The sequence below is a fragment of the Pseudomonas sp. AM4(2022) genome (assembly GCF_036346515.1).
Lineage (GTDB): Bacteria > Pseudomonadota > Gammaproteobacteria > Pseudomonadales > Pseudomonadaceae > Aquipseudomonas > Aquipseudomonas paracarnis.
This window is the reverse complement of record NZ_JAOTNW010000020.1, coordinates 1-56,190: the sequence shown is the minus strand read 5'-3', so window position 1 is coordinate 56,190 and position 56,190 is coordinate 1. Positions and strand designations below refer to the sequence as shown.

Genomic DNA, 56,190 nt, shown 5'->3' with positions numbered 1-56,190 from the left:
TTGAACAGGGTCAAGGCGCCCGCTGCGCCGCCCGCCAGGGTGTAGCCATCCGTGACGAACTGCAAACCGGTGACGGCTTGCGCGCCGTCAACCGTGACAGTGCCCGCCGTGCCTTGGAACACGGCAAAGCTGTTCGGGGTCCAGGCGGTGTTGAATGCGCCGTTGACGCCGGTCCATTGGCTGCCGCCTGCACTCCAGGTGCCGTTGCCGCCGTCGATGGTGCCATTGCCCGTGGTTTGGCTGCCGTCCCAGAACTGCACGTTGGTGCTGCCGTTGACCAGCAGGTTAACCTGGTTGCCAATGGCGGTTTGCAGGTCCAGGTCGCTGGCCGGGATGTTCACCGGCAGGCTGCCCAGCAGCAGGCCGTTGTTAGTCAGGCCGCCGGTGTAGTCGATCAGGCGGTAGATGCCCGCACCGAAGCCGCCGATATCCGTGACGTTGAGGGTGCCGTCCAGGGTCAGGTTGCCGTTGACCTGAACCAGCGCCATGCCGCCAGTGGCGGGCGCGCCGAGGCCCGCATCCAGGTTGGAGTTGGCATTGAGCAGCAGCGAACCGGTGGTGAGGGTCGCGCCGGAATTGACGGCCAGGTGGCCGCCGTCGGCGATGGTCACGTTGCCCAACAAAGTACCGGTACCACCGAGGGTGGCACCACTGCCCACCGCCACGTTGGCGCTGGCCAGGGAACCATTGACGAGCAAGCTGCCGGCGTTGACTTGGGCGTCCCCGGTCACCACGCTGAGGCCGCCGAGGGTCAAGGCGCCTGTGCCGTCTTTGGCCAGGTTGCCGAGGCCTGCCACGACCCCGTCGAAAGTGCTGTCCAGATTATTGTTGCCGACGCTCAAGGTGCTGCCAGCCCCTACGGTGGCAAGCCCGGTACCCGTGAGTGCGCCCAGGCTGGCGCTGCCGCCCAGGTTCAAGGAGGTACCGCTCGCCAGGTTGACCCCGGCGCCGACACCCAGTGCACCATTGCCCAGCGTGGTGAGGCTGCCCGATTGCACATCGAACAGGCCGTTGAAGGTGTTAGTACCGGTGAGGCTCACATCCGCCGTGCCGGTTTTGACCAGGCTACCGCTGCCGGCCAGCACGCCGGCCAGGGTCAGGTTATTGTTGAGACCGCCCACGGTCAGCCCAGCGTTGAGGTTGACCGCATTGGCCAATACCAGCGGTGTGCTGTTGGCCAGAGTGGCCGCGCCGTTTACGTTCAAGGCGCCGGTACCCAGGGCCGCTGCCGTGCCCAGGGTCAGCGTACCGGCGTTGAGCGTGGTGCCGCCTTGGAAGGTGTTGACGCCATTGAGGGTCAGGTTGGCCGCGCCGTCTTTGCTCAGGCCAGCCGTGCCGGTGACCAGGCCATTGAGGGTCAGGTCGTTACTGCCGGTGACGGCGAGGTTGGCGTTAAGCACGACGCCATTGCCCACACTCAGCGGTGCCGCGTTATCCAGGGTCGCCGCGCCGCCAACGGTGAGGTTGCCCAGACCAAGGGCGGTCGCGCTGCCCAAGGTCAGCGTACCGGCGTTCAGGGTGGTGCCACCCAGGTAGGCGTTGGCGCCGCTGAGGATCAGATTGGCCGTGCCCTCCTTGGTCAGGCTGCCCGCACCGTTGATTGCGCCACCGAGGGTCAGGTCAGCGCTGCCGCCGATGCCCAGGTTGCCCGCCAGATTGATCGCGTTGGTGGTGGTGACCGCCGTGCTGGCGTCCAAGGTGGTACCGCCTGCCGCGTTCAATACGCCCGCGCCCAGCGCCGTATTGCTGGCCAGGATCAGCCCGCCTGCGTTCAAGGCCACAGGGCCCAGGAAGGTGTTGGTGCCGCCGAGTGTCAGGTCTGCCGTGCCGTTCTTGACCAGGCCACCGATGCCGCTGATGGCGCCATTGAGCGCCAATGCGTTGCTGCCACCGACCGTCAGGGTGCCGCTGAGTACCGCATCATTGCCCAGGGTCACCGGGGCATTGCTATCCAGTGTGGTGCCCGCCGCAGCGGTCAGCGTGCCAGTGCCCAGCGCGGTGTTGCTGCCGACCACCAACGTACCGCCATTGAGCAAGGTGCCGCCGGTGTAGCTGTTGGCGCCATTGAGCACCAGCGTGCCGGTATCGAGTTTGTTCAGAACGCCCGCGCCGGTGATATCGACGCCGAGGGTGGCAGTCGCCAGTGGGTCGACGCGCACGGCGAAGTTGCCGCTGCCAGTGCTCAACTGCCCACCGGTGCCATTGACCAGGCTGTAGCCATCGGTGGCGAATTGCAGACCGGTGATGGTTTGTACGCCATCCACGCTCACAGTACCCGCCGCGCCTTGGAACACCGCAAAGCCGCCGCCCCAGGTCTGGTTGGACAGGCCGTCGGCCGAGGTCCAGTTGGTGCCCCCCGCTGTCCAGGTGCCGTTGCCACCGTCCACAGTGCCGTTGGCAATGGCGTTGCTGCCGTCCCAGAACCGAATGTTCGGGGCCGATACCACCAGGTTGACCTGGCTGCCCACTGAGGTTTGTACCAGCAGATCACCTAGGCCGAAGCCCAGCGGCACCGTGTTGACGTTCAACGCACCGGTCAAGCCGCCGGTGTAGTTGATCAAGCGATACACACCAGCGCCGAAGCCACCGGCATCGCTCACATTGAGGTCGCCGGCCAGGTTCACGTTGCCACCGACATTCATCAGCGAGGTCAGCGACGGTGCGCCAAGCGCCACATCCAGACTGGCGCCGGCACTCATGTTCAGGCCGCCAGCCGACAAGGTCGTGCCACTGCCCAGCGCCAGGTGCCCGCCGCTATTGATATTCGCCGTACCCAATAGCGAGCCACTGCCGGTGAGGGTGCCGCCGCTATTCACGTTGACCAACGCGCTGCCCAGAGAACCATCGACATCCAGGGTACCCGCGTTGATCGCCGTGTTACCGGTGATGCCATTGATTCCGTTGAGCGTGAGGGTGCCGGTGCCGACCTTGATCAAGCCGCCAGCGCCGCTGAGATCACCGTCAAAGGTACTGCTGGTGCTGACGCCACCCACAGTGAGGTTCAAACCGCCGCCGACTGCCACGCCACCCGCACCGCTGAGGCCGGCCAGGCTGGAATCGACGCCCAGGTTCAGCGCAGCGCCAGCGCTGACATCAACGCCGGAGGTGCTGCCCAATGCACCGGTGCTGCCGGTGGTGACGCTGCCGGAGACAATATTCAATGGCCCGGTAAAAGTGTTGCTGCCGCTCAAGGTCAGGTCAGCCAAGCCATTTTTGATCAGCGCACTGGCGCCGCTGATCACGCCGCTGAGGTTCAGGTCATTGTTACCCGCGAGCGTCAGGTCACCATTCAGGGCAATCCCGTTGCCCAGGGTGAGGGCCGCACTGTTATCCAGGGTTGCCGCACCGCCGACCGTCAAGGGGCCTGCGCCCAATGCGCCTCCCGTGCCCAAGGTCAGCGTACCGGCGTTGAGGTTGGTGCCACCGGTGAAAGTGTTGGTGCCGTTAAGGGTCAGGTTGGCCAGGCCATCCTTGATCAGCGCACCCGCGCCGCTGACCACACCGCCCAGGGTCAGCCCATTGGTGCCGCCGACGGTCAGCCCGGCGTTGAGGGCAATGCCATTGCCCAGCGCCACCGCCGAGGTGCTGTCCAGGGTGGCGGCGCCGCCGACGGTCAAGTTGCCCAGGCCAAGCGCCGTGTTGCTGCCGACGGTCAGGCTGCCCGCATTCAGCGTGGTGCCGCCCAGGAAGTTATTGCTGCCGCTGAGTGTCAGGCCGGCCGTGCCGTTTTTGGTCAGGCTGCCTGCACCGTTGACCGTGCCGCCCAGGGTCAGGTTGGCGCTGCCACCGATTCCAAGGTTACCGGCCAGGTTGATCGCGTTGGCCAGCGTAGCACTGGTGCTGGCGTCCAGGGTCGTGCCTGCGGCTGCATTCAACGTACCCGCACCCAAGGCACCGGTAGCGCCAATCACCAGCTTGCCGCTGTTGAGTGCCGTGTTGCCCAGGTAAGTGTTCGCTTGATTGAGGATCAGGTCAGCCGGGCCGTTCTTGATCAACCCGCCAAGGCCCGCCACCACGCCGCCAAGGGTCAGCGCGTTGCTGCCGCCAAGGGTCAGGTTACCGCCCAGGTTAAGGTTATTGCCCAGGCTCACTGCTGCACTGGCATCCAACGTGGTACCCGCCGAGGCGTTCAACACACTGGCGCCGAGCGCAGTATTGGAGCCAACCACCAGCGAACCGGCGTTGAGGGCCGTGGCGCCGGTGTAAGTATTGTTGCCCGTAAGCGCCAGGCTCGATACGCCCTCCTTGATCAACCCGGAACCACCGCTGACAACCCCGCCAAGGGTCAGCGGGTTCACGCCATCTACGGTCAGATTGGCGTTCAAGGTAATCGCATTGCTGGTGGTCAGCGCAGCATTGCTCTGCAAAGTACCTGCACCCGCCACGGTCAAGGCACCGGTACCTAGCCCGGTGGCATTGCCCAGCGTGAGCGTGCCGGCGGTCAAGGTAGTACCACCCTGGAAGGTGTTGGCGCCGCTGAGGATCAACTCGCCGGTACCGGCTTTGTTCAGGCCAGCAGTGCCCGAGATCAGGCCACTCAAAGTCAGCCCGGTAGCAGCCCCCTGCACCGTCAGGCCACCGGTTCCGAGGGTCATCAGGTTAGCCAGCGTCAAGCCGTTGCCGGTGGCCTCGATAGCGCCGCCGTTAGACGTGAGCACACCGCTGCCAAATGTCGCGTTGTTATTGAATTGCGCCACACCGCCATTGAGCGTAGTGCTGCCGCTGACCAACGGCCCCTGCAACGTCCAGGTGCCACTGTTGATGGCCAGGTTGTTGAAGTTGACATAGTTGGCGCTGGAAGCCGTGCCGGTGCCTGTACTGCCACCACCGACACCCGTCGTGTTTTCAAGGATCAGCGAGTTGCTGCCGCCTGCGCCGCCGTCCACCTGGCCGGTGGGCGCAAACGTCAGGTTCACGCCGATCAGTCCGCCCAGGCTTACGCCGAGGCCGCCGCCATTGGTCACTTGCGAGCCCGTGACTGCCGTAAAGGTGTTGGTACTGGCGGTCCCCATCGACACGCCGCCAGAAATAGTGCCGGTGTTGCGGAACGTGTTCCCTGTAGTGGAACTCTCGAACGCCACGCGCCCGGTCAGGGTGCCATTATTCGTCATATTGACCTGCCCGCCACCCTGCACTGCCACCACCGGGGTATCGGAAGTGAACAGCGACAGGCCGAGCAACGAGGAAGAACCAATGACCCCGTTGTTGACGATCGTGGTGGTGCCGCCTGCGCCGTTGGTGGCGTTCAGGGCCATGCCGTCCAGCGAGGCCAGGTTCAGCCCCAGCAACGCGCCAGTACCGCGCATGATGCCGGTGGCGCTGTTGGTGATGTTCAACACGCTGGCTGTCGTGTTGCCGATCACCACCCCACCGCTCAACACTGAAACCAATCCCAAGAGTGCAGGGTCAATGGTGCCGGAGTTGTTCAACGTGGCGTTGTTGCCGGTCAGGGTCAGTGCTTTGCCGCCCAGCGTTGCGTTGAGCTGCGCCCCGGCGTTGACGTTGACCGTCAGGTTGTTGACCGCGCTGCTGAAGGTGTTGAGGAACAATGGCAATGACGGCACGCCCGTACAGGTCACCGTCGCGCCGGCCGTAGGGCTTGCCGGGCTACAGGCGGCAAACACATCCGGGCTCGCCAGCCCCATCACCAGCCCGGCCACTCCCAGGCGGATTGCGAGAGAAAGTGCAGAAATACGAGGTAAAGCGGCAGTCGCAAGTCTTCTATCCACGTCCTACTCCTTGTGGTCCAAGCCTTTCGTCCGTGACTGCGTGCACGCCTTGCTTCAACGATCCACACGCATCGACTTTGAAACACCTGACCGTGGTGACTACTGATCCAGTTTTTCGAAACGTTAGTAGACCTGCGCGAAAGCCATTGAATTAAATGGTATTAATACTTTCGTAAAACCGGCGTAAAAATGGGATGAGCGCCAACATCCATTGACTGTCGCGACAAAAATACAAGTTTCAAAATGTGAAAAAGCGCTCTAATAGCGCTCTATTTCCCCTGCTGTGGAATATTTTTGTGGCCAGAGATTGCTCCCGCTCGGGTGCGCAGCGCCCGCATTTTTTGGGGCCGCTTCGCAGCCCAGCGGGAGCAATCTCTGGCCACAATGGCCCCCTGAGTTGATCCACGTAAACGATGGAGTTCGTGATGCCCCATGAAGGCAACCTGTTACAAGCAGCCGTGGTGTTCCTGTTCGCCGCCGTGCTGACCGTGCCCCTGGCCAAGCGCCTGCAATTGGGCGCGGTGCTGGGCTATCTGTTCGCCGGTGTGATCATCGGCCCGTCGGTACTTGGCCTGATCGGCAACCCGCAAAGCGTGGCGCAGTTTTCTGAACTGGGCGTGGTGCTGTTGCTGTTCATCATCGGCCTGGAATTGTCACCCAAACGTTTATGGGTAATGCGCAAGGCGGTGTTCGGCGTCGGTCTGGCCCAGGTACTGCTCACCGGCGTGGTGATGGGTGCGGTCGCGCTGTGGCTGTTTGGCCAGTCGTGGAACAGCGCCATCGTGCTGGGCCTGGGTCTGGCGCTGTCCTCCACGGCGTTTGGCCTGCAAAGCCTGGCCGAACGCAAGGAGCTCAACCAACCCCACGGGCGTCTGGCCTTTGCCATCCTGTTGTTCCAGGACATCGCCGCCATCCCGCTGATCGCCATGGTGCCGTTGCTGGCCGGCAGCGATCATCCGACCACCGAGGCCCAAGGCCTGCAACATGTGCTGCAGATCCTGGGCAGCATCGCCGTGGTGATCATCGGCGGGCGCTACCTGTTGCGCCCGGTGTTTCGCATTGTCGCCAAGACCGGCCTGCGCGAAGTGTCCACCGCCACCGCGCTGCTGGTGGTGATCGGCACCGCCTGGCTGATGGAATTGGTGGGCGTGTCCATGGCCCTGGGGGCCTTCCTTGCCGGCCTGCTGCTGGCGGATTCGGAATACCGTCACGAACTGGAATCCCAGATCGAGCCGTTCAAGGGCCTGCTGCTGGGGCTGTTTTTTATCAGCGTGGGCATGGGCGCCAACCTCAGTCTGCTGCTCAGCACACCGCTGGTGGTGATCGGCCTGACCCTGCTGCTGATCGGCTTGAAGCTGCCGCTGCTGTATGCCGTCGGGCGAATGGTGGGCGACCTCAACCGCGAAAGCGCTTTACGCCTGGGCGTGGTGCTGGCGGCGGGGGGTGAGTTCGCCTTTGTGGTGTTCAAGATCGGCCGCGACCAGGGCCTGTTCGAACCGCAGCTGTACGACGTGCTGGTGCTCACCATCACGCTGTCCATGGCCGTGACCCCGCTGTTGTTGCTGGTGTGCCCGAAGCTGTTCAAGCCCAAGGCCAAGCCGGTGGAAGTGCCCGAGGAATACCGCGCCATCGAAAGCGATGCGCCCCGCGTAGTCATCGCCGGCATGGGCCGCATGGGCCAGATCGTGGCGCGTATCCTGCGCGCGCAGAACATCTCGTTCATCGCCCTCGACACCTCGGTGGAAACCATCGAGCTGACCCGCAGTTTCGGTGGTATGCCGGTGTTCTACGGCGACCCCCAGCGCCCGGAAATCCTCCACGCGGCCAAAGTCGATCAGGCGGAATTCTTCGTCATCGCCATGGACGACCCGGAGATCAACATCAAGACCGCCGAGCTGGTGCGCAACCTCTACCCGCACATGAAGATCATCGCTCGTGCACGTAACCGCCAGCACGTACACCGCCTGGTGGACCTGGACGCTTCACCGGTGCGCGAAACCTTCTACTCCAGCCTGGAAATGAGCCGCCGTACCCTGGTCGGCCTCGGTTTGAGCCAGGCCCAGGCCGATGCGCGCATCAACCGCTTCAAGACCCATGACCAGCAGGTACTCGCCGCCCAACACGCGGTGTACGACGACGCGGCCAAGGTCATGCAAACCGCCCAGGAAGCCCGTGCGGAACTGGCGCGCTTGTTTGAAATGGATAGGCTTGAGGAAGAATCTTCCGACAAAGTGTGACGGGGCCGATGAACGAGATTGCGAATTTTCTGACAGAATACGCCGCAATTTCGTTCATCCCCGGAGTGCTTCATGGCCACGTTCACCAAGACCGCAATGCTGCTGGCCCTCGCGCTCACCGCCGGCAGCGTGTTCGCTGCCGCCAAGCCCGCCACACAGACCATCTCCACCTTGGGTGGCAAGTTCACCTTCAAACTGCCCAAGGCCTACAGCGCCGACACCCTGCCCTCCGGCACGGCGCAAGACGGCACCGCCGACACCCAAGGGACCCTGTACGCCAACTCGACGACGAAAAGTGTAGTGATCGTCGCCGAAACCGTGCGCAACGATGGGGCAACTATCCAGGATAACGACCCGCAGTTCCTAGACGGCGCCGTGGCCGATTTCGTCAAGGACCAGAGCGCTGCGCTGCCTGACTTCAAGAAACTGGGCGAGAAGAAACTCACCTACAAGGGCCTGGGCCTGCGCCAAGTGGACAGCAGCGCCACCCAAGGTGGTGGCAAGACCTTGAACTCCACATTCCTGGGTGGTTCGGGCAACCACTTGCTGGTGATCCAGGCCATTTCCCGGGCGGATGATGTGAAGGGGCATGCGCAGTTGGTGAAGCAGATTACGGGCGGCAAGTAACCCCCCTCTCCCAGCCAACACAAAACCCATGTGGGAGCGGGCTTGCCCTAATGCCAGTCAGTTAAGGCTTTTTTGTAGGAGCGAGCGTGCTCGCGAAAAACTTACAGGCGCCGCGTTCATTCAGCGAGCACGCGTTATCGTTGACGTTTTTCGCGAGCAAGCTCGCTCCTACACAAGGCGATGACGCTTAACTGACTGGCATTGGGGCTTGCCCGCGATGGCGGTGTGTCAGTCACTCACTCTTTTACTGAGCCACCGCTATCGCAGGCAAGCCAGCTCCCACATTTTTAACCGCATTTTCACTTCAGGCTTTTCTCAAGCCAGGCTTTTAAGTCCTGGATTTCCGCTTCGCTGATGGTGTGATTCATCCCCAGGTATTGATGAAACTCCGGCTTGAGCCCCAACCCCACCAGCACCTTATTTGCCTGCGTGGCCGAGCTGAAGGGCAGCGCCTGGTCCAAGGTGCCATGGCCGATAAAGATCGCCAGCTTGCCCATGGACGCATCCGGCTTCAGCGCAGACCTGAGCACCGGTAGCACGCTGCCACTAAGCGCAGCGATACCGCGTACCAACTCGGGTTCACGCAAGGCCACCTCGTAAGACATGATCGCGCCCTGGCTGAACCCCACCAGAAACACCCGATCACTTTGGGTGTGGTACTTGGCGGTGGCCTTGACCACAAAGTCCTTGATCAGTCGGGCGCTGCTGAACAGTTCGTCGGTCTCGCCGTTGTACTCAGGCTCATCGGTCTTGGTAAACCAACGATAACCCTGCGGCTCCACCGGCAGCGGCGCACGCACCGACAGGTAGGTCCAGGTGGACGGCAACGCGTCCTTGATGCCAAACAAATCTTCCTCGTTGCTGCCAAAACCATGCAGGAAGATCACCAACGGCTGGTTGCGTGCGTCGCCCTGGGTCTGCTCCAGGTAGGACAACGGCAAGTCGGTGTGCAAGCCGGTGTCGGCATGAGCGGCGCCGGCCACCAGGGCCAAGGCGAGGGCAAGCTGTTTGAGCATCGGGTTTACCTCAGGGTTTGCGCAGCAAATAGGTGTCCATGATCCAGCCGTTTTCCAGGCGCGCCGCCTTGCGTACCCGTTCGATCTCTTCTGCCACGTGCGCCACTTTACCGCTGATCAGGATCTCGTCCGGCGTGCCCAGGTAGGCACCCCAGTAAATATCCAGGTCCTGATCCGCCACGCTACGGTAGGAGTCTTCGGCGTCGAGCATCACCACCAGGGTATCGGCATCACTCGCCTGCCCGGCCGCCAGCCGGCGCCCAGTGGTGATTTCGATCGACTTGCCGATACGGTTGAGCGGCACCTTATGCTGCGCCGCCAGGGCCTGCACACTGGTGATACCGGGGATCACTTCAAACTCGAAGACACAGCGGCCACTGGCAAGAATCGCCTGCAAGATACGAATGGTGCTGTCGTACAGCGCCGGGTCGCCCCAGGCCAGGAACGCCCCCACTTCGCCGTCGGCCATTTCTTCGTTGATCATGCGCTCGAAGGTCTGCTGCTTATCGCGGTTGAGGTCTTGCACGGCGGTGGTGTAGTCGATTTCACCGCGCACACGCTCCGGGCAGTCGGCCTCGACAAAACGGTAGCCGGGCTTGGTGATGTAGGTCTCGCAGATTTCCCGACGCAGGTCGATCAGCTTGTCCTTGCTCTGGCCCTTGTCCATCAGGAAGAACACGTCGGTACGGTTCAGCGCCTTCACGGCCTGCATCGTGATGTAGTCAGGGTTGCCGGCGCCAATGCCGATGATCAGGATGCGTTTCATGGGGTGCTCTCAGTGCGGGGCGTGGATTTTGCCATGTTCCGGGAATCAGGCGGAAGTTTCCAGGCGCAGGCGCCACACGCCGTTGAAGCGCAGCTCGGTGGCGGACAATGGCTCGACGTCGATCCGGTAGAACATCGCGCTCGGCAACTGCATGACGGACAGCATCGCCGCCCGGATGACGAACGGGTGAGTCACGGCGACGACATGGCCGGGCTGGGTTTCGAGGGATCTGAGCCATTGGCCGACCCGCATGCACAACTGATCCACCGACTCGCCGCCGTGGGCTGCGCTGGTGCTGTCGGTGGCCCAGGTGTTCAAGGTTTCGCTGTCGAGTTGGCCGATGCGCTGGCCTTTCCATGCGCCGACATCAAGGTCGCGTAAAGCGGGGTCGACCTGGGCGTTATCGCCGAACAAGCCAGCGCTCTGGCGGGCTCTGGCTTCGGGGCCGCACAGCAGGCGTGCCTGTTGTTTGTAGCGTCCGGCCAGGGACAGGGCCGCGTCCTGCCAGTCCATCGTGACGGACTCGTCATCAGAGAAACGCCCCTGCTTTTGCAGGGGCGTGATGGCGTGGCAGATCAGGGTCAAGCGGGTGGCCGGCATGGCAATTCTCTGTAGGAGCGAGCTTGCTCGCGAAAAACGTCAACGATAACGCGTGCTGCCTGAATAAACGCGGCGCCTATAAGTTTTTCGCGAGCAAGCTCGCTCCTACAGGGAGTTAGGGCAAGTTCCGTTCCACAGGGTGTTCGTGAATCAGGCCAACGCAGTATTGGCAGGCACGGCTGTCGAGTGAGCGCTGGCGACAAAATCCTCCTTGCGCAACACCACCAACGCCAGCAACGACACCACCCCGGTCGCCACGTAGAAATACCACGGCGAGGTAATGTCTCCTGTCACCTTGATCAGCCAGGTGGAAATCAACGGTGCGCTGCCGCCAAATACCGCCACCGGCACGTTATAGGCCACCGCAATCCCGGTGGAACGAATCCGCGTCGGCAGCAGTTCACTCATCAGCGCATAGGTCGACGACGCGTACAGCCCGAACAAAATCGCCACCGCCATCAACGGCGCGAAGAAGGTCGCCGGGGTGGCGGTGGGGGCGGATTTGAACAGCCAGAACATCGCCAGGGTCGCCAACGTGCCGATCACCATCAGGAACGGCTTGCGCCCGTACTTATCGGTAAAGGCCCCGCCAAATGGCATCACAAAAGCCGCCGAGAAGCTGGCGACGAACACGTACAGCAAGGTGGTGCCGCTGTCGAACTTGAGGATCTTGGCCATGTAGGTCGAGGCGAAGGTCAGCACCAGGTAGAAGATCGAGCTGTGCAAGGTGATGATAAAGAACACCAGCGCAATCGCACGCTTCCACTGCCAGACCTCGCGCAGCGGTGCGCGGGAGGTTTGCCCGGCGCGTTGCAGGGCGAGGAACTCGGGGCTGTCTTCGAGCTTGAGGCGGATGTACATGGAGATAAAGCCCAGGGGCGCGGCGATCAGGAACGGTACGCGCCAGGCCCATTCCTGCATGACCTCGGCGCCCAGCACCCAGGTCATGCCATTGGCCACGGCGCCACCGAGCAGCAGGCCAAGCACGGCGGTGACCATCAGCCAGCAAGTGGCGAAGCCGCGGCGCCCCGGGCCGGCGTATTCGGAGATGAAGCTGGTGACGGTGCCGATTTCGCCGCCCGCCGAGAAGCCCTGCACGCAGCGCACCAGGATCAGCAGGATCGGCGCGGCGATGCCTAGACTGGCGTAGGTCGGCAACAGGCCCAGCATCACCGTGGAGCCGGTCATCATCACCAAGGCCATGATCAGGGTTTTGCGCCGGCCGATCTTGTCCGCCAGCGGGCCGAAGAACAGCCCACCCAAGGGGCGGATAAAAAAGCTCAGTGCAAACGCGGCAAAGCTGGCCAACAGGCTGGTGGTGGGATCATCGGAGACGAAGAACGCCTGGCCGATATAGACGGCGAGAAAGCCATAGACGCCGTAGTCGTACCACTCGATCAGGTGGCCGGAGGTGGCGCCCAGAAACGCACGGCGGCGCTTGCGGACGGTGTCTTGTGCGGGATTGCCCATCGTGGGGACTCCTTGTCTGATTATCGATCCATGTTAAAGCGCGGCGATACTCGCGGTTTGCAGCCAATGCCGCAAGTCGGTCTTGAGAATCTTGCCGTAGCTGTTCTTCGGCAAGTCGCTGCGCCACACATATTTTTTCGGCTTTTTGAACGAGGCCATGCGCGCCAGGAACCACGCCGTCAGCTCGCCTTCGTCCAGCGGCTGGCCGCTGCGGGTCACCACGAAGGCCACCACCGACTCACCCCATTGCGCGTCCGGCTCGCCCACCACGCACACTTCGAACACCTCGGGATGCTGGGCCAGCACTTCCTCGACTTCACGCGGGTACACGTTGCTGCCGCCACTGATGATCACGTCCTTGGAGCGGTCCGTCAGGGTCAGGTAGCCGGCCGGGTCGAGGTAGCCGATATCGCCGGTCAGCAGCCAGCCGTCCACCAGCGTTTGGCGCGTGGCCTGCGGGTTGCGCCAGTAGCCTTGCATCACCGTGGCGCCACGCACCGCGATTTCACCGCGCTGGCCGGTGGGCAGTGGCTGGTGCTCGGCATCGAGGATGCGGATCTCCACACAGGCTTGCGCGTGGCCCACCGAGGCGGCCAGAGTGGCCCAGTCGGGACGCTGGCGCTCGGCGATCAAAGCGCGGGGCAAGACGCTGATGGTCATCGGGCTCTCGCCCTGGCCGTAGATCTGCACCAGGCGCGGGCCGAAGGTGTCGACCGCTTCGCGCAGGTCAGCCAGGTACATGGGGCCGCCGCCATAGACAATGGTCTTGATGCCGGCGCCGTGATAATCCTGGCGCCGCGCCTGCTCGACCATGCGCTTGACCATGGTCGGTGCGGCAAACAGCGACACTTGGCCCATGTGCTCGGCCAGCCCGAACAGCTCGGCGGCATCGAAGCCATGGGAAGCCGGCACCACATGCCGGGCGCCGCAGCGCACATGGATGAAGTTGTACAGGCCGGCGCCGTGGGACATGGGCGCGGCATACAGCGCCGCATCGTCGGCACTCACTTGATCGACATCCGTGGCGTAGCACAGCGACATGGCGATCAGGTTGCCGTGGGACAGCATCACGCCCTTGGAACGCCCGGTGGTGCCGGAGGTGTAGAACAGCCAGGCGAGGTCATGATCCTGGCGGGGCACCGGCTGCTCCAGGCTGGGCCAACCATGGTTGGGCGGCAACGGATGGCCGTCCAATTCCGTGCAATGCGCGGGCAAATCCCGCGATGAAAACACCTGGCCGCCGTCGGTAAAGATCAACCGCGCCTCGGCATTATCGGCAATCCACGCCGCTTCGCTGGGGTGCAGCTTGGCGTTGATCGGCACCGCCACCGCGCCCATCCACCAGATGGCGTAGAGCAGTTCCAGGTAGTCGCAGCTGTTTTTCATCAGCAGCGCCACCGCGTCCCCCGGCACCAGGCCATGCTGCTCCACCAGGTGCGCGGCGCGTTGGCGCACGTGGGCGGCGAAGGTGGCGTAGTCGGCCACTTGCACGCTGCCGTTGAACAGCGCCGGGCGTTGCGGCGCCCGACGCTGGGTGTCGTGCAGCCAGTTGGCAATGTTCATGGCTCAGCTCCGGCGTGCCTGCAGGACCGAGGCGTAGTTGGCCACCGCCATGCCGCCCATGTTGAACACCAGGCCGAACTCCGGGTTGGGCACCGCCAGGCCAATCGGCTCGCCGGTCAATTGCCGGAACGCCAGGGCATGCATGGACACCCCCGTGGCACCGACGGGATGTCCCTTGGCCTTGAGCCCGCCGGAAAGGTTCACCGGCAAGCGCCCGCCGGCGCGCACCACGCCGCTGTCGAGCACGCGATGGCCTTCGCCCTTGGGCGCCAGGCCCATGGCTTCGTAGATCAGCAGCTCGGCGATGGTGAAGCAGTCGTGCACCTCGGCGAAACTCAGGTCGGCCAGGGTCACATTTGCGCCGCGCAATGCTGAGTGAATCGCCCGCTGTGGGCCCTCGAAGGCGAGGATGTCGCGTTGGGCGATGGGCAGCGTGTCGTTGACCTGGGTCATTGCACGTATCTGCACCTCGCGACGAAACGCGCGCGCACGTTTGGGCGAGGCGAGGATGATCGCGGCAGCGCCGTCGCTGATCAGCGAGCAATCGGTCAGGCGCAGGGAGTCAGCCACGAACGGGTTGCTTTGGGACACGTTGTTGCAGTGTTCGAAATTCATCTCCCGATGCATCTGCGCCAGCGGGTTGGCCATGGCATTGGAGTGGTTTTTGGTAGCGATGGCCGCCATCGAGCCCAGCGGGCAGTGGTAACGCTCGGCGTATTGGCGCGCGGCGCGACCGAACAACTGGGGGAAACTCAGGCCGGCTTCGGCCGGGTCGTTCTGGTAGCCGGCCCCGGCCAAGGCTTGGGTGACCGCGGCAGTGCTGGTGTGGGTCATCTTCTCGGCGCCCACCACCAGCACCAGCTCAGCGCTGCCGGAGAGGATCGCATTGACCCCCGCCTGAATCGCCGCCGAGCCGGACGCACAGGCGTTTTCACAGCGGGTAGCCGGTTTGAAGCGCAGCCCGGGGTCGGCTTGCAATAGCAATGAGGCGGCAAACCCGTCGGGCACCAGCCCCGAGTTGAAATGGCCGAGGAACAACGCATCGATTTGCGACGCGTCGATCTCGGCATCGCTCAAGGCTTCCCGGGTAACCTGGACGATCAGATCTTCCAGCGTCGTGCCTTCCAGGCGACCAAAGCGGGAGTGACCAGCGGCAACAATGGAGACGCAATCAGCAGGCATAATCAATTTCTTCTGTTCTTGATTCGGACTTTACTTACAATGACCCACCCCTGATCGTGCGCCAATTCGTGTAACTACTTACACGGGTAAGTAGCGCCCTAGGGCATTGAACAACGAGGCAGGATGCCCCATGACCGCGCTAGCCCAGCAATTTCCCGACCTCGAACGCCTGGCGTTCAAGCTGTCCCCTGCCCCGCAGATCGTCACCAGCGACCGCGTGATACTCGACTGCAACGACGCTTTCCTGAAGCTGTTCGGCTATACACGCGACGCACTGGTCAACCAGCTGACTCTGCTGATCTACCCGTCCCAGGCCGACTACCACGCCATCGGCAAGCGCAGCCATGACTGGCTGCTCGACAGCGACAACGGCTTTTATTCCGATGAACGCTTCATGCAGCACCACAACGGCGAAGTGTTCTGGGCCAAGTCCCACGGTTACACCCTCACGCCCAAAGACCCGTTCAAGCTGATGATCTGGCACTTCGAACGCCTGGACCGCATGCACCAGGGCACCGGCGACCTCACGCCCCGAGAGCGGGAAATCGCCATGCACATCGTCAACGGGTTCAAATCCAAGGAAATTGCCCTGCGCCTGGCGATCTCCCACCGCACCGTTGAGGTGCACCGGGCGCGGTTGATGAAGAAGCTGCAGGCCAAGACGGTGGTGGAATTGGTGTCGAAGATCATTATGGTGGCCTGACCGATAACGGCTGTTTAACTGATGCCCCGCGATCCAAATGTGTGGGCAGCCCCAATGCCGAACAGTTAAGCGAACGCAATGCCCAGAGCAACGAAGATCAAATGTGGGAGCTGGCTTGCCTGCGAAAGCGGTAGTGCAGTAACAGATGCAGAACTTGCAGGTTGTGACACTCAACGGTAACCACGATGCGAAGCGAGTCGCTCTTGATCTTGATCTGCTTTTGATCTTGATCTTGATCTTAGGCGCCCCGTCAAACCACGCTGGCCGGAATTCGACAGGGATTTGGGGGGTAAACCGGCAGGGATGCCGGTTTAGCCGCCCCGCGCCATGGATGGCGCGTGGCGGCGGCCCCCCAAATCACTGGCGGATTACGGGCACACCGAGCCTAAGCGAGGTGCCGAGTGGTGGGGCAAGAGCCCTTTTGGTTACTTTTGGGGCTCTTTTCCAAAAGTGACCCGCTGTAAAAGCGGAACCCTAAGCGGCCGTTACCGCAGGAATGGATATGTACACAATCCAACTGTGTTGACTGCCAGGCCGTCTTCGCGAGCAAGCCCGCTCCCACAGTTTGATTGCGGGGTGTCAGGTAGATAGGCGTCGGCTGGCAGGCCGCTATCGCAGGCAAGCCAGCTCCCACATTTGGATTGTGGGGTGTCAGGTAGAGAAGCGTCGGCTGGCTGGCCGTCATCTCAGGCAAGCCAGCTCCCACATTTGGATTGAGGGGTGTCAGGTTGACAGGCGTCGGCTGCCTGGGCCGCGTAGCTGAAACGTTCAACCGAGCACGTCCATACAATTCCCCACCGCCCTGCCCCCCTAACCTCACGGCTTTTGAACCCTCAGAAGCGCTGGAGAACGGGCATGGGTAACACAGCAACCAAGGTATCGCTGGCATTGACGCTGCTGGCAAGTGCGATGATGAACAGCGCGTTTGCCGCCACCCCGAGTGTGGCTGTGGCGCCGCAGTACGACACCAGCCATGTGTATGTGGCACCGGCCGATGTGGAGCGTTTTGCCCAGAGTTTCCTCGCCACCTTCGGCGGCAAAAGCACGCCTCAGGTCGTGGTCAACGTGCTGCCGGTGCCGAGCAGCACCACCTCGCAATTGCTCCAGACCCCGGCGGGCACCGTGTCGTTGTTCGGCTTTACCACCCCCGTGCCTCACCCGTTCGGCCAGGAACGCAACGGCTACCTGGTCAAGGACATGGACGTGGCCCTCAAGGCCGCACGGGAAAATGGCGCCGATGTGATCGTCAGCGATTTCCCCGACCCCATCGGCCGCGACGCCGTGGTGCAATGGCCGGGTGGCGTGAACATGCAGCTCTACTGGCACACCAAGACCCCGGATTACGCCGCCTTCGACACCGTGCCGGAAAACCGTGTGTATGTGTCCAGCGACAGCGCCGAGCGGTTTATCAAGGCGTTCCTGGGTTTCTCCCACGGCAAGGTAGTGAGCGACGACAAGCACGCCCCAGGGGTTGATGTCGGCCAGGCCGGCGGCCACTACCGCCGCGTCGAGATCGAATCGCCGTTCGGGCGCATGGCGGTGCTGGTCACCAACGGCCAGCTGCCCTACCCGTTCGGCCACGACACCACCGGTTATCAGGTCAACGACCTGGCCGCCACTTTGGGCAAGGCCACCGGTTCTGGCGCCACAGTGCTGGTGCCGGCATTCGACAGCAAAGGTCGGCGCAGCGCACTGGTGGAGTTCCCGGGCGGTTATGTCGCAGAAATCCACCAACTCAGCGCGGCAAAATGATTCGTCACGCAGGCTGGAGCCTGGCGGTGCTGTGGCCGTTGCTTGCTGGCGGCGTGCAGGCCGACGACCAGCCGGTTCGCCCGGCGATCAAGGCCAACCGCTGGCAGGAAGACTGGTCTGTGCTCAAGGACCCGGCATTGCGCACGCAACCTTTGGACAACCTCAAGTACATCCCACTGTCCGCCGCCAACCCGTTCACCTACTTGTCGTTGGGCGCAACCTTGCGTGAACGCTTCGAGATGAACGACGCCAGCGGGTTCGGCGTGCGGGATGTAGCGCGTGACCGCTACCTGATCCAGCGCTTTCAGGTGCACGCCGACTTGCACCTGAACGAACACTGGCGGCTGTTCACCCAGCTGGAAGATGTGCGGGCCTATGACAAGACCACGATTGGCGGTGCCGACCAGAACCGCGTCGACCTGCGCCTGGCCTTTGCCGAATACGTGAAGACCTTCAGCGCTGGCACCTTCAAGGCACGGGCTGGCCGCCAGGATTTCGCCTTCGACTTGCAGCGCTTCATCTCGTCACGGGACGGCCCGAATGTGCGGCAGTCCTTCGATGCGTTGTGGGCGGACTGGGAAACGCCGCAATGGCGCTTTATCGGGATCGCCAGCCAACCGGTGCAGTACCAGGATGGCCGGCATTTCGACGATAAGTCCAACAGCGACGCGCGCTTCCACATGCTACGGGTCGAGCGGCTGGTGGGCGGCACCAATGAGCTGTCGGCCTATTACGGCGTGTACGAGCGCAGTGCCGCCCATTACCTGGACGCCGACGGCGACGAAACCCGCCAGTTGCTGGACGCCCGCCTCGGTGGCGCAGCCCAGGGTTTCGACTGGGACATCGAAGCCATGCTGCAACGCGGCTCGGTGGACAGCAAGACGATTCGCGCCTGGGCCGGTGGCAGCCGCACCGGCTACACCTTTGACACCCTGGCCTGGAAGCCGCGTATCGGCCTGCAGTTGGATATCGCTTCCGGTGACCGCCAGGCCGGTGATGGCCGGGTCGGCACCTTCAACCCGCTGTTCCCCAATGGCTATTACTTTTCCCTGGCGGGCTACACCGGCTACAGCAACCTGATCCACGTCAAGCCGTCGATCACCGTCAAGCCCATCGCCAAGCTCAGCGTGCAAACCGCCGTCGGCCTGCTGTGGCGGCAGACCACCGCAGACGCCGTCTACACCCAGCCCAACCTGGCCGTGGCTGGCACGGCGGGCCAAGGCGAGCGCTGGACCGGCGCCTACGGTCAACTGCGCACCGACTACGCCTTTACGCCCAACCTCAGCGGTGCGGTCGAGGCCGTGCACTACGCGGTCGGCCAGACCCTGCGTGATGCCGGTGGGCACGACAGCAATTACCTGGGCATGGAGCTCAAGTTCAGTTGGTGAGACAAGCACACCCATACAAGCCTCGGCTCAGGTTTACGGCAATAGTGATGCGGTTTTTTCACCGCCCTTTTTCAGCCCTGCAAGGAGTTTCAGATGAGCACATTCGTTGCCAAAGACGGTACCCAGATCTACTTCAAGGACTGGGGCAGCGGTAAGCCCGTGCTGTTCAGCCACGGCTGGCCGCTGGATGCGGACATGTGGGAATACCAGATGGAATACCTGAGCAGCCGTGGCTTTCGCACCATCGCCTTTGATCGTCGTGGCTTTGGCCGCTCGGACCAGCCTTGGACCGGTAACGACTACGACACCTTCGCTGACGATATCGCCCAGTTGATCGAACACTTGGACCTGCAGGACGTGACCCTGGTGGGCTTCTCCATGGGCGGCGGTGACGTGGCGCGCTACATCGCCCGCCACGGCAGTGCCCGTGTCGCCGGCCTGGTGTTGTTAGGCGCGGTCACGCCGATCTTCGGCCAGCAAGCCGACTACCCCCAAGGCGTGCCTGGCGAGGTGTTCGATGGCATCAAGGCGGGCCTGTTGAAGGATCGTGCGCAGTTCATCAGCGACTTCAACACGCCGTTCTTCGGTCTCAATAAAGGCCAGCACGTTTCAGAGGGTGTGCTCAGCCAAACCCTGCAGATCGCCATGCTTGCCTCGCTCAAGTCGACCGTGGATTGCGTCACCGCGTTCTCGCAAACCGACTTCCGCCCGGACATGGGCAAGATCGACGTACCGACCCTGGTGATCCATGGCGACGGCGACCAGATAGTGCCGTTCGACACCACCGGCAAAGTCGCGGCGCAGATGATCAAGGGCGCACAACTGAAAGTGTACAAAGATGCGCCGCACGGGTTTGCCGTGACCCACGCTCAACAGCTCAATGAAGACCTGCTGGGGTTCCTGAACCGCTGAACCACTTGAAACACCCTCTCCCTGTTTGGCCGGGAAAGCCCTGAGGGTGAGTGGTTGCTGGAGACTTTGGTATTCACGGCGGGTACGCAAACGCAAAAATAGTAAGCATCATAAAAAAAGACGTCCAAAGACGTCTTTTTTTTGTGCCTGAAATCCAGTGACGCTTACAAGGCCAGGCGCAGTTCACCCCACCACCACGCCAGCCCCATAAGCCCTTTCATCGAAGCGGAGATCTCACCCACCGCTCTGCCGCTTCTTGCGCCCCTTCAACCGCCTGCTCATAACTCTCCCAATGGTCTCCCTCCACAAAGGCAGGTCGGGCATCCTCGCCTGGCAAGGTCAACCGGGCACCCACAGGAATATCCAGTGCCTGGCCCCAGCTGAAGCCAATCATCACGGTGACACCACTTTTTGTCACATATTCAACAGGATGGTCTCTATCAATACGTTCTGACATACGTCTCTCCTTGATCCGGCGCCACGTTCAGCGCCGGACGTTCGTTTGGTAAAATGCCCCGTCAATGGCTACTCATGCCGGCCATGTGCATGATCCCGCGAATACCACTGGCCATGATGCCGAGTGCAACCACACTAGCGAGCCAAATAGCGATCAGCCAACACACCCGTTTGTACCAGGGGCCTGCCTGATTTTGAGCCTGTGACACTTCATAGCGTTCCATGGGCCATCTCCATTGTCAGGGCCGTCGCGGCGGCCAGCATGATCAGTGCCGTGCAAAACAGCAGGCTTAACTGCGCCACCTGTTTGTAAAACGGCATCGGTTTTTCAGCGTTAGTGGTAACCATCGCCAATCCTCACTTTTCCACGGAAGACGTAGTAGCTCCAGCAGGTGTACATCAGGATGATCGGCAGGATGAACAGGGTACCGATCAGGATAAACAGCTGGCTGGACGGTGGTGATGCGGCGTCCCACAGGGTGATGGACGGCGGTACGATGTTCGGCCAGATGCTGAACGCCAGACCGATATAGCCGAGGAAGACCAGCATCAGGGTGAACACGAACGGCCAGTGGGAATGGTGTTGACGCAAGGTCTTCAATAACCCGACCAGGGCCAGTACGCCGAGCAGCAAGAGCCCGCCGAACACCACTATGTGTGCGTGGGTGAACCAGCGCGTGGCGATTTCCGGGTGCAGCCAGGGGGTCCACACACACAGTACGGCCACCACGGCCATCAGGGCGAAGGCCAGGTAATGGCTGAACAGCCGCATCCGCGATTCCAGCATGCCTTCGGTCTTGACCAGCAACCAGGTGCTGCCCAGCAGGGCGTACGCCACCACCAGCCCTACGCCGCAGAACAGCGGGAACGGAGACAACCAGTCCAGGGTGCCGCCGGCAAACTGGCGATTTACCACCGGTATGCCGGCAATGTAGGTGCCGATCACTACGCCCTGGCAAAAGGTCGCCAGGAACGAGCCGCCGATAAACGCCATGTCCCAGATGTGCCGCTTCTGCGGGCTGGCCTTGAAGCGGAATTCAAACGCCACGCCGCGAAAGATCAGCCCGGCCAGCATGAAGATCAGCGGCAGGTACAACGCTTCCAGGATCACTGAGTACGCCAGCGGAAACGCGCCATACAACGCCGCGCCGCCCAGGATCAGCCACGTCTCGTTGCCGTCCCATACCGGCGCCACGGTGTTCATCATCACGTCGCGCTCCTGCTCGTCCGGGATCAACGGAAACAGGATGCCCAACCCCAGGTCGAAGCCGTCCATGATCACGTACATCATCACCCCGAAGGCGATGATCACGCCCCATATCAACGACAGGTCTATACCTTGAATGCCCATGTGCAATCCCCTCGATCAGTTGGTGTGGTCACCGGACGCGAGCGTCTCGGTAACGGCGGACAGGGGACGGCGTGGCGTACGGTCCTGGCCGGGGCCGCCTTGGGGCGGATGGTCGTGATGGGGCTGCGGGCCCTTGCGTACCAGCTTCATCATGTAGCCAATTCCCACGGCAAACACCGAGAAGTAGATCACCACGAACAACGCCAGAGAGATGCTCAGCTGCGTGACGGTATGGTTGGACGCCGCGTCGGCGGTGCGCATCAGCCCGTAGACCACCCACGGCTGACGCCCGACTTCGGTGGTGATCCAGCCGGCGAGCATCGCGATCAGGCCGGTCGGCCCCATGAACAACACCAGGCGCAGGAACAGGCGATTGCGATACAGCGCGCCATTACGGCGTAATGCCAAGCCCAGTATCCCGGTGAGGATCATCAACATCCCCAGCCCGGCCATGATCCGGAAACTGAAGAAAATGATGGTCGAGTTCGGTCGGTCCTCTTTAGGGAAGCTCTTGAGCGCCGGGATCTGTTTGTCCAGGCTGTGGGTCAGGATCAGGCTGCCCAGGTACGGGACCTCGATCGCGTAGCGGGTCTTTTCGGCCTCCATGTCAGGGATACCGAACAACACCAGCGGCGTCGCGCCGTCACCGACGTTTTCCCAATGTCCTTCAATCGCGGCGATTTTTGCCGGTTGGTGCTCCAGGGTGTTGAGGCCATGGGCATCACCGACAACCGCCTGGATCGGTGCCACGATCAACGCCATCCACAACGCCATCGAGAGCATCTTGCGCACTGCCGGGGTGTCGTTTTTACGCAGCAGGTGCCAGGCCGCCGAGGAACCGGCGAAGAACGCCGTGGCGACAAACGCAGCGATTGCCATGTGCGTCAGGCGGAACGGGAACGACGGGTTGAAGACGATGGCGAACCAGTCCAGCGGCATCACCCGGCCATCCACGATGGAAAAGCCCTGGGGAGTTTGCATCCAGCTGTTGGAGGCCAGAATCCAGAACGTCGAGATCAACGTACCGATGGCGACCATCACCGTGGAAAAGAAGTGCAACCCACGCCCGACCCGGTTCCAGCCAAACAGCATGACCCCCAAGAAGCCCGCTTCCAGGAAGAATGCCGTCAGCACTTCATAGGTGAGCAAGGGCCCGGTGATACTCCCGGCGAAGTCCGAGAAGCGGCTCCAGTTGGTGCCGAATTCGTACGCCATGACCAGGCCCGAAACCACGCCCATGCCGAAGTTGACGGCGAAGATTTTCGACCAGAAGTGATACAGGTCCTTGTAGACCGGATTGTCGGTTTTCAGCCACAAGCCTTCCAGCACAGCCAGGAAACTGGCCAGGCCGATGGTGATGGCGGGAAAGATGATATGAAACGAGACCGTGAACGCGAACTGAATTCGCGCCAGGTCGAGCGCCTCGAGATTTAGCATGACGATACCCTCATAGTGTCCAGTGATCAGCAAAACCCAGGGCGACCTGCCGGCCGCCCCGCTCGGCTCAAGCGCCGAGGGACTGAATCAGGTTGCTGGCCGGCGCAGGTTCAAGGCGAATGGCGATGAACTTCGACGTGGGTGTGAAGGTGCGGTCGCCATAGCTTTCCAGGGGCACCAGAGGGTTGGTTTCCGGGTAATAGGCGGCAGCCTGGCCAGGCGGAATGTCGTAGGCGATCAACGTAAAGCCGCTGACCCGACGCTCGCGCCCGTCGCCCCACAACGACACCATGTCGACCTTCTGCCCAGGCTCGTAACCCAGTTTGCGAATGTCCTGCTCATTGACGAACACCACGTCGCGCATGCCATAAACTCCGCGATAGCGGTCATCGAGCCCGTACAACGTGGTGTTGTACTGGTCGTGGGAACGCATGGTCTGCAGAATCAGGTCCGGCTTGACGTCGAGGTTGCGTACGCCTTCGCTGACCAGGTGGGCGGGCAACTCGCTCGGGGCAAACTGCGCTTTACCGCTGTTGGTATGCCAGATGCGGTGCGCGGCGTTGTTGCGCAGGTGGAAGCCGCCCGGGTGCAGCAGTTTTGTGTTGAAGTCCTTGAAGCCGGGAATGGTGTCGGCGATCAAGTCACGGATGCGGCCGTAGTCGGCCACTGTCCACAGCCAGTCAATCGGGTGCTTGCCCAAGGTCGCATTGGCGATCCCGGCGATGATGGCCGGTTCAGAGCGCATCAAAGGCGACTTGGGTTTCAGTTGGCCGTGGGAGATGTGCACCATGCTGAAGGTGTCTTCCACGGTCACGCCTTGCGGGCCTTCTGCCTGAATATCGATATCGGTACGGCCCAGGCACGGCAGGATCAAGGCTTCGCGGCCGGTCACCAGGTGGCTGCGATTGAGCTTGGTGGCGATATGCACGGTCAGGTCGCACTTGCGCAATGCCGCATGGGTGCGTGGGGTGTCCGGCGTCGCTTGGGCAAAGTTGCCACCCAGGCCGATGAAGACTTTGGCGAGCCCCTGTTCCATGGCGGCAATCGCCATCACGGTGTTGTGACCATGGCGGCGCGGTACCTTGAAGTCAAAGCGTGCTTCCAGCGCATCGATCAGCTCCGGTGGCGCCAGCTCATTGATGCCCATGGTGCGGTCGCCCTGCACGTTACTGTGCCCACGCACCGGCGACAGCCCCGCGCCTGGCCGGCCGATATTGCCGCGCAACAGTTGCACGTTGATGATTTCCTGTACGGTCACCACCGAGTGCACATGCTGGGTCACGCCCATCGCCCAGCACATGATCACCCGGTTGGCGCGGCGGTACATGCGCGCCGCCAGCTCTATGTCGGCAAGGCTAAGACCCGATTGCTCGACGATATGCTCCCACGAGGTGGCGTCCACCTGTGCCAGGTACTGTTCGAGACCCGAGGTGTGTTCGGCAATGAATGCGCGGTCGAACACCGCCTCGCCATTGTTTTCCAGTGCATCACGCTCCCATTCCAGCAGGAACTTGGCGATGCCTCGAAAGGCCGCCATGTCGCCGCCCAGTGCCGGACGGAAGTACGCCGACGAGGTGGGTTCGGAACCGTTGGTGAGCATCTCCAGCGGATGCTGCGGGTGTTGGAAACGTTCCAGCCCACGCTCTTTGAGTGGGTTGAAACAGATCACCTGGGCGCCGCGCTTCACCGCCTCGCGCAGTGGCTCAAGCATGCGTGGGTGGTTGGTACCGGGGTTCTGGCCGATAACGAAAATCGCGTCGGCTTCCCCCAGGTCATCAAACGTCACCGTGCCTTTGCCCACGCCGACACTGTCGTCCATACCCAGGCCGCTCGCTTCGTGGCACATGTTCGAACAGTCGGGGAAGTTGTTGGTGCCGTAGGCGCGCACGAACAGCTGGTACAGATACGCCGCTTCGTTACTGGCCCGGCCCGAGGTGTAGAACTCCGCCTGGTCCGGCGACTCCAGTTCCTTCAGGTGCTTGGCGATCAGGGCAAAGGCGTCGTCCCAACTGGTTTCGACATAACGATCCAGCGAGGCGTCGTAGCGCATCGGATGGGTCAGGCGCCCCTGGTATTCGAGCCAATAGTCACTTTGCGCCGCCAGCGACGACACCGTGTATTTATTGAAGAACGCCGGGTTGACCAGGCGCCCGGTGGCTTCCCAGTTCACCGCCTTGGCGCCGTTCTCGCAGAACTTGACCATGCCGCCTTCCGGCGACTCGCCCCATGCACAACCTGGGCAGTCAAAACCGCCGTTCTGGTTGGTCTTGAGCATCGCGCGGATGTTCTTGAACGCGTTTTCACTGCCCAGCCAGCTTTGCGTCACCGCAATCAGCGCGCCCCAACCTGCGGCCGCCCCCTTGTACGGTTTATAACGTTCAACTTCGCTCATGGTAATTCTCCAAGACTTCACACGTAGGCGCGGGCCTAACTAAAGCCCTTATTGATGATTATTTTTCAGGCACTGCAAAACGCAAATCGGTTTAAAGCCCACTAAACTTGATTCACGTCGACCGGTTTTAAGGGTCCAACATCGGGTTACGCGCTCAGCCTATGCCGTGCATAAACAGCCTGTCTAATCACAAATAATGACCACTTAATCGACATGCTCTATCACGATAAATTTTGTTAAAAATCAAAAAGATAAAATAATAAAAGCCGAATAAGACACCCCGTCAAAAGCCCATAGATTTCGTCGATCACTTAGTTGTTAATAGTGATTAGACGCGGCATTAAAACAACTCTAGCCTTGCTTTAAATAACGCGCTCACCTACATCGAGCGTCCAAACACCGTGGTTACACGCTCAGCGTCGCTGCCGAGGTTTTAATGACCAATCAAGTCTTGATGGATAGTTTTTCTCGCCGGGTCGACTACCTCAGGATGTCGGTGACCGACCGCTGCGATTTCCGCTGTGTGTATTGCATGGCCGAAGACATGGAATTCCTGCCACGTCAGAAAATCCTGACGCTGGAAGAGCTGTATCAACTGGCGCAGAGTTTTGTCGTACTGGGCACGCGCAAAATCCGTCTGACGGGCGGTGAACCCTTGATTCGTCCGGGCATGGTCGAGCTGTGCAAGCGCATCGCGACACTCCCCGGCCTGCGCGAGTTGTGCATGACCACCAATGGCTCGCAGCTGGGCAAGCTGGCCGCGCCGCTGTTCGATGCCGGGCTCAAGCGCCTCAACATCAGCCTCGACAGCCTTGACCCCAAGCGCTTTCGTGAACTGACGCGCACCGGTGACCTGGCCAAGGTCATCGCCGGTATCGATGCGGCGAATGCGGCGGGCTTCCAACGCACCAAGCTCAACTGCGTGGTGATGAAGGGCCGCAACGACCACGAAATCAACGACCTCGTGGCGTTCGCCATTGACCGCGGCCTGGATATTTCCTTCATTGAAGAAATGCCCCTGGGGGTCATCAGCGAACACAGCCGTGCCGAGGCGTTCTATTCCAGCGCGCAGGTGCGCGAGCGCATCGCCGAGCGCTACACCCTGATCGACTCGGCAGAATCGACGCAGGGGCCTTCGCGTTACTGGCGCCTGGCCGAGGCGCCGCATATTCGCCTGGGCTTTATTTCACCCCACAGCCACAACTTCTGCGGTACTTGTAACCGCGTGCGCCTGACGGTTGAAGGCCGGTTGTTGCTGTGCCTGGGCAACGAGCATTCAGTCGACCTCAAGGAGGTGCTGCGGCGCTATCCGGGTGAACCAAAACGCCTGGAGAGTGCCATCGTCGAGTCGATGAAACTCAAGCCGTATCGGCACAACTTCGAGCTCAATGATGACGTGCAGGTTGTCCGCTTCATGAACATGACCGGTGGTTAACCCATCCGGTTTTATCCCTTCGCATTAAGGCCATTGCCCATGATCGTCAGAGCCAAACCCAACCTGATCGGTGTATTGACTTCGCTCAAGGGCTCAGTGGCCCGGCGTATCGCACTGCGTAGCCTGCTGGTGACACTGCTGGCCTCGGTGATTGTGTTGGTGGAGACCCTTCACCCGGCGTACTTCTCCAAGGTCAACGCCACGCCGTTCACGCTGCTGGGCTTGTCACTTTCAATCTTCATGAGTTTTCGCAACAACGCCTGCTATGACCGCTGGTACGAAGGGCGCAAAGCCCTCGGCGCCATGGTGATGGATGTGCGCGTCATGATTCGCGAAACCCAGGTGATCAAGGATGCTCGCCAACGCAAAGAGATCCTGCGCAACCTGTGCGGGTTCGCCCACGCACTGAACGCCAGGCTGCGCAATGAAAATGAGTCCATCGCGGCAGCGCCCTGGCTCGACAAGCTGCCGTCGGCTAGCACCCCGAATATCCCGGAAAGCATTATCGGCCGCGTGACCCAGCAGTGTTCGGCGCTGGCCGAATCGGGGGGCTTCAGTGAATGGCGCTACCAACTGATGGCCCGGCACTTGAGCAACCTGACCCGTACGCAGACGATTTGCGAGCGCATCAAAAGTACGCCGCTGCCCTTCCCGTACACCCTCTTGTTGCACCGCACCAGCTACATGTTCTGCATCTTGCTGCCCTTCGCCATGGCCGAACCCCTGGGTTGGCTGACGCCGGTCTTCACCGCCATCGTGAGCTACACGTTTTTTGGGCTGGACGCGATTGGCGATGAGCTGGAAGACCCCTTCGGCTACGACGAAAACGACCTGCCAACCAATGCCATCGTGCGCACGATTGAACGCGAAGTGCTGCACGCCAACGGCGCGACACAACTGCCGCCCGTGCTCCAACCCATTGATTGTGTACTGAACTGACCCGAGGCCCCCATGAACAAACGCTCCCACACACTGACCCATCTGGACGCCGCAGGCCGGGCCTGCATGGTCGACGTCACGGACAAAGCGGCAACCACCCGTGAGGCCCAAGCCCAGGCCTGGGTACGCATGCAGCCGTCCACGCTACAACTGATCCAGGCTAACGGGCACCCCAAGGGCGACGTGTTTGCGGTGGCTCGTATCGCCGGGATCATGGCGGCGAAAAAAACCCATGAACTGATCCCGCTCTGCCACCCGCTGATGCTCAGTTCGATTCACCTCGAACTGCGTGCTGTCGAGCCCGACAGCGTGCAGATCGTCAGCACCTGCCGACTCAACGGCCAGACCGGCGTCGAGCTCGAAGCCCTGACCGCCGCCAGCGTAGCGGCCTTGACAATCTATGACATGTGCAAAGCCGTGGACCGCGGGATGATCATCGACCGGATCCAGTTGCTCAAAAAACAGGGTGGCAAGTCGGGCACCTTTGTCGCGGGTGACGTGCAATGATCCTGGTCAATTACTTTGCGCGCTATCGGGAACAGCTGGGCATCGGCGGCGAAAAAATCGTCTTGGACGGGTCGCTGCGCACCATTGCCGACCTCAGGCAACACCTGTGCGCCCGAGGTGCGATCTGGCAGCAAGTGCTCGGTGAGACCAGCCTCATGTGCGCTTTGAACCAGGAGCTGTGCACCCCCGGCGCGCCGATAAAAGACTTCGATGAAATCGCCTTCTTCCCCCAAGTGACCGGAGGTTGACCAATGCCTGTTCAGGTTCAGACCGAGCTGTTTGATCTGGGTGAGCTGACCCGCAGCCTGCACGCCGAAGAGCCGGGCGTCGGCGCCGTAGCCACCTTTGTCGGCTATGTGCGCGATCTCAACCAGGGGGATCAGGTCAGCGAATTGTTCCTGGAACATTACCCGGGAATGACCGAACGCTCGCTGCAGCAGATCATCGATAGAGCCCATCAACGCTGGCCGCTGAAACGGGCGAGCATCGTCCACCGCGTGGGGGTATTGAAGGTCGGTGAACCCATCGTGTTCGTCGGTGTTGCCAGCGAACATCGCCAGGAAGCCTTCGATGCCTGCAATTTTTTGATGGACTACCTGAAGACTCAGGCACCTTTCTGGAAGCGTGAACACACGCCGTCCGGAGAACGCTGGGTAGAGGGAAGAGAAAGTGACCAACTGGCGGTAAACCGCTGGACTGCATGACGCCCCCGCGGTAGGGGCGAGCTTGCTCCTACAGTGGCGGTGGCGATATTTGAGGACAGTGCATGCCGCGTCAGAACAAGTCGCAGAAAGGAATGAACCGCGCCGTGTCACCGCGCTGCAAAGTGCAGCCCTCGGGGATTTCAAGCAGGCCGTCCGCCCACGAAGCACCCAGCAGTACGCCTGAACTCTGGTTCGGATACAGAATCGCCCGGCCCTCCTCCAGCTTGGCCCGCAGGTATTCGCGACGGCTGCCTGCTTTCGGCCAGTCAAACCCGACGTTAACCGGGAAGCTCAGGGGCGTGACGTCATCAACACCCTGGATACGCAACAGGTATGCCCTTGCCAGCAGGCCGAACGTCACCAGTGCCGAGGCCGGATTGCCTGGCAAGCCGATGACAGGCACGTTACCGTAATAGCCCACGGTCAAAGGCTTTCCCGGTTTGATCGCGAGTTTCCAGAATAACGGTTTACCGCTATCGCGCAGCACCTGGCCAAGGCAGTCGGCGTCTCCGGCTGACACCCCACCGGTGGTCAGGATCAAGTCGGCGGCAGGTCGCAACTGTTCCAGCTTGAGCCGCGTGTGCTGCGGCTGGTCAGGAAGAATACCGCCATCAATGACGTCACAACCCAATGCACTCAGCCAATGGCTAAGCAAAACGCGATTGCTATTGTAGATACAGCCGGGCTTCAGCGTCGTCCCCGGCTCAGCCAGTTCGTCCCCCGTGGACAGCAATGCCACCCGTGGGCGGAGTACCACCGATACATGGGTACAGCCTTGCGCGGCCGCGATGGCCAGCGCGAAAGGCCCGAGTCGCTTGCCGGCAGCGAGCAACACCTGCCCGGCACGGTTTTCCTGGCCTTGCGCACGGATATTCTGGCCCGCACTAAGCGCCTGCTTGAAACGTACCCGTCCGTCCTCCAGTTGCTCGGCGTTCTCTTGCATCTCCACGCAATTGGCCCCAAGGGGTACCGGTGCGCCGGTGAAGATTCGAGCGCAGGTGCCCGGCAGCAATGCCTCAGGTGTATGCCCGGCGAAAATCTGTTGCGACACGGTCAGCGGCTGGCCTTTCCAGTCGTCGACGTTCAAGGCGTATCCGTCCATGGCACTGTTCGGCCACGGCGGCAGATCCAGGGTCGCGATCAAGTCATTGGCCAGTACCCGTTGCCGTGCGTCGCTCAATGCTATCGACTCACTGCCTTGCAGGCGTCGCGCCTGCGCCATGGCCAACAGTGAAGCGATAGCCTCCTCCACTGACATGAGCTGTGACGGGCTCATCCCCGCGACTCGCACAAGGCCACCGATTTGAGGTGCGGCACAAAATTGCACGGCCTGTGGCGCGCATCCAGCTGCTCGGCGAGGATACCCTCCCACGCCGTGCGGCAAGCGCCCGTGGAGCCCGGCAGGCAGCACACCAGCGTACCGTTGGCCAAACCGGCCAAGGCACGACTCTGTACCGTGGAGGTACCGATATCGAGGATGGATATCGCACGGAACAACTCACCAAAACCGTCAATCTGCTTGTCCAGCAAACAGTGGACCGCTTCAGGCGTACTGTCGCGCCCGGTGAAGCCTGTGCCCCCGGTAATCAGTACCACCTGAATCTGCTCGTCGGCGATCCAGGTCGCGACCTGCGCGCGGATTTTATACAGGTCATCCTTTAGCAGGTTGCGCTCGCTCAAACGGTGACCCGCCTCCAGCAGTCGGCTGACCAGCAGTTGCCCGGAGGTATCGTTGGCATATTCACGGGTATCACTGACGGTCAACACGGCTATATTCAGCGGAACAAACAACGCATCCGACTTCACGCTCATGTCACTCTCCTACAAGCCATTATTGAAACGATCACCAGAGGCTAAAGCGCCCATACAGCCACTGTCTAATCGTTACAGTCGACCGGATTATCGAGCGCTTCTATCACTGATATTTCCGGACGCCATTCACCGGTGATCGAGTGAGTCGATCAATCCTTCAATAGTCATGATTGGACGTTCAGGCGCGAGAATGAGATCGTCTGCTCATCTCAATTTGCGGTATTCCTGTCATGCCATCGCGCTGCTCTCCTGAAGCTGCATCCAGCCCCTGTTCGATACTCCTGCTGGCGGGCGGGCGCGGGGCACGTATGGGCGGGCGGGACAAAGGATTACTGGTGTGGAAAGATAAGCCGCTGATTGCCCATGTACAGGCAATCGTACGTCCGTTCACCGACGACTTGATCATTTCCTGCAACCGCAATGCAGCGCGTTATCGCGCGTACGCCGATCAATTGGTCGAAGACTCACAAAAGGATTTCCCGGGCCCCTTGGCCGGGGTTTTGGCCGGAATTTCCGTTGCGCACCATCCCTGGCTGCTGGTGCTTGCCTGTGATGCTCCGAATATTGATGCCGCACTGATCAGAGCAATGCTCGAGGCGCGACCCACGAGCGGCGCCGCGCTAATGATCCAGCAGGCCGGGCAATGGCAGCCCATGTTCAGCCTGATCCCAACGGCGTTGTTGCCGCAGTTGAACCAGGCCTGGGATGAAGGCGAACGCAGCCTGCTGCGCGCGCTGCTCAAGCATGAGCTGGTGGCATTGACCTGCGTAAGCGACGATCTGCGCCTGAGCAATTTCAATACACCTGAATGGCTGGCTGGGCAATCATTAGCGTGCACCGAAGAAGTCGACGGCACATTAATTAAAAGGGCAGAAACAGAATCGCTAAAATAATCCGCGAGTTCTGGCCACTAGCGTTAATAATTACCCCTCATTTATTCCGCAACAGGTGCCTTAGTGGATATCAAGCAGCTTAAATTCCTCATCGCGCTGGAGCAGACCCGGCACTTCGGCCAGGCGGCTGCGCGTTGCCACATCACCCAGCCGACCTTATCGATGCGTTTGCGGAATCTGGAGGATGAGCTGGGCCTGGAATTGGTTACCCGCGGCCAGCGTTTCGAAGGCTTTACAGAGGCCGGTGAACGCGTGCTCGCCTGGGCCAGGACCTTGCTCGCCGCCCATGACGGGTTGTTCGCCGAAGCTGCAGCCTGTCGCGGCCAACTGGTCGGTAATTTGCGTCTGGGTCTGGTGCCGCTCAGCGGCTTCAATCCGATCAGCTACATTCAGGGCCTATCCCATACCTTCCCGGAACTCAAGTTCAACCTGACCTCGATGAGCTCGGACAAAATCATCGAAGCGCTGGGCACTAACCAACTGGACCTGGGGGTGTGTTACCTGGACCACGTCAACGCCAATTACCTAGAGTTTTTCGAACTGGGCGAAACCCGCGTCGGCCTGCTGTACGACACGCGCCACTTCCATTTCGAAGGCACCGAAATGAGCTGGGAAGACGCCGCCGAACTGCCCCTAGGCATGATCAGCAATGGCATGCACTATCGAAAGTCCATTGACCTGAGCTTTCGCAGCCGCGGCCTCGACCCCCAACCCATACTCGAGAGCGATTCGACGTATCAGCTGTTCCAGGCGATCCACAACGGTTTTTGCTGCGCGATTATGCCCCTGGACAGCGGCTTGGAAAGCCCGATCGAAAACCTGGCCTTTATCAACCTTCCGGACGCCAGCGTACTCGCGCCGCTGGGCATGGTGATGCGCAAAACCGAACCCCGCTCGGCCATCGCCGAAAAGTGTTTTGCGCAAGCCCAGAAATTGTTTGCCGCCAAGGGTACGGTCTAGCGTACGGGAGGGATGTTGATGGAGAGAGCAATGACTGCATTGCTACGCGAACCCGGCCTCATCGTGCTGAACTGCTTGCGCCGCCACACGGTCCCAACTCATACGCTCATCGCTACAGGAATATTTCCATGACGCTCCCCCAACACATGACCTTGATTGAAATTACCGCGCCGGGTGACCCGCACGTTTTGCAGCCTCGGCAAGCCGACGTACCGGTGGCCGGGCCGGGCGAGATTCTGATTCGCGTGCACGCCGCCGGGGTCAACCGCCCAGACGCCCTGCAACGCGCGGGCAAATACCCGATGAAGCCCGGCATGAGCCCGATTCCGGGGTTGGAAGTGGCCGGTGAAGTGGTGGCGCTGGGCACTGGCGTGACTGAATACAGCCTGGGCGACAAAGTCTGCGCCCTGACCAATGGCGGCGGCTATGCGCAGTATTGCGCGGTGCCGGCCAGCCAGGCGCTGCCGATTCCCGTGGGCATGGACTGGATTCAGGCGGCTGCCGTGCCGGAAACGTTCTTTACAGTCTGGGCCAACCTGTTCGGCCTCGGCGGTGCCCATAAAGGCCAGCGCGCCTTGATCCACGGCGGCACCAGTGGCATCGGTACCACCGCGTTGATGCTCTGCCAGGAATTCGGCATCCAGGCATTCGCCACGGCGGGCAGCGCTGACAAATGCGCGGCGATTGCCAAACTCGGTGCCGAGCCGATCAACTACCGCGAACAGGCATTTGCCGAGGTCATCGCCAAACAGACCGATGGCAAAGGCGTCAACGTAATCCTCGACATCATGGGCGCCTCGTACCTGAACAATAACCTCAAGGCCCTGGGCATGGACGGCCACCTGGTGATCCTCGGCTTCCTCGGTGGCGGCAAGGCCAACGACGTCGACCTGCTGACCATCCTCGGCAAACGCGCGGTAATCACCGGTTCACTGTTGCGCGCCCGCACGCGGGAAGAAAAGGCTGAAATTGCCGAGCAACTGCGCGAACACGTGTGGCCTGTACTCAGTGCCGGGCGCTGCCTGCCGATTATCGACCAGGTCTACGCCTACACCGACGCCGCCCAGGCCCATGCGCGGATGGAAGGTGGGGACCATATCGGCAAGATTGTGTTGCGGGTGGAGTGAGGCGCTTTTGATGTGAGGAGGGGTTGCCTTGATGCCAGTCAGTCAAGCGCAGATCTCTGTGGGAGCGGGCTTGCTCGCGAAAGCGGTGGGCCAGTCAACATACATGTTTGCTGGGCCGACGCCTTCGCGAGCAAGCCCGCTCCCACATTTGATTTTCATTGGTTTGAGCATCGCGTGTCACTGGTGTGCGGCATACACCGGGTAATCCACATACCCCGCCTGCGTCCCGCCATACAAGCCTTCGGCCTTCAACGCATTCAACGGCCAGCCATTGAACAGCCGTTGGGGCAAATCCGGGTTGGCAATGAAAGGCCGTCCAAAAGCGATCAGGTCCGCCAACCCGGCCTTTACCAGCCGTGCGCCGCGCTCGGCGGTGTAGCGCCCGGCGTAGATGATCCTGCCGCTGAAGGTGGCGCGCACGGCCTGGCGAAATGTGTCGGGCAGGTCGGGGGCGTTGTCCCAATCGGCCTCGGCAATGGACACATAGGCGATGCCCGACGCTTCCAGCACTTTGATCGCTTCGATATAGGTAAGGTGCGGGTCTTCTTCCACCAGGCCGATGTAGACCCGGTCCTGATCGGTGCCACTGAACAGCGGCGAAAAGCGCACGCCCAGGCGTTCCGGCCCCACCACCTTGCACACCGCTTCGACAATCTCGCGCAGCAAGCGCAGGCGATTGTCCAGCGAGCCGCCGTATTCATCCTCACGAAGGTTCGAATGGGCCGAGATGAACTGGTTGACCAGGTAGCCGTTGGCCGCGTGAATTTCCACGCCGTCGAACCCGGCGTCCAGGGCATTGCGCGCAGCCTGGGCGTAGTGCCCTACCAGCTCTTCGATTTCCAGCATGGTCAAGGCACGGGGGACGGGTGGCTGCACCAGTTCACCCACACCCGGCCCGGTTTCAATGAAGGCTTTGGCTTGCAACGCCGGCAGCGCAGACGGGCCCACCGGGGCACCACCGTCAGGTTGCAGCGCGTTATGGGACACCCGCCCCACGTGCCATAGCTGGGCGAAGATCACCCCGCCCTCGGCATGCACCGCTGCGGTGACTTTGCGCCAACCCTCGATTTGCGCCGGTGTATGAATGCCCGGTGTCCAGGCGTAGCCCTGGCCCCGAGGTTCGATCTGCGTACCCTCGCTGACCATGAACCCGGCACTGGCCCGCTGGCGGTAGTACTCGGCCATCAGGTCGGTGGCGATATTACCCGGCTGGGCGCTGCGCTGGCGGGTCAGCGGCGGCAGTACGACACGGTTGTTCAAGCGGTGATGCCCCAGCTTGATCGGGGTGTTCAAGATGCAGTCAGGCACGGCGATATTCCAAATTCAGGACGAACGAAAACCGTGGCGACTCCTGGGAGTCGCCACCGCATAGATCAGTGGATTAACTTAAGCGCAGAGTGTCAGCAGGGCCTTGGCCACTTCGCTGGAGCTGCCTGGGTTTTGCCCAGTCACCAGCAAGCCATCGACGATGACGAAGGATTGCCAGTCGGCGCCCTTCTCATACTGGCCGCCCAATTTACGGAATTCATCTTCAATCAGGAACGGCACGACCTCGGTCAACTGCACGGCGGCCTCTTCCGAGTTGGAGAACCCGGTGACGCGGCGACCCTTGATCAACGGCTCACCGTTGACCGCCTTGACGTGACGCAAGGCACCCGGTGCATGGCACACAAAGCCGATGGGCTTGCCGGCCCGCTCGAAGGCTTCGATCAGCGCGATGGACACCGGCGACTCCGCCAGGTCCCACAGCGGGCCGTGGCCGCCTGGGTAGAACACGGTGTCGAAGTCGGCGGCGTTGACCGAGTCCAGCTTCACGGTGGTCGCCAAGGCTTGCTGCGCAGCCGAGTCTTTGCCGAAGCGCTCGGTCTGCTCGGTTTGCGCATCCGGTTCATCGCTCTTGGGGTCCAACGGCGGCTGGCCGCCGGCCGGGGAAGCCAACACCACTTCGGCGCCAGCGTCCTTGAACGCGTAATAAGGTGCGGCAAATTCTTCGAGCCAGAAGCCGGTCTTGCGCCCGGTATCGCCAAGCTGGTCGTGAGAGGTCAGTACCATTAATACTTTCATTTTCCAGTGCCTCGATCGATGTGAATAACAGTTGCCTCATGTTAGGCAGCGAGGCGTTGGCTCACAATGTCATATCCGCAAGGATTGCGGACACGCACCAAAGTCGGTTGCCGTTTGCCGGGCACACGCCGACAATCGCCTCTCCCCCGCCCCTTGGAGAGATGCAATGCACAGCGTTGCGCTGATGGTTTACCCGAATTTCCAGTCGTTGAGCCTCAGCCTGGGCTCGGTGTTCGAGTGCGCCAACCTGCTGCGCGGCGAGCCGGCCTATGAGTTTCACCTGGTGTCGGAAAGCGGCGGCGCAGTGATGACCTCCCAGGACTTTTCGGTGAACACCAGCGCGCTGCGCCCAGAGGGCTATGACACCTTGATTGTCAGCGGCTACCTGGAGTTTCGCCTGCCGGAAGCCAACCTGCTGGAGCTGGTCAAGGCCGCGTCCGCGCAGTCGCGCCGGGTGGCGTCCTTATGCATGGGCATCTTTGTACTGGCCGAGGCAGGCCTGCTGGCGGGCAAGCGCACCACCACCCACTGGATCCATGCGCCAGCATTTCGCAAACGCTACCCGGATATCCACCTGGAAGAAGACAAGTTGTTCATTGTCGACGGCCAAGTGTGGACCGGTGCGGGCATGAGCGCCGGGGTCGACCTGGCGCTGGCGATGGTGGAGGACGACCTGGGCAGCGGCCTGGCCCGGCGCATTGCACGCAAGCTGGTGATTGCCCAGCGCCGCGGCAGCGAGCAGTCGCAACTGTCGGCCTTGCTGGAACTGGACCCCAAGTCCGACCGCGTGCAATTGGCCCTGGCCTATGCCCGTGAAAACCTCACCCATGACTTGTCGGTGGACGCCCTGGCCGACGTTGCCCGGCTCAGCCCCCGCCAGTTCAGCCGGGTGTTTCGCGAAGAAACCGGTCAAACCCCGGCCAAGGCCATCGAGGCCCTGCGCGTGGAAGCTGCGCGGGCGATGATGGAAATCAGCCGTCACCCGGTGGAGGTGGTGGCCCGCGAAACCGGGTTTGGAGACCGCGAACGCATGCGCCAGGCGTTCCTCAGGGCCTTCGGGCAGCCGCCCCAGGCGATGCAGCAGGTGCTGTTCAACCCGGGCTAGGCCCGTGACGGCCTGACAGCCGACGCCTATCTACCTGAAGTGCCATGATCCAAATGTGGGAGCTGGCTTGCCTGCGATGGCGGCCTACCAGCCGACACTTACCTACCTGACACCCCGCGATCAAACTGTGGGAGCGGGCTTGCTCGCGAAGGCGGCCTGAAAGTCGACACAGTTGGATTGTGTACATATCCATTGCTGCGGTAACGGCCACTTAGGGTTCCGCTCTGACAGCGGGTCACTTTGGAAAAGAGCCCCAAAGTAACCAAAGGGCTCTTGCCCCACCACTCGGCACCTCGCCTAGGCTCGGTGTGCCCGTAATCCGCCAGTGATTTGGGGGGCCGCCGCCACGCGCCATCCATGGCGCGGGGCGGCTAAACCGGCATCCCTGCCGGTTTACCCCCCAAATCCCTGGCAAATTCCGGCCAGCGTGGTTTGACGGGGCGCTTAAGATCAAGATCAAAAGCAGATCAAGAGCAAGATCACGAGCGGCTCGCTTCGCATCGTGGTTACGGGTTGATCGCTACAGCATTGTTTTAATATCTATGCTCATCGGGAGAAAGCCACCCCTTCAATGCAACGAAGCCCGGGTAATCAGGTAGTTCACCAACTGCGGGTCATCGTCCAATTCAATGCTCTGCACCGGACGCGGCAGGTTATCCAGCACGGTGCGCCAGAACGCCTGGGACACTTCGTCCTGATCATAGAATCGCACCAGCCAATTAGCCGCGCCGCTGCACAGCACCTGGCTGGCGATGGCGCGGCCGATGCCCTTGCGGCGGTAGCGCTTGAGAATGAACAGGTCGGCCAGCTCCAACGCGTCGATGCCCGGCAGTTCGCTGCCTTCGATCAATAGGAAACCGGCGATGTAGCCGTCTACCAGCAACAGGTTGGCGCTCCATTGCGGGTCGCTCCAGTAGCGGGCCAGGTGTTCGTCGTGGATGTAGAAACGCCCATCGGCCTCGACATCTTCCTGTTCCCAGTCCGAAGACTCGTAGGCGTAGTACTGGTAAAGATTGCGGATCAGTTCAGCTTCTTCGGGGCCGGTCTGGATCAATTCGACGGTGGTTTCAGGCATGGGGCTCTCGGTGGAAAAACGCAGGGCGCCATTGTTCACAAAAGTGCTGCCCACGCCAATGGCCTGGCGAATCCTTTCTATTGGCTGAACAGATTGCATATAGCGGTTGCCCTGGCCGAAATCCTGAAACATTTAGAATAAACTTCGCCGGTTTCCCCCTATTGCTCAAGGACACGTATTTTGACCAACGTCTGTACCGCCGGCCTGGATGTGGGCTTTGCCTCCCTGGATTACCTGCAGATCTTCATCCTGGGCGTGATCCAGGGCATTACTGAATTGCTGCCGGTGTCATCCACCGCCCATATGCGCGTGGTACCCGCCCTGCTCGGCTGGCAAGACCCTGGCTCGGCGTTTTCCGCAGCCATGCAATTGGCGGCGTTGGCGGCGGTGGTCAGTTACTTCTGGCGGGATGTGCGCCAGGTCACCACCGGCAGCATCAGTGCGGTGCGCCGGGGCGACTATAACGACCGCTGGTTCAAGCTCGCCGTGGCAATTGTGCTGGCAACCGTCCCGATTGGCATTGCGGGGCTGGCGTTGTCGTCGTCCTTGAATGCCTGCAACTCGCCATTGCGCGGGCTGATGGTGATCGGCATTTCCTGCGTGGTGATGGCGGTGCTGCTGGCAGTGGCCGAACTGCGTGCCCGGCATACACGCGACGTGAGCCAAATGCGCCTGCGCGATGCCCTGATCGTGGGAATTGCACAGATTGGCGCGTTGATACCGGGCGTATCGCGTTCGGGCTCCACGTTGACCGCGGCGCTGTTCCTGAATTTCAAACGCGAAGAAGCGGCGCGTTTTTCCTTCCTGCTGGGCCTGCCGGCCATCGCCCTGGCCGGTTTGAAAGAGTTGTGGGTACTGCTGCGCGCCGACCTGCCCGCCCACGCTTGGCCGCACTTGATGTTCGGGCTGGTGGTGGCGAGCATCTCGGCGTTCTTCGCCATCTGGGGCCTGATGAAGTTTCTGGAGCGTTTCTCCACCTGGCCGTTCGTGATCTACCGTGCGCTGCTGGGGGTGTTTTTGATCGTGGCCGTCAGCACCGGCCTGCTTACCTGACCCTTGTAGGAGCGAGCTTGCTCGCGAAAAACGTCAACGGTAACGCGGGCATTCTGTATGTACGCGGTGGCCTTGGGTTTTTCGCGAGCAAGCTCGCTCCTACAGGTTATTGGCGGTCGGCCAGCGCTTCGAGCAAGTCGGCCGAGGGCACGAAGAACAGGCCGCCGGTCACGGCCGTGCTGAAGTCGAGCAAGCGATCGTAGTTGCCGGCCGGGCGGCCGACGAACATGTTTTCCAGCATCTGTTCCAGGGGCTGAGGCGAGCGTGCGTAGCCGATGAAATAAGTGCCGAATTCGCCCGCGCCAGGGCGGCCAAAGGGCATGTTGTCGCGCAGGATCTTCACTTCCTCGCCGCTCTCGTCGGTGATGACGGTCAGCGCGCTGTGGGAGTTGCTCGGCTTGGCGTCTTCGTCCAGTTCGATGTCCGACAATTTGGTGCGCCCGATCACCTTCTCTTGAGCCTCCACCGTCAAGCCATTCCACGCGGTCATGTTGTGCAGGTATTTCTGCACCAGCACATAGCTGCCGCCTTCGAACTCAGGGTCTTCATCGCCCACCAGGGTGAAGGCCTCGGCCTTGCGCCCCACCGGGTTCTCGGTGCCGTCGACGAAACCGATAATGCTGCGCATATCGAAGTAGCGAAAGCCCTGGACCTCATCGACCACCTTCACGCTATCACCCAGGGCCGCCATCAGTTGGGTCGCCAGCTCGAAACATAGGTCCATCTGCTCGGCGCGGATGTGCAGCAGGATGTCACCTGGGGTCGACACCGCCTTGCGCCCTTGCACACCGAACTCGCGAAACGGATGCAAGGCCGCCGGGCGCGGCGCGCCGAACAGGCGGTCCCAGGCATCCGAGCCAAACCCGCAAACGCAAGTCAGGTTGCCCGAGGGCACGCGCTTGCCTACCGAGCGCACCAGGCCCGCGATGTCGGCGCACCAGGCCCGCACGTTTTCAACCGCATCAGGCGCCAGGGTGGCGACCATGAAGATCGCGCTGCTGGTGATCGGGTGGCACACCGATTGCGGTTCGAGCGGGGGACGGACGGGGCAGGTTTTCATGGGCATTCCACAGGCTGAGGGCGGTTTGAACCCGCGCAGATTAGCAGATCATCGATGACAACTGGCCCACACCTGACGAATCAGGGCTTTGAGCTTGAGCGCCTCGGCCCAGCGATCGGTGAGTTCGCGCCCCTGTGCGTCGGTAATCGCATAGGGTGGCGGGCCCAACTCACAAGTGAAGGACAAGCTCTGCGGGGTGTCAGCGCGGCCCAGCCAGTGTTCGATCCCATAGCGCCACCAGCCGGTAAACCGCTCGACCCACGGTTGGTGCTGGGGAAAATCCAGGCCAACCTGTACCTGCTCGCTGCTGGCGATGCGGCCATGAAAGCCCCAACTGTGACGCAGGATGGTGCGTATCTGTTCGTCGTCCTCCACATTGCCGGGCTCGGGCAACTCGCGGCCAACCACGTAGTGGGACAGGTCAGCGAGCAGTTTCAGATCGGGCATCTGTGCCAGCAGGTCGAGGGTGAACAACAGGTCGTTGGTGAGCCGATAACGGTGGGTTTCCAGCAGGATCCGGAAGTCCACCTGTTCGGCCAGGCGTTGCCAGCCGTCGATCAATCTGGCCGCCTCGGCCTGGGTACGTGGGCGCACGTCGGCTTGCAAGGTGAGGTGGTGACAGCCGTAACGGCTGATCACCTCCAATGCCCTGGCCAGATCATCCACCGATTGCGGGAACAGTTGCCCTTCAATCTGCAGGCCCCTGGCCGTGGCCGCCGCGTGCAGGCGCTGTACCGATGCCGGCGCCCAGTAATGATCGGTGATGCCGTCAAAACCAGCGGCGACGATGCGGTCCAGTTGCGCTTCAAGGCTGCCGGGCTCGGTTTGCATGGCCCACATCGATTGGAATACTAACAACTGGCGCATGGTCAGCCTCGCAATAACAGCTTCAGGGACACCTCGGGGTCGGCCAGGCTGGCCGGGTTAAGCGGGATGTGGGCGGTGATCAAGCGCTCGCACAGCTTGACGTCCTTGGCTGCGCGATTACCCAAGGCCCAACCGCAGGCGCCTTGCAGACGGTGATGGTCGTCAAGGTAGAACAGCAGCAGGCCGCCGTCGGGCAGTTCCCGGCGAACCATCAGCGCAGTCATCACCCCGACGGTGTGCAAGCCCCACGCGTATTGATCGGACCAGAAACCCGGGATCGTCTCGAACGTCAACTCCCGCCCCAGCAGGTTCAACGCCGCGAGGCGGCCCTGGGCTTCGGCGTTGCGCCAGGTTTCCTGGCGCTGATAAAGGCCCGCCAGGCGAAACTCGCACACATCCCCCGCCGCGTAGATATCCGCCGCACTGGTGCGCAACTGCGCGTCGACACGAATGCCCTGCCCGACTTCCAAGCCCGCCGCCGCGGCCAACTCGATGTTGGGCTGCATGCCGATGCCGACCACTACCAGGTCGCAGGGCAGCCGTTGCCCGTCGACCAGTTGCACGGCGTCGGCGTGGATGCACTCGATGGCGACGTTCAAACGTACATCGACGCCATGTTCATGATGCAGCCTCAGCAGCGCGTCACTGACCACCGGCGACAACACCCGCCCTGCCAGCCGTGGTCCGGCTTCCAGTAGCGTCACCTCGCAGCCCAGGCCCCGCGCGGTCGCTGCCACCTCCAAGCCGATAAAGCCACCGCCGACCACCACCAGCCTGGCGCCTGGCTTTAATTCATTGCGCAAGGCCAACGCTTCATCATGGGTGCGCAGGTAAAATACGTTGGCCTGCTCCTGAGGCAAGCGCCGCGCCTGACCTCCGGTGGCCAGCAGCAGGCCGGCATAGGTCAACCATTGGCCGTCGGCCAGTTGCAAGCGGTGGTGCTGTGGCTCCAGACGGCTGACCGGGTTGGCGGCGATATGCTCGATCCCGAGCACCGCCAACTGCTGGCTGTCGCACAGGCTGCATTGAGCCAAGTCGGTCGAGCCTTGCAGCAAGCCCTTGGACAACGGTGGCCGCTCATAGGGCAAATGCGCTTCATCGCCGATCAGGATCAGGCGTCCGCGGTAGCCTTCTTCACGCAGGGTCAGTGCCGCACGGCCCCCGGCATGGCCGGCACCGACGATGATCAGGGGGGCGTTCATCCTTCGGCCGTGACAGCGAGCAGTACCCGCCCCGCTTCGACCCGCACCGGGTAGGTCTTGAGGTTGACGCACACCGGCGCGCCCAGGGCCTTGCCGGAGCGGTAATCAAAGCGCCCGTTGTGCTTGGGGCACTCGATCACATGGTCCATCACCAGGCCGTCGGCCAGGTGGATTTTCTCGTGGGTGCACAGGCCGGCGGTGGCGAAGAATTCATCTTCGGCAGAACGGAACACCGCGTAGGTCTGCGCGCCGTGGTCGAAGCGCAGCACGTCTTCGGCGTCTATTTCGCCCACGGCGCAGACGTCGATCCATTGATCGTTCATATATTTATCTCCAATGACTGGCTCTTACTCTGTGGCGAGCGAGCTTGCTCGCGCTGGGCTGCGAAGCGGCCCCAGATTCGTCTGAACGGTGTAGGTCTGAAGGGTTATTGGGGCTGCTGCGCAGCCCAGCGGGAGCAAGCTCCCTCGCCACGGGTGGGGCGCTGGACGAAATAGCTGGGATCGCTGCGCTGGCGCCAGATCGTCGGAATGATTTCCTGGTAGGCCTGCCACAAGTTGGCATACGGCGGCGGGCAGTCGCTGCGGATCTCTTCGTGCAGCTGACTGAGCGCGTGGTAAGGCACCATCGGGTACATGTGGTGTTCGAGGTGGTAGTTCATGTTCATGTAGATAAAGCGCAACACGCGGTTCATGTAGATGGTGCGGCAATTGCTGCGGTGGTCGAGCACATCTTCGGCCAGGCCCACGTGTTGGCTGAGACCAAACAGGTAGCCAAGCCACGCGCCATAGAGGCTGGGCAGGCCCACCAGCATCAGCGGCAACCAACTGTGCAGGTACAGCGCGGTGCCGATGATCAGGGCGTAAAGGCCGACCCAGATACGCGCATCTCGGTACACCTTGGGCCACTCGGATTCGGGGATGAAGTCCTGCTCCTGGGCGCTCATTCGCCCGAGCGCATGGCGGGCCACACCGCTGAAAGTCTTCCAGGCCAGGGGCAGGTTGAACAGGCTGAGCGCCATCATCCATAAGCTTGGCGGGCGCGGTTCGACGATCTCCGGGTCGCGGCCGACGACGATGGTGTCGGTGTGATGACGGGCATGGCTCCAGCGCCACACGTGGGGTTCGAAGAGGCACATAAAGCTCGCCACCTGATACAGCGCATCGTTCATCCAGCGGGTCTTGAACGCCGTGCCGTGGCCGGTTTCGTGCCAGCGCGGGTTGGAGGCCGTGCCGTAGAGCACACCGTAGGCGATAAAGAATGGTACGCAGGCCCAACTGCCCCAGAACCAGTAGCCGCCGACACCGGTGGCCAACAACGTCGAGAACCACAGGGCGGTGTCGCGCAAGGCCGGGCCGTCACGGCGCTGCATCAGTTCTTTCATGCGTTTGCGCGAGATGGGCGACTGGTACCAGCGGGCCGAGACCAGGCCCTTTTCGACGGCGCGGGCCGCTTCGGGGCCAGTGAGGCTGTAGTCGCGCCGGGCGCGGTAAGCGGTGTGTTCAGGCATTGTTATTGTTCTCCGCAGCGTGGGTTTCAGGTGCTTTGCGAAACCAACGATAGAGTGCGGCTAAATCACCCTCAAGGCCTTGAATCCATTCCCTATCAAGCTATCATCCAGGCCCAGCGGGGCTTGATAGTTTTCTATCAAGACGCTCAAGGGGCCTGCCATGCACAACAACAAACGCCCAACCATCGCCACCGTCGCCGCCCATGCGGGGCTCAGCGTAGCCACCGTCGACCGCGTGTTGAACGCCCGCGCGCCGGTCAATCCCGGCACGGCCGAACAGGTGTTCCAGGCTGCCGAAGCGGTGGGCTATTTCGCCGCACGGCTGATCGGCCAGCGCATTCGCGAACGTCGGCCCACCTACCGTTTCGGCGTGCTGTTGCTGGGGACCGCCCAAGCGTTCTATGCGCAGTTGGCCCACGCCATCAGCGAGGCAGCGCAGCATCACGCCACCGCCAACCTGAGCTGCCAGTTCGACTACATCAACGACCGCACGCCCGGCGCCATCGTCGCGCAAATCGAACAACTGGCCGTGCAGTGCGACGCCCTCGCGGTGGTCAGCTTCGCCCATCCGTTGATCAACGCCTGCCTGGCGCAGATCCGCACAGCTGGCGTGCCGGTGGTTGCCCTGCTCTCGGACATCCATGAACACGCTGCCGAACCCTATGTAGGCCAGGACAACCACGTGGTCGGGCGCACCATGGGCTGGCTGCTGGCGCGCACCTGCGGCGCACGCAAAGGCAGCGTGGGCATCCTGTTGGGTGGCCATCGTTTTCTCGGCCATCAGGCACGGGTCGAAGGCTTGCACAGCTACCTGGCCGAACACGCGCCGGGGCTCAAGCCGTTGGAGCCGCTGATCAACCTGGACAACTGCGACATCACCGAAGAAGCCACCCTCGACCTGCTCAGCCGCCATACCGATTTGCGTGGGTTATGCGTGGTGGGCGGTGGTGGCGACGGCGTGATCAACGCCCTGGCGCAACTGCCCAAGCGCCCGACGCTGTGCTGCATCCTGCAAGAGTCCACGCCGTTGTCGCGTCAGGCATTGAGCAATGGGTTGATTGATGTGGTGATGGACTCGCAGCCACGGCAGACGGCGGTAGCACTGGTGCAATTACTGGTGGCGCTGCAAAGCGCCGAAGCATTCGACCCGACGCGCCATAGGGTGCATATACCGCCGCAGATCGTGACCCCGGAAAACATGTCACCTGATTAATGACGAAGTGTGGGAGCGGGCTTGCTCGCGAAGGCGGTGGGTCAGTAGAGAATTGGTTAACTGACACACTGCATTCGCGAGCAAGCCCGCTCGCACATTCTTTACCGTGCCGGGACTTAATCCAAATCGCTGGAGCTATGCCGCTCGGGCAACTGATCATCGCCCGACACCCGGTTCACCCGCCGTCCACGCTGCACCGCCGGCCGTGCGTCAATCGCATCCGCCCAGCGCTGCACATGTTTGTATTCATGCACCGACAAAAACTCCGCCGCGCCATACAAACGGCCTTTGACCAACCCACCGTACCAAGGCCATATCGCGATATCGGCAATGGTGTATTCATCCCCGGCGATGTATTGGCTGACCGCCAGGCGCTTATCCAGCACATCCAGTTGGCGCTTGGTCTCCATGGCAAAGCGGTTGATCGGGTATTCCATCTTGCTTGGCGCATAGGCATAGAAATGCCCAAAGCCGCCCCCCAGGTAAGGCGCGCTGCCCATCTGCCAGAACAGCCACGACAGGCATTCAGCCCGGGCGGCGGGCTCCGTTGGCAGGAACGCACCGAACTTCTCGGCCAGGTACTGCAAAATCGCGCCTGATTCGAACACGCGAATCGGCGTGGCGCCGCTGTGGTCCATCAGTGCAGGAATCTTCGAGTTCGGATTCACCGCCACAAAGCCACTGCCGAACTGGTCGCCGTCGCCGATCTTGATCAGCCAGGCATCGTATTCGGCGCCGCTGTGCCCCAGGGCCAGCAGCTCTTCCAGCAGGATCGTGACCTTCTGCCCATTGGGCGTGGCCAGGGAGTATAACTGCAGCGGGTGCTTGCCCACCGGCAGCGGCTTTTCGTGGGTGGCGCCGGCGATGGGTCGGTTGATGCTGGCGAAGGTGCCGCCGCTTTCGGCGTCCCAGGTCCAGACTTTGGCAGGTACGTACTCGGTCATAATCAATGCTCCAGAGGCGCTTGTGATCAACGAAGCGTTCCAGACTAAACCAAAGGTTGATGACTCGTCACACAGTGAATGCCACCGCCACCCGCTGCGATAGCGTCAATATTGATCTGCACCACCTTGCGGCTCGGATACAGCCGCGACAGCAGCTCCAGCGCCTTGCGGTCCGCCAGTGGGTCGCCGAACTCAGGCGCGATTACCGCATCGTTGATCACGAAGTAATTGATATAGCCCGCGGCGAAATCCGGGTTGCCTTGGCTGAACTTGCTTTTACGCGGCTTGAGCGGCGGCGATACGGTATGCACCTGCAACGGGCGACCATCGGCGTCGGTGGCGTTCTTGAGCATTTCCAGGTGTGCCAGGGTGACCTTGTGGTCATAGGACTGCGGGTCGGTGTCGAGATTGGCCAGCACCACGCCGGGAGACACAAAGCGTGCGTAGAAATCCACGTGGGCGTCGGTGATGTCCTTGCCCTTGATACCCGGCAGCCAAATGATTTTACGCAAGCCCAGGCGCTCCTTGAGTTCGGCCTCCACCTCAGCCTGGCTCCAGTCGGGGTTGCGATTGCGATTGATCCAACTGCTTTGCGTCATGATGCCGGTGCCCAGGCCATCCACTTCAATGCCACCGCCCTCGCCCACCAGTTCGCTGCGCCAGTAGCGGGCCCCAGTGTGTTCGGCAATCTGGGCAGCCAGTTGCGCATCCTCGGCGTGCTGCTGTTTGTTGCCCCACCCGTTGAAGTTGAAATCCACCGCCCCCAGCGCTCCGGTGCCATCAATCACGAAATTGGCGCCGGTGTCGCGTATCCAGATGTCGTCCAGCTCGGTCTCGACAAAGGTGATGTTGCGCGTGCCGCAATGTTTTTCCGCCAGCACCCGCTCGTCTCCACGGCAAAACACGGTCACCGGCTCATACTCGGCAATCGCCCGGGCGATACGGCCCAGCGCTGCTTGAACATCGGCGGTAAAGTCCTCCCAGATGGCCTCCTGGGCACCAAAGGCGATAAACGCCTGGCGGTGTTTTTCACCCTCGTCGGGCATATAGAAGCGGCCACTGACAGCGGCACGTACGTAAGGAGCAATCAGGCTCATCGCTGCGACCACGCTGGTGTGTTTGAGGAAGGTTCGACGGGTTGGCATGGGGGTCTCTACTGAAGAGGGGCGGTCTTGAATTTAGTCCATACGCGCATACGTGCACGCATATCGGCCTGGGGGATATCTTTGCCAGCGATCAACCGTTCAAAGGTGGCGGCATCTGGGTAAATATCCGGGTTGTCGCGCAGACTGGCCTCCACCTGCGGTCGCGCCTTGGCATTGGCGGTGGGATAGCCGGTCAGGTTGGTGATAGCGGCCATGTTCTGCGGGCGCATCACAAAGTTGATAAAAGCGTAGGCGTATTCCGGGTGCCGGGCATCGACGGGAATCGCCATGGTGTCCATCCAGACTGTCGTGCCCTCGCGGGGGATGTGATAGCCGAAGGTCACCGCCTTGCCGGCCGCATCGGCGGCACGCTGGGCCTGGGTCATGTCGCCACTGTAGCCCAGGGACAGGCACAGGTTGCCGTTGACCAGATCGGTCACCGGTTGCGACTGGAACTTGCGAATAAAGGGGCGCAGCTTGAGCAACAGTGCACTGGCCGCAGCCAGATCTTCGGGCTTGGCACTGCGCGGGTCGCGGCCCAGGTAGTTAAGCACCACCGCGAGCACTTCATCCGGCGAGTCAATCAGGGAGATGCCGCAATCGGCGAATTGGGCGGCAAACTCGGGCTTGAACAGTAGATCGAGGCTGTTGACCGGCGCGTTCGGCAGGCGCTGGAGGATCTGCTCGGTGTTGTAGGTCAGGCCGATGGTGCCCCAGGTATAGGGCACCGTGGCCTTGTTTGAATTGACGTAGTGCGCACGCAACGCCTGCAGGCCCGGTTCAATGTCCCCCAGGGCCGTGAGCCTGGCAGGGTCCAGGGCCTGCAGGCTGCCGGCACGCATCAGGCGCTCGGCCACTGTGTCGCCTGGGAAGATCAAGTCATAGCCACTGCCTCCGGCCATCAGCTTGGCTTCCAGGGTTTCACTGCTGTCCATCACATCGTAGATCACCTGGATACCGGTTTCGGCGGTGAACCTGGACAAGGTGTCAGGGGCAAAATAATCGGCCCAGTTATACAGCTTCAAGGTCTTGTCATCAGCCACGGCACAGGCGCTGGTGAGGATGAGGGCACAGCTCAACAGGCGTTTCATGATAGGCGCCCATCCAGGGTCAGCAGCGCACCGTACAAGTCCGGGCGACGGTCACGGTATATGCCCCAGGTCAGGCGCTCTTCGCCCATGGTGGCCAGGTCCAGGCTGTGCACGAGTACGCCCGTGCTGTCGCGGTCGGCTTCGGCCAACAGCTTGCCTTTGTGATCGCAGATAAACGATGAACCATAAAAATCCATTTGCAGGCTCGCATTACTGTTCGCCACTTCGCGCCCGACGCGGTTGGCCGCCACCACCGGCAGCAGGTTGGCCGCCGCGTGCCCGCGCATGGTCATCTGCCAATGGTCGCGGGAATCGAGGCTGGCACAGCCGGGTTCCGAACCGATGGCGGTGGGAAACAGCAGTACCTCGGCGCCCTGTAATGCCAGGCAGCGCGCGGTTTCCGGAAACCACTGGTCCCAGCAGATACCGATGCCCAGGCGCCCGAAGGCGCTGTCCCACACGCGAAAACCGGTGTCACCGGGGCTAAAATATTCCTTCTCCTGGTAGCCGATGGCGTTGGGAATATGGCTCTTGCGGTACACCCCAAGCAATCGCCCGTCAGCGTCCGCCACACTCAGGGAGTTAAAGAACGCATTGCCGGCTTTTTCGAACCAGCTCAGTGGCAGCACGACGCCTAACTCCTTGGCCAATGCAGCAAAGCGTTTGAGCACTTGGCTGTGCTGATACTCCTCGGCCAAGGCCAGGTGCTGATGCCGTTGTTCGATGCAGAAATACGGCGTAGCGAATAGCTCCTGCAACAGGATTACCTGGGCGCCCTTGGCGGCTGCGTCGCGCACCAGTTGCTCGGCGCGGTCGAGGTTACTCGGTAAATCCCAGGTGCAAGGCATCTGGGTAGTGGCAATCGTCAATAGACGCATGGCATTACCCCTTCAATGGCCAGGCAGGCTGTTGTTGGGTGATGCAATGCACACCGCCGCCGCCATGGGCCAGGTGGTTGATGCGCACCGGTACGATCTCGCGGTCCGGAAAAGCCTGGCCCAGGACATTGGCCGCGACCTGATCCGCGGCGATTCCATAGGCAGGCATGATGATTGCGCCATTGGCGATATAGAAGTTGGTGTAGGAGGCGCAGAACACCTCGGCGTCAGTGTTCACGGCCTCGGTAGCCTCATACAGCTCGATCAGCTCAAAACGACGGCCCTGAGCGTCGGTGGCCAATTCCAGGACGCGACGATTTTCCCGCGCAACTTGGGCATAGACCGAGCTGTGGTCGTGGGTCGCGTCCACCAGCAACACGCCGGGGCGGGCGAACGCGCAGATGCCGTCGACATGCCCATCCGTCATGTCGCCGGTAACGTAGTTCGGGTCGCCGGGCAACCAGATCGTCTTCTTGATACCCAGCCAGCGCGCGAACACCTCCTCGATGTCAGCCTTGGTCACGCCAGGGTTGCGGTTGGGATTGAGCAGCACCGATTCGGTGGTGATCAAGGTGCCCTCGCCGTCCACATGGAGGGCACCGCCCTCATTGCTCAACGGCATGCCGAAGCAGACAAGCCCGAGGTGATTGAGCACTCGACGGGCCAGGCTTTCATCCCATTCATGGGCCGACTTTGCGCCCCAGGCATTGAAGCGCCAGCTCACACCGGCCAGCCCCTGTTGCGGGTGACAGATAAAGGACGGGCCGGAGTCGCGGCACCAGCTGTCGTTGACCGCCTGGGGAATCAGTTCAATCCGCGGGCCGCACAAGGCGATGGCACTGGCAACCGCCGAAGGGTCGACAACCATCTTCACCGGCTCAAAGCGTGCAATGGCAGTGGCTACCCGCGCGAAGTCCTGCTGCACCTGCGCCAACGTCACGCCCCAAGTGTTCTCCCACAACGCCTGGTTATGAGGCCAGACCATCCAGGTCGCCGCATGCCGGCACCATTCCGCGGGCATCCGCCACCCCAGGTTTTCAACTTCATCCATCTGCATGACAAGTACCTTTGAGTTAAGTCATTGTGTTCAGTGAAAGCTACCCACGGGCTAATGACAGGCATGCTACGGTGAAGAAATAGCGCAAACAAACGATGAATTTTGCGCAAAACTGATTAGAGGAACTTATCAGCATGCTCAACCACTGGCCGCCCCTCGGCACCCTTCGCGGCTTTGAAGCCGCCGCTCGGCTGGGCAGTTTTCACAAAGCCGCCGAAGAGCTGCACTTGACCCAATCGGCAATCAGCCAGCAGATTCGCAGCCTGGAGGCGTACCTTGAACAGCCGCTGTTTTTTCGCAGCGGGCGCAGCGTCAGCTTGACCGACGCCGGCCAGGATTTCCTCAGCACCACCCAGGCCTTACTGCAACAACTGGCCGTCGGCGTGCGGCGCCTTGGGCAATACCGCAAACCCAATCAATTGGTGCTCAACACCACGCCGACCTTCGCCCGGCATTGGCTGTTGCCCCGCCTGGCCGACTTTCGCCGCCAACACCCGCAGGTCGATCTATGGATTTTCAGCACCGACGAAGTGCCAGACATGGCCAGCCAGACCATCGATTTGGCGGTGCGCGACGACATCAGCTCCCAGGCCGAATGCAGCTTCAAGGTGCTGCATATCGACCGGCTGTTTCCGGCATGCCACCCGCAGGTGCTGGAGGTGCCTCTTGAGCAACGCACCACCTTGCACGGTGAGCGGGAAATGGACTGGAGCCACTGGGCGGTGGAAGCCGGGATTGATGTGGGCCAACAGGACCAGGGCCTGAATTTTTCCGACCCCGGTTTATTGCTGGATGCGGTGTGCACCGGGTTGGGGATTGGCCTGGTAAGCCAGTTGCTCAGCCGCCAGGGGCAAGCCAAAGGTTTGCTTACGCCGTTGGTAGACGCCACCATTCGCGGCCCCAGCTGGGCGCTACTGACCCATCGCGACAGCGAGAACGACCCCCTGGCGCGGTGTTTTATCGAGTGGCTATCGAGCCATTTGCAGGGAGATGCGGCATGAACGACCGACTCGACGACCTCCTCGCCGACCACTTGCATGTCCTGTTCTGCGGCATCAACCCTGGCAAGGGCTCGGCAGCCCTCGGCCTGCATTTTGCCAATCACAGCAACCGCTTCTGGCGCACCGTGCATTTGGCCGGTTTCACGCCCCATGAAATCCGCCCGCAAGACGGTGCCACCTTGCTGCACTACGGTTGCGGATTGACCACCTTGGTGGCACGTCCAACGGCCAGTGCAGGCGAGTTGGCGCGGCATGAGTTCCAGGACGCGGCGGCGGCGTTCGAACACAAGATCCGCCGCCATGCCCCGCGCTTCGTCGCGTTCCTCGGCAAGCCCGGCTATAGCGCGCTGAGCGGCCAGCGCGAGGTCGCCTGGGGTTTGCAAGCGCAGCCACTGGGCGGGGCCTCGGTCTGGGTGCTGCCCAACCCCAGCGGGCGCAACCTGGCGTTCAGCCTCGATCAATTGGTGCAGGCATATCGGCTGCTACACAACGCCGTTGCGCAAGCGCAGCCCGTGCCCTTAATCTCTTGAGCCCAACACCCTGTAAGCAATGGAGGCTGCATGAAACTGGTCGGAATGCTGGACTCGCCCTACGTACGCCGCGTGGCTGTTTCCCTGGAGTTATACGGGGTGGGCTTTGTGCATGAACCGCTGTCGGTATTCAGCACTTACGCTGAATTTGCCCAGATCAACCCGGTAGTCAAGGCCCCGACCCTGGTGCTGGACGATGGGACGATGCTGATGGACTCGAGCCTGATCCTCGATTACCTGGAAGCGCTGGCGCCGGCTGACAAGAAGCTGCTGCCCCAACAACCGGCGGCACGCGCCCGCGACCTGCAACTGCTTGGGCTCGCGCTGGCGGCCTGTGAAAAAAGCGTGCAGATCGTCTATGAACACAACCTGCGCCCCGCCGAAAAGCTGCATGCGCCATGGCTTGAGCGCGTTACCGGGCAATTGCTGGCGGCCTATACGTTGCTGGACAAGCAACTGGCGGGCAACGAGGCGCTGACCCAGGCGTCGATTACCGCAGCAGTCGCCTGGTCGTTCAGCCAGTTCACCGTGGCCTCGGTGGTGAAGGCCGATGCGTTCCCCAACCTCAAGCGCCATGCTGAACGCCTGGAGCAGCACCCAGCGTTCAAGCGTTACCCCATCGAATGAACTTGCCCTAATTTGTAGGAGCGAGCTTGCTCGCGAAAAATTCACAGGCGCCGCGGTTATTCAGGCTGCACGCGTTATCGTTGACGTTTTTCGCGAGCAAGCTCGCTCCTACATAGAGCCCTTTTCGCGTCGCTACACCCAACCGCCGTCAACGATAAAGTTCTGAGCCGAGCACATCGCCGAAGCATCCGAGGCCAAAAACAGCGCCATGTTGGCGATGTGTTCCGGCATCACGCTGCCGGGCAGGCACTGGCTGCGGGCGATGAGTTCCTTGGCGGCGTCGTCGACCCACATGGCCAGTTGTTTTTCGGTCATCACCCAACCCGGCACCAAGGTGTTGACGCGGATATGGTTGGGCCCCAGTTCCCGCGCCAGGGCTCGGGTCATGCCGTGGGCGGCGGCCTTGCTGGCGGCGTATACGGGGTAGCCGGCCGAGGCCATCATCCAGCCCACCGAACCCAGGTTGATGATCGAGCCGCCACCGGCCTCTTTCATCATGGGCACCACCGCCTTGGCGGCAAAGAAGGCGTGCTTGAGGTTGACCGCAATGAGCTGGTCGAACAGGTGCGAGTCGATTTCTTCCAGGCTGTGGCGCACATCGTTCGCTGCATTGTTGACCAGTACCGTGATCGGCCCCAGGGAATGCTCGAAGCGCCCGATCGCCGCACGGTAGCCGATCTCATCGGTGATATCGCAGCACTCGAACTCGACACTGTGCCCTTTGGAGTTGAGCAGCGCCGCCAAGCGCTCACCCTGGCTCTGTGCACGGTCCACAAACGCCACCTTGGCACCCTGCGCGGCGAAGGCCCGCACCATGAACTCACCAATCCCCGAAGCCCCGCCGGAAACCAGCACGGTTTTGCCCTTGAGGTCGGGATAAATCGCTTGCTGGGTAGTCATCACAATCAGTGCTCCGCTTAATTAGTCTTATTTTATTTTGCAAGAACGACGTTAAAGGCTATAAATCTGCTGTCATATCGACAAAATATCTCACATTAGTAGAACTATTCCAGCAAAACAACAAAAGGAAGTTCGACCATGAAGCACCCTCGATACCTGCTGTCCGGCCTTGCGCTGTCCATGCTGATCGCCAGCGGCGGCGCGCATGCCGCCGGCCTTAGCAGCGAACACAAACCCTTCGGTAAAACCAATGACGGCACCGCCGTCGAACAGTACGTGTTGCGCAACAGCCATGGCATGCAAGCCACGGTGATCACCTACGGTGGTGTGCTGCAGTCGCTAAAAGTGCCAGACAAACACGGCAAGCTCGACGACGTGGTACTGGGCTTCGATGACGTGCAAGGCTATCAAGGCGGTACCGCGTTTTTCGGTGCCACCATCGGCCGCTTCGGCAATCGCCTGGCCGGCGGCGCCTTCGAACTCGACGGCAAACGCTACCAGGTGCCGCTCAACGACGGCCCCAACTCATTGCATGGCGGCGCCCAGGGCTTCGACAAGCAGGTGTGGCAAGCCAAATCGGTCAAGGACAAAGACTCGGTGGGCGTCACCCTCACCTACCTGTCCAAAGATGGGGAAATGGGCTTTCCGGGCAACTTGAAGACCGAGGTCACCTACCGCCTCAACGACAACAACGAACTGCACATCGACTACACCGCCACCACCGACAAACCGACGGTGCTCAACCTCACCAACCACAGCTACTTCAACCTGGCCGGCGCGGGCAACGGCGACATTCTCAAGCAGGTCGCCACGTTGCACGCCAGCCACTACACACCGGTGAACGCCACCTTGATTCCCACTGGTGAATTGGCGCCGGTCAAGGGCACGCCGATGGACTTCCTGAAGCCCACACCCATCGGCCAGCACATCAAGGCAGACCATCCGCAGCTCAAATTCGCCGAGCCCAAGCAAGGTGGCTTCGACTTCAACTGGGCGCTGGATACCAAAGGGGACGTCAAGCAACTGGCCGCCGAGGTGCATGATCCTGAGTCAGGCCGACGCTTGCAGCTCTACACCACAGAGCCCGGCGTACAGTTTTATACCAGCAACTTCCTGGACGGTTCGGTGAAGGGCAAAGGCGGCAAGACCTATCAGCATTGGAGTGGATTTACCTTGGAGACCCAGCACTTTCCCGATGCGCCTAACCAGCCGAGCTTTGCCTCGACCCGCTTGAATCCTGGGCAGACTTACACGCAGAGCACCCTCTTCAAATTCACCGCCGATTAAAACTGTAGGAGCGAGCTTGCTCGCGAAAAACTCATAGGCACCGCGGTTGTTCAGGAAGCACGCGTTATCGTTGACGTTTTTCGCGAGCAAGCTCGCTCCTACATTGATCTGATGGCCTGGGTTCAGCGTTGTTTCATGCGGTCGATGACCACGGCCAACAGCAGGATCGAACCGCGGATCACATACTGGTAAAAGGTATCGATGTTCTTCAGGTTCATCGCATTCTCGATGATCGCCAGAATCAATACCCCGGCAATCACATGGCGGATCATGCCGATGCCGCCGCTCAGCGACACCCCGCCCAGCACACAGGCCGAGATCACCGTCAGCTCGAAGCCCTGGCCAATCATCGGCTGGCCCGAGGTCATGCGTGACGCGAGGATCACCCCGGCCAAGGCGCCGATCAGGCCATGGATGGCGAAGATCAGGATCTTGGTGCGATCTACGTTCACGCCCGCCAGCAGCGCCGCCTCGGGGTTACCGCCGATGGCCATGGTGTTGCGCCCATAGGTGGTGTAGTTGAGCAGCCAGCCGAAGAACAGGAAGCAGACAATGGTGATCAGGATCGGCACCGGCACACCAAACAATTGGCCGTTGCCGAACACGAAGAATTGCTCCTGGGACACGCCTACCGCCTTGCCGTCGGCAAAGATATAAGCCAGGCCGCGCACGATCTGCATGGTCGCCAGGGTGGTGATCAAGGCGTTGACCCGCAACTTGGCAATCACGATGCCATTGATCAACCCCACCATCAGGCCCATCAGCAGCGCTGCGCCAATGCCCAGCATCACACTGTCGGTATCGCGCATCACAATCGCCGCAACCACGCCGGCGCAGGCGATCACCGAGCCTACCGACAAGTCGAAGTGCCCCGAGGCCAGGCAGAACAGCATGGTGCACGCGGCGATGCCCACAGTGGAAATAGCCAGGCCCAGGCCGCGCATGTTGAGCGGTGAGAGGAAGTTATCGATCAGCAAGGCACACAGCACAAAGATGCCCACGGCTGCCATCAACATCGCCCAGTTGTCGAGCAATGCGCGCATGTCCATAGGTTTGCGTGACGAGGGCAACGCGTTGTTTTGAATAGTCATGGTCGTCTCTCAGTTCGCCAGGCCGCGTGGCAAGGCCAGTTGCAGCAGGTTGGATTCAGTCGCGTGCTCGCGCAGTTGTTCGCCGCGCAGGGCGCCTTCGCACAGCACCAGGATGCGGTCGCAGATGCCCATCACTTCCATCAGGTCGCTGGACACCACGATTACCGCAATGCCACTGGCCGCCAGGTTATGGATGATCTGGTAGATCTCCGACTTGGCGCCGATGTCGATACCGCGGGTGGGTTCATCCAGCAGCAGGACCTTCATCGGCATCGACAACCAGCGGCCAAGAATGGCTTTCTGCTGATTACCGCCGGACAGGTACAGGATTTTCTGCTCGGCATTCGGCGTCTTGACCTTCATGGCCTGGATCTGCCGCTCGGCGTTGCCCTTCTCCCAGCCGTCGCGCAGCAGCCAGCCGAACGAGGCATGGGCGCTGCGGGCGCTGATGTTGATATTTTCCGCCACGCTGGACAGCGGGATGATGCCTTCCTTCTTGCGGTCCTCCGGGCACAGCAGCACGCCAGCGGCA

General features: G+C 61.5%; 52 protein-coding genes (1 of these 52 only partly in view). 21 read left to right on the top strand and 31 right to left on the bottom strand.

The window, feature by feature from the left end; all coding sequences use genetic code 11:
• A protein-coding gene (locus tag ODQ19_RS22670; protein ID WP_330211270.1) for an autotransporter-associated beta strand repeat-containing protein crosses the window boundary here: on the bottom strand, positions 1-5,729 show its 5' portion. Its footprint begins 5,659 nt before the window's first position; 5,729 of the gene's 11,388 nt are visible here — the first part of the coding sequence; its start codon is at positions 5,727-5,729; its stop codon lies beyond the left edge, outside the window.
• Between the two features lie 425 nt (positions 5,730-6,154).
• Here ODQ19_RS22670 and ODQ19_RS22665 point away from each other — a divergent pair, with 425 nt between their 5' ends.
• Together ODQ19_RS22665 and ODQ19_RS22660 are read left to right on the top strand one after the other, a co-directional pair.
• On the top strand, positions 6,155-7,966 hold the full coding sequence (locus tag ODQ19_RS22665) for a monovalent cation:proton antiporter-2 (CPA2) family protein (RefSeq protein WP_034133836.1): 1,812 nt from the start codon (positions 6,155-6,157) through the stop codon (positions 7,964-7,966).
• A 72-nt stretch (positions 7,967-8,038) separates the two neighbouring features.
• Positions 8,039-8,593: a hypothetical protein gene (locus ODQ19_RS22660; RefSeq protein WP_330211269.1), complete on the top strand. Its 555-nt coding sequence runs from the start codon at positions 8,039-8,041 to the stop codon at positions 8,591-8,593.
• Positions 8,594-8,892: 299 nt separating this feature from the next.
• On the opposite strand, the gene ODQ19_RS22655 is transcribed toward ODQ19_RS22660, so the two are convergent.
• The 6 genes from ODQ19_RS22655 to ODQ19_RS22630 all read right to left on the bottom strand — a co-directional run bounded on the left by ODQ19_RS22655 (position 8,893) and on the right by ODQ19_RS22630 (position 15,190).
• Entirely contained in the window at positions 8,893-9,609 is a 717-nt protein-coding gene (locus ODQ19_RS22655; RefSeq protein WP_330211268.1) for an alpha/beta hydrolase, read from the bottom strand.
• Between the two features lie 10 nt (positions 9,610-9,619).
• On the bottom strand, positions 9,620-10,375 hold the full coding sequence (gene cobF / locus ODQ19_RS22650) for a precorrin-6A synthase (deacetylating) (protein ID WP_330211267.1): 756 nt from the start codon (positions 10,373-10,375) through the stop codon (positions 9,620-9,622).
• Positions 10,376-10,420: 45 nt separating this feature from the next.
• A complete protein-coding gene (locus tag ODQ19_RS22645) occupies positions 10,421-10,975 on the bottom strand; it encodes a histidine phosphatase family protein (protein ID WP_330211266.1) in 555 nt (184 codons plus the stop codon).
• A 150-nt stretch (positions 10,976-11,125) separates the two neighbouring features.
• Positions 11,126-12,445, bottom strand: a complete 1,320-nt coding sequence (locus ODQ19_RS22640) for an MFS transporter (RefSeq protein WP_032892261.1) — start codon at positions 12,443-12,445, stop codon at positions 11,126-11,128.
• A gap of 33 nt (positions 12,446-12,478) precedes the next feature.
• Positions 12,479-14,008: a class I adenylate-forming enzyme family protein gene (locus ODQ19_RS22635; protein WP_330211265.1), complete on the bottom strand. Its 1,530-nt coding sequence runs from the start codon at positions 14,006-14,008 to the stop codon at positions 12,479-12,481.
• A 3-nt stretch (positions 14,009-14,011) separates the two neighbouring features.
• Positions 14,012-15,190 (bottom strand): acetyl-CoA acetyltransferase, encoded by a 1,179-nt coding sequence (locus ODQ19_RS22630; protein ID WP_057710041.1) that lies wholly within the window; start codon positions 15,188-15,190, stop codon positions 14,012-14,014.
• A gap of 130 nt (positions 15,191-15,320) precedes the next feature.
• Between ODQ19_RS22630 and ODQ19_RS22625 the strand changes: the two genes are divergently transcribed.
• From ODQ19_RS22625 to ODQ19_RS22610, 4 genes are all read left to right on the top strand, one after another.
• A complete protein-coding gene (locus ODQ19_RS22625; protein WP_003190613.1) occupies positions 15,321-15,893 on the top strand; it encodes a LuxR C-terminal-related transcriptional regulator in 573 nt (190 codons plus the stop codon).
• An 855-nt stretch (positions 15,894-16,748) separates the two neighbouring features.
• On the top strand, positions 16,749-17,645 hold the full coding sequence (locus ODQ19_RS22620) for a VOC family protein (RefSeq protein ID WP_116666694.1): 897 nt from the start codon (positions 16,749-16,751) through the stop codon (positions 17,643-17,645).
• On the top strand, positions 17,642-19,033 hold the full coding sequence (locus ODQ19_RS22615; RefSeq protein ID WP_330211264.1) for an alginate export family protein: 1,392 nt from the start codon (positions 17,642-17,644) through the stop codon (positions 19,031-19,033). The genes ODQ19_RS22620 and ODQ19_RS22615 overlap by 4 nt, the downstream gene beginning before the upstream one ends.
• Positions 19,034-19,126: 93 nt before the next feature.
• Complete coding sequence (locus tag ODQ19_RS22610) at positions 19,127-19,945, top strand: alpha/beta fold hydrolase (RefSeq protein WP_116666692.1); 819 nt, start codon at positions 19,127-19,129, stop codon at positions 19,943-19,945.
• A gap of 217 nt (positions 19,946-20,162) precedes the next feature.
• On the opposite strand, the gene ODQ19_RS22605 is transcribed toward ODQ19_RS22610, so the two are convergent.
• The 6 genes from ODQ19_RS22605 to ODQ19_RS22580 all read right to left on the bottom strand — a co-directional run bounded on the left by ODQ19_RS22605 (position 20,163) and on the right by ODQ19_RS22580 (position 25,581).
• A complete protein-coding gene (locus ODQ19_RS22605; protein ID WP_072435732.1) occupies positions 20,163-20,402 on the bottom strand; it encodes a hypothetical protein in 240 nt (79 codons plus the stop codon).
• Between the two features lie 61 nt (positions 20,403-20,463).
• Entirely contained in the window at positions 20,464-20,625 is a 162-nt protein-coding gene (locus ODQ19_RS22600) for a DUF2474 domain-containing protein (RefSeq protein WP_116666691.1), read from the bottom strand.
• Positions 20,612-20,749: a hypothetical protein gene (locus ODQ19_RS22595; protein ID WP_165861625.1), complete on the bottom strand. Its 138-nt coding sequence runs from the start codon at positions 20,747-20,749 to the stop codon at positions 20,612-20,614. Before ODQ19_RS22595 ends, ODQ19_RS22600 begins: the two co-directional genes overlap by 14 nt.
• Entirely contained in the window at positions 20,736-21,752 is a 1,017-nt protein-coding gene (cydB, locus tag ODQ19_RS22590) for a cytochrome d ubiquinol oxidase subunit II (RefSeq protein ID WP_330211263.1), read from the bottom strand. Before cydB ends, ODQ19_RS22595 begins: the two co-directional genes overlap by 14 nt.
• 15 nt (positions 21,753-21,767) lie before the next feature.
• A complete protein-coding gene (locus tag ODQ19_RS22585) occupies positions 21,768-23,189 on the bottom strand; it encodes a cytochrome ubiquinol oxidase subunit I (protein WP_330211262.1) in 1,422 nt (473 codons plus the stop codon).
• A 67-nt stretch (positions 23,190-23,256) separates the two neighbouring features.
• A complete protein-coding gene (locus ODQ19_RS22580) occupies positions 23,257-25,581 on the bottom strand; it encodes an FdhF/YdeP family oxidoreductase (RefSeq protein WP_116666689.1) in 2,325 nt (774 codons plus the stop codon).
• 436 nt (positions 25,582-26,017) lie between these two features.
• Here ODQ19_RS22580 and moaA point away from each other — a divergent pair, with 436 nt between their 5' ends.
• The 5 genes from moaA to moaE are packed head-to-tail and all read left to right on the top strand — an operon-like array spanning position 26,018 to position 29,166.
• Positions 26,018-27,016, top strand: a complete 999-nt coding sequence (moaA, locus tag ODQ19_RS22575) for a GTP 3',8-cyclase MoaA (protein WP_116666688.1) — start codon at positions 26,018-26,020, stop codon at positions 27,014-27,016.
• A gap of 39 nt (positions 27,017-27,055) precedes the next feature.
• Positions 27,056-27,955: a bestrophin family protein gene (locus ODQ19_RS22570; RefSeq protein WP_330211261.1), complete on the top strand. Its 900-nt coding sequence runs from the start codon at positions 27,056-27,058 to the stop codon at positions 27,953-27,955.
• A 12-nt stretch (positions 27,956-27,967) separates the two neighbouring features.
• Positions 27,968-28,462, top strand: coding sequence for a cyclic pyranopterin monophosphate synthase MoaC (moaC, locus tag ODQ19_RS22565; RefSeq protein WP_330211260.1), 495 nt, complete (start codon positions 27,968-27,970; stop codon positions 28,460-28,462).
• Positions 28,459-28,710 carry a MoaD/ThiS family protein gene (locus ODQ19_RS22560; RefSeq protein WP_116666685.1) on the top strand — a complete coding sequence of 84 codons (252 nt, stop codon included), beginning with the start codon at positions 28,459-28,461 and terminating at the stop codon, positions 28,708-28,710. Before moaC ends, ODQ19_RS22560 begins: the two co-directional genes overlap by 4 nt.
• A 3-nt stretch (positions 28,711-28,713) precedes the next feature.
• Entirely contained in the window at positions 28,714-29,166 is a 453-nt protein-coding gene (gene moaE / locus ODQ19_RS22555; RefSeq protein WP_116666684.1) for a molybdopterin synthase catalytic subunit MoaE, read from the top strand.
• A gap of 70 nt (positions 29,167-29,236) precedes the next feature.
• Here the strand turns inward: moaE and ODQ19_RS22550 are convergent, their stop codons facing one another.
• Both ODQ19_RS22550 and moaB read right to left on the bottom strand, forming a co-directional pair.
• Complete coding sequence (locus tag ODQ19_RS22550; RefSeq protein WP_116666683.1) at positions 29,237-30,442, bottom strand: molybdopterin molybdotransferase MoeA; 1,206 nt, start codon at positions 30,440-30,442, stop codon at positions 29,237-29,239.
• Complete coding sequence (gene moaB / locus ODQ19_RS22545; protein ID WP_116666682.1) at positions 30,439-30,978, bottom strand: molybdenum cofactor biosynthesis protein B; 540 nt, start codon at positions 30,976-30,978, stop codon at positions 30,439-30,441. The genes ODQ19_RS22550 and moaB overlap by 4 nt, the downstream gene beginning before the upstream one ends.
• Before the next feature lie 230 nt (positions 30,979-31,208).
• Here moaB and mobA point away from each other — a divergent pair, with 230 nt between their 5' ends.
• The 3 genes from mobA (at position 31,209) to ODQ19_RS22530 (ending at position 33,958) form a co-directional block, all read left to right on the top strand.
• Complete coding sequence (gene mobA, locus ODQ19_RS22540; RefSeq protein ID WP_330211259.1) at positions 31,209-31,871, top strand: molybdenum cofactor guanylyltransferase MobA; 663 nt, start codon at positions 31,209-31,211, stop codon at positions 31,869-31,871.
• A gap of 63 nt (positions 31,872-31,934) precedes the next feature.
• Positions 31,935-32,831 carry a LysR family transcriptional regulator gene (locus tag ODQ19_RS22535; protein ID WP_116667779.1) on the top strand — a complete coding sequence of 299 codons (897 nt, stop codon included), beginning with the start codon at positions 31,935-31,937 and terminating at the stop codon, positions 32,829-32,831.
• A 128-nt stretch (positions 32,832-32,959) separates the two neighbouring features.
• Positions 32,960-33,958: an NAD(P)H-quinone oxidoreductase gene (locus ODQ19_RS22530; RefSeq protein WP_330211258.1), complete on the top strand. Its 999-nt coding sequence runs from the start codon at positions 32,960-32,962 to the stop codon at positions 33,956-33,958.
• A 177-nt stretch (positions 33,959-34,135) separates the two neighbouring features.
• Here ODQ19_RS22530 and ODQ19_RS22525 read toward each other — a convergent pair whose 3' ends face one another.
• Together ODQ19_RS22525 and ODQ19_RS22520 are read right to left on the bottom strand one after the other, a co-directional pair.
• The gene (locus ODQ19_RS22525) at positions 34,136-35,266 is read right to left on the bottom strand and encodes an alkene reductase (protein ID WP_330211257.1); all 1,131 of its coding nucleotides are present in this window, start codon (positions 35,264-35,266) and stop codon (positions 34,136-34,138) included.
• Positions 35,267-35,344: 78 nt separating this feature from the next.
• On the bottom strand, positions 35,345-36,022 hold the full coding sequence (locus ODQ19_RS22520) for a type 1 glutamine amidotransferase domain-containing protein (protein WP_116667776.1): 678 nt from the start codon (positions 36,020-36,022) through the stop codon (positions 35,345-35,347).
• A gap of 166 nt (positions 36,023-36,188) precedes the next feature.
• Here ODQ19_RS22520 and ODQ19_RS22515 point away from each other — a divergent pair, with 166 nt between their 5' ends.
• Positions 36,189-37,127: a GlxA family transcriptional regulator gene (locus ODQ19_RS22515; protein ID WP_330211256.1), complete on the top strand. Its 939-nt coding sequence runs from the start codon at positions 36,189-36,191 to the stop codon at positions 37,125-37,127.
• Positions 37,128-37,695: 568 nt separating this feature from the next.
• Here the strand turns inward: ODQ19_RS22515 and ODQ19_RS22510 are convergent.
• A complete protein-coding gene (locus ODQ19_RS22510; protein WP_330211255.1) occupies positions 37,696-38,334 on the bottom strand; it encodes a GNAT family N-acetyltransferase in 639 nt (212 codons plus the stop codon).
• Positions 38,335-38,382: 48 nt separating this feature from the next.
• Here ODQ19_RS22510 and ODQ19_RS22505 point away from each other — a divergent pair, with 48 nt between their 5' ends.
• Positions 38,383-39,255 (top strand): undecaprenyl-diphosphate phosphatase, encoded by an 873-nt coding sequence (locus ODQ19_RS22505; protein ID WP_330211254.1) that lies wholly within the window; start codon positions 38,383-38,385, stop codon positions 39,253-39,255.
• Between the two features lie 106 nt (positions 39,256-39,361).
• On the opposite strand, the gene ODQ19_RS22500 is transcribed toward ODQ19_RS22505, so the two are convergent.
• From ODQ19_RS22500 to ODQ19_RS22480, 5 genes are all read right to left on the bottom strand, one after another.
• Positions 39,362-40,315, bottom strand: coding sequence for a Dyp-type peroxidase (locus tag ODQ19_RS22500; protein ID WP_054898555.1), 954 nt, complete (start codon positions 40,313-40,315; stop codon positions 39,362-39,364).
• Positions 40,316-40,363: 48 nt separating this feature from the next.
• Positions 40,364-41,182 (bottom strand): sugar phosphate isomerase/epimerase family protein, encoded by an 819-nt coding sequence (locus tag ODQ19_RS22495; protein WP_330211253.1) that lies wholly within the window; start codon positions 41,180-41,182, stop codon positions 40,364-40,366.
• 2 nt (positions 41,183-41,184) lie between these two features.
• Entirely contained in the window at positions 41,185-42,384 is a 1,200-nt protein-coding gene (locus ODQ19_RS22490; RefSeq protein WP_330211252.1) for an NAD(P)/FAD-dependent oxidoreductase, read from the bottom strand.
• Positions 42,381-42,707, bottom strand: coding sequence for a MocE family 2Fe-2S type ferredoxin (locus tag ODQ19_RS22485; RefSeq protein ID WP_116666299.1), 327 nt, complete (start codon positions 42,705-42,707; stop codon positions 42,381-42,383). The genes ODQ19_RS22490 and ODQ19_RS22485 overlap by 4 nt, the downstream gene beginning before the upstream one ends.
• Positions 42,708-42,811: 104 nt before the next feature.
• Positions 42,812-43,894, bottom strand: coding sequence for a fatty acid desaturase family protein (locus ODQ19_RS22480; RefSeq protein ID WP_330211251.1), 1,083 nt, complete (start codon positions 43,892-43,894; stop codon positions 42,812-42,814).
• Between the two features lie 160 nt (positions 43,895-44,054).
• Here ODQ19_RS22480 and ODQ19_RS22475 point away from each other — a divergent pair, with 160 nt between their 5' ends.
• Positions 44,055-45,107 carry a LacI family DNA-binding transcriptional regulator gene (locus ODQ19_RS22475; RefSeq protein WP_330211250.1) on the top strand — a complete coding sequence of 351 codons (1,053 nt, stop codon included), beginning with the start codon at positions 44,055-44,057 and terminating at the stop codon, positions 45,105-45,107.
• A gap of 116 nt (positions 45,108-45,223) precedes the next feature.
• On the opposite strand, the gene yghU is transcribed toward ODQ19_RS22475, so the two are convergent.
• Genes yghU through ODQ19_RS22450 form a run of 5 tightly spaced genes read right to left on the bottom strand, consistent with a single transcriptional unit; the run spans position 45,224 to position 50,222 of the window.
• Positions 45,224-46,051, bottom strand: coding sequence for a glutathione-dependent disulfide-bond oxidoreductase (gene yghU, locus ODQ19_RS22470; RefSeq protein WP_330211249.1), 828 nt, complete (start codon positions 46,049-46,051; stop codon positions 45,224-45,226).
• 44 nt (positions 46,052-46,095) lie between these two features.
• Complete coding sequence (locus ODQ19_RS22465) at positions 46,096-47,196, bottom strand: agmatine deiminase family protein (protein WP_003190575.1); 1,101 nt, start codon at positions 47,194-47,196, stop codon at positions 46,096-46,098.
• Positions 47,197-47,204: 8 nt separating this feature from the next.
• The gene (locus ODQ19_RS22460) at positions 47,205-48,287 is read right to left on the bottom strand and encodes an extracellular solute-binding protein (protein ID WP_003190573.1); all 1,083 of its coding nucleotides are present in this window, start codon (positions 48,285-48,287) and stop codon (positions 47,205-47,207) included.
• Positions 48,284-49,165 carry an N-carbamoylputrescine amidase gene (gene aguB / locus ODQ19_RS22455; protein ID WP_003190571.1) on the bottom strand — a complete coding sequence of 294 codons (882 nt, stop codon included), beginning with the start codon at positions 49,163-49,165 and terminating at the stop codon, positions 48,284-48,286. Before aguB ends, ODQ19_RS22460 begins: the two co-directional genes overlap by 4 nt.
• Positions 49,166-49,169: 4 nt before the next feature.
• Positions 49,170-50,222: an agmatine deiminase family protein gene (locus ODQ19_RS22450; protein WP_003190568.1), complete on the bottom strand. Its 1,053-nt coding sequence runs from the start codon at positions 50,220-50,222 to the stop codon at positions 49,170-49,172.
• Between the two features lie 134 nt (positions 50,223-50,356).
• On the opposite strand from ODQ19_RS22450, the gene ODQ19_RS22445 reads away from it, so the two are divergent.
• The 3 genes from ODQ19_RS22445 to ODQ19_RS22435 are packed head-to-tail and all read left to right on the top strand — an operon-like array spanning position 50,357 to position 52,380.
• Positions 50,357-51,223 carry a LysR substrate-binding domain-containing protein gene (locus ODQ19_RS22445; RefSeq protein WP_003190567.1) on the top strand — a complete coding sequence of 289 codons (867 nt, stop codon included), beginning with the start codon at positions 50,357-50,359 and terminating at the stop codon, positions 51,221-51,223.
• Positions 51,220-51,753: a G/U mismatch-specific DNA glycosylase gene (mug, locus tag ODQ19_RS22440; protein WP_330211248.1), complete on the top strand. Its 534-nt coding sequence runs from the start codon at positions 51,220-51,222 to the stop codon at positions 51,751-51,753. Before ODQ19_RS22445 ends, mug begins: the two co-directional genes overlap by 4 nt.
• Before the next feature lie 30 nt (positions 51,754-51,783).
• Positions 51,784-52,380, top strand: a complete 597-nt coding sequence (locus tag ODQ19_RS22435) for a glutathione S-transferase family protein (RefSeq protein ID WP_330211247.1) — start codon at positions 51,784-51,786, stop codon at positions 52,378-52,380.
• 132 nt (positions 52,381-52,512) lie between these two features.
• Here the strand turns inward: ODQ19_RS22435 and ODQ19_RS22430 are convergent, their stop codons facing one another.
• Entirely contained in the window at positions 52,513-53,280 is a 768-nt protein-coding gene (locus ODQ19_RS22430; RefSeq protein ID WP_330211246.1) for an SDR family NAD(P)-dependent oxidoreductase, read from the bottom strand.
• Between the two features lie 138 nt (positions 53,281-53,418).
• Between ODQ19_RS22430 and ODQ19_RS22425 the strand changes: the two genes are divergently transcribed.
• Positions 53,419-54,567 (top strand): aldose epimerase family protein, encoded by a 1,149-nt coding sequence (locus tag ODQ19_RS22425; RefSeq protein ID WP_330211245.1) that lies wholly within the window; start codon positions 53,419-53,421, stop codon positions 54,565-54,567.
• A 122-nt stretch (positions 54,568-54,689) separates the two neighbouring features.
• Here ODQ19_RS22425 and araH read toward each other — a convergent pair whose 3' ends face one another.
• A complete protein-coding gene (gene araH / locus ODQ19_RS22420) occupies positions 54,690-55,658 on the bottom strand; it encodes an L-arabinose ABC transporter permease AraH (RefSeq protein ID WP_116666288.1) in 969 nt (322 codons plus the stop codon).
• 9 nt (positions 55,659-55,667) lie between these two features.
• Positions 55,668-56,190, bottom strand: a 523-nt coding sequence (locus ODQ19_RS22415) for an ATP-binding cassette domain-containing protein (RefSeq protein WP_330211244.1), incomplete at its 5' end; no start/stop codon positions are given.

Excerpts from the sequence above, each read along its gene's own strand:
- ODQ19_RS22600 (WP_116666691.1), bottom strand. The coding sequence starts at position 20,625 with ATGGAACGCTATGAAGTGTCACAGGCTCAAAATCAGGCAGGCCCCTGG.
- ODQ19_RS22515 (WP_330211256.1), top strand. The coding sequence starts at position 36,189 with ATGCACAGCGTTGCGCTGATGGTTTACCCGAATTTCCAGTCGTTGAGC.
- ODQ19_RS22660 (WP_330211269.1), top strand. The coding sequence starts at position 8,039 with ATGGCCACGTTCACCAAGACCGCAATGCTGCTGGCCCTCGCGCTCACC.
- ODQ19_RS22460 (WP_003190573.1), bottom strand. The coding sequence starts at position 48,287 with ATGAAACGCCTGTTGAGCTGTGCCCTCATCCTCACCAGCGCCTGTGCC.
- ODQ19_RS22445 (WP_003190567.1), top strand. The coding sequence starts at position 50,357 with ATGCTCAACCACTGGCCGCCCCTCGGCACCCTTCGCGGCTTTGAAGCC.
- cobF (WP_330211267.1), bottom strand. The coding sequence starts at position 10,375 with ATGAAACGCATCCTGATCATCGGCATTGGCGCCGGCAACCCTGACTAC.
- moaE (WP_116666684.1), top strand. The coding sequence starts at position 28,714 with ATGCCTGTTCAGGTTCAGACCGAGCTGTTTGATCTGGGTGAGCTGACC.
- mug (WP_330211248.1), top strand. The coding sequence starts at position 51,220 with ATGAACGACCGACTCGACGACCTCCTCGCCGACCACTTGCATGTCCTG.
- ODQ19_RS22475 (WP_330211250.1), top strand. The coding sequence starts at position 44,055 with ATGCACAACAACAAACGCCCAACCATCGCCACCGTCGCCGCCCATGCG.
- ODQ19_RS22605 (WP_072435732.1), bottom strand. The coding sequence starts at position 20,402 with ATGTCAGAACGTATTGATAGAGACCATCCTGTTGAATATGTGACAAAA.
- ODQ19_RS22625 (WP_003190613.1), top strand. The coding sequence starts at position 15,321 with ATGACCGCGCTAGCCCAGCAATTTCCCGACCTCGAACGCCTGGCGTTC.
- moaA (WP_116666688.1), top strand. The coding sequence starts at position 26,018 with ATGACCAATCAAGTCTTGATGGATAGTTTTTCTCGCCGGGTCGACTAC.
- ODQ19_RS22655 (WP_330211268.1), bottom strand. The coding sequence starts at position 9,609 with ATGCTCAAACAGCTTGCCCTCGCCTTGGCCCTGGTGGCCGGCGCCGCT.
- ODQ19_RS22465 (WP_003190575.1), bottom strand. The coding sequence starts at position 47,196 with ATGCCAACCCGTCGAACCTTCCTCAAACACACCAGCGTGGTCGCAGCG.
- yghU (WP_330211249.1), bottom strand. The coding sequence starts at position 46,051 with ATGACCGAGTACGTACCTGCCAAAGTCTGGACCTGGGACGCCGAAAGC.
- ODQ19_RS22430 (WP_330211246.1), bottom strand. The coding sequence starts at position 53,280 with ATGACTACCCAGCAAGCGATTTATCCCGACCTCAAGGGCAAAACCGTG.
- ODQ19_RS22485 (WP_116666299.1), bottom strand. The coding sequence starts at position 42,707 with ATGAACGATCAATGGATCGACGTCTGCGCCGTGGGCGAAATAGACGCC.
- ODQ19_RS22580 (WP_116666689.1), bottom strand. The coding sequence starts at position 25,581 with ATGAGCGAAGTTGAACGTTATAAACCGTACAAGGGGGCGGCCGCAGGT.
- moaC (WP_330211260.1), top strand. The coding sequence starts at position 27,968 with ATGAACAAACGCTCCCACACACTGACCCATCTGGACGCCGCAGGCCGG.
- ODQ19_RS22635 (WP_330211265.1), bottom strand. The coding sequence starts at position 14,008 with ATGAACATTGCCAACTGGCTGCACGACACCCAGCGTCGGGCGCCGCAA.
- ODQ19_RS22530 (WP_330211258.1), top strand. The coding sequence starts at position 32,960 with ATGACGCTCCCCCAACACATGACCTTGATTGAAATTACCGCGCCGGGT.
- ODQ19_RS22510 (WP_330211255.1), bottom strand. The coding sequence starts at position 38,334 with ATGTTTCAGGATTTCGGCCAGGGCAACCGCTATATGCAATCTGTTCAG.
- cydB (WP_330211263.1), bottom strand. The coding sequence starts at position 21,752 with ATGGGCATTCAAGGTATAGACCTGTCGTTGATATGGGGCGTGATCATC.
- araH (WP_116666288.1), bottom strand. The coding sequence starts at position 55,658 with ATGACTATTCAAAACAACGCGTTGCCCTCGTCACGCAAACCTATGGAC.
- ODQ19_RS22595 (WP_165861625.1), bottom strand. The coding sequence starts at position 20,749 with ATGGTTACCACTAACGCTGAAAAACCGATGCCGTTTTACAAACAGGTG.
- mobA (WP_330211259.1), top strand. The coding sequence starts at position 31,209 with ATGCCATCGCGCTGCTCTCCTGAAGCTGCATCCAGCCCCTGTTCGATA.
- ODQ19_RS22645 (WP_330211266.1), bottom strand. The coding sequence starts at position 10,975 with ATGCCGGCCACCCGCTTGACCCTGATCTGCCACGCCATCACGCCCCTG.
- ODQ19_RS22610 (WP_116666692.1), top strand. The coding sequence starts at position 19,127 with ATGAGCACATTCGTTGCCAAAGACGGTACCCAGATCTACTTCAAGGAC.
- ODQ19_RS22615 (WP_330211264.1), top strand. The coding sequence starts at position 17,642 with ATGATTCGTCACGCAGGCTGGAGCCTGGCGGTGCTGTGGCCGTTGCTT.
- ODQ19_RS22560 (WP_116666685.1), top strand. The coding sequence starts at position 28,459 with ATGATCCTGGTCAATTACTTTGCGCGCTATCGGGAACAGCTGGGCATC.
- ODQ19_RS22495 (WP_330211253.1), bottom strand. The coding sequence starts at position 41,182 with ATGCGCCAGTTGTTAGTATTCCAATCGATGTGGGCCATGCAAACCGAG.
- aguB (WP_003190571.1), bottom strand. The coding sequence starts at position 49,165 with ATGCGTCTATTGACGATTGCCACTACCCAGATGCCTTGCACCTGGGAT.
- ODQ19_RS22450 (WP_003190568.1), bottom strand. The coding sequence starts at position 50,222 with ATGCAGATGGATGAAGTTGAAAACCTGGGGTGGCGGATGCCCGCGGAA.
- ODQ19_RS22550 (WP_116666683.1), bottom strand. The coding sequence starts at position 30,442 with ATGAGCCCGTCACAGCTCATGTCAGTGGAGGAGGCTATCGCTTCACTG.
- moaB (WP_116666682.1), bottom strand. The coding sequence starts at position 30,978 with ATGAGCGTGAAGTCGGATGCGTTGTTTGTTCCGCTGAATATAGCCGTG.
- ODQ19_RS22425 (WP_330211245.1), top strand. The coding sequence starts at position 53,419 with ATGAAGCACCCTCGATACCTGCTGTCCGGCCTTGCGCTGTCCATGCTG.
- ODQ19_RS22665 (WP_034133836.1), top strand. The coding sequence starts at position 6,155 with ATGCCCCATGAAGGCAACCTGTTACAAGCAGCCGTGGTGTTCCTGTTC.
- ODQ19_RS22585 (WP_330211262.1), bottom strand. The coding sequence starts at position 23,189 with ATGCTAAATCTCGAGGCGCTCGACCTGGCGCGAATTCAGTTCGCGTTC.
- ODQ19_RS22490 (WP_330211252.1), bottom strand. The coding sequence starts at position 42,384 with ATGAACGCCCCCCTGATCATCGTCGGTGCCGGCCATGCCGGGGGCCGT.
- ODQ19_RS22630 (WP_057710041.1), bottom strand. The coding sequence starts at position 15,190 with ATGCCTGCTGATTGCGTCTCCATTGTTGCCGCTGGTCACTCCCGCTTT.
- ODQ19_RS22620 (WP_116666694.1), top strand. The coding sequence starts at position 16,749 with ATGGGTAACACAGCAACCAAGGTATCGCTGGCATTGACGCTGCTGGCA.
- ODQ19_RS22500 (WP_054898555.1), bottom strand. The coding sequence starts at position 40,315 with ATGAAAACCTGCCCCGTCCGTCCCCCGCTCGAACCGCAATCGGTGTGC.
- ODQ19_RS22520 (WP_116667776.1), bottom strand. The coding sequence starts at position 36,022 with ATGAAAGTATTAATGGTACTGACCTCTCACGACCAGCTTGGCGATACC.
- ODQ19_RS22480 (WP_330211251.1), bottom strand. The coding sequence starts at position 43,894 with ATGCCTGAACACACCGCTTACCGCGCCCGGCGCGACTACAGCCTCACT.
- ODQ19_RS22640 (WP_032892261.1), bottom strand. The coding sequence starts at position 12,445 with ATGGGCAATCCCGCACAAGACACCGTCCGCAAGCGCCGCCGTGCGTTT.
- ODQ19_RS22570 (WP_330211261.1), top strand. The coding sequence starts at position 27,056 with ATGATCGTCAGAGCCAAACCCAACCTGATCGGTGTATTGACTTCGCTC.
- ODQ19_RS22435 (WP_330211247.1), top strand. The coding sequence starts at position 51,784 with ATGAAACTGGTCGGAATGCTGGACTCGCCCTACGTACGCCGCGTGGCT.